Annotated in this window: 59 protein-coding genes (2 of these 59 only partly in view); 38 read left to right on the forward strand and 21 right to left on the reverse strand. The window is 65.9% G+C overall.

All coding sequences use genetic code 11. From position 1 onward, the window contains the following. Window positions 1-459, reverse strand: partial view of an aminopeptidase gene (locus ACYJSS_RS23650; protein ID WP_236205086.1) — the 5' portion only. The gene continues 639 nt to the left of window position 1, outside the view; 459 of the gene's 1,098 nt are visible here — the first part of the coding sequence; its start codon is at window positions 457-459; its stop codon lies off the left edge, out of view. A gap of 49 nt (window positions 460-508) precedes the next feature. Between ACYJSS_RS23650 and ACYJSS_RS23655 the strand changes: the two genes are divergently transcribed. Both ACYJSS_RS23655 and ACYJSS_RS23660 read left to right on the forward strand, forming a co-directional pair. Continuing rightward, the gene (locus ACYJSS_RS23655; protein WP_111259274.1) at window positions 509-925 is read left to right on the forward strand and encodes a PA0061/PA0062 family lipoprotein; all 417 of its coding nucleotides are present in this window, start codon (window positions 509-511) and stop codon (window positions 923-925) included. A 51-nt stretch (window positions 926-976) separates the two neighbouring features. After that, complete coding sequence (locus tag ACYJSS_RS23660; protein ID WP_111259273.1) at window positions 977-1,396, forward strand: PA0061/PA0062 family lipoprotein; 420 nt, start codon at window positions 977-979, stop codon at window positions 1,394-1,396. Between the two features lie 7 nt (window positions 1,397-1,403). Here ACYJSS_RS23660 and ACYJSS_RS23665 read toward each other — a convergent pair whose 3' ends face one another. The 3 genes from ACYJSS_RS23665 to ACYJSS_RS23675 form a co-directional block, all read right to left on the reverse strand. After that, the gene (locus ACYJSS_RS23665; protein WP_111259272.1) at window positions 1,404-2,402 is read right to left on the reverse strand and encodes an LLM class flavin-dependent oxidoreductase; all 999 of its coding nucleotides are present in this window, start codon (window positions 2,400-2,402) and stop codon (window positions 1,404-1,406) included. 191 nt (window positions 2,403-2,593) lie between these two features. Next, a complete protein-coding gene (locus tag ACYJSS_RS23670) occupies window positions 2,594-2,818 on the reverse strand; it encodes a DUF1161 domain-containing protein (RefSeq protein WP_111259271.1) in 225 nt (74 codons plus the stop codon). A 158-nt stretch (window positions 2,819-2,976) separates the two neighbouring features. Next, complete coding sequence (locus ACYJSS_RS23675) at window positions 2,977-3,192, reverse strand: dodecin (RefSeq protein WP_111259270.1); 216 nt, start codon at window positions 3,190-3,192, stop codon at window positions 2,977-2,979. A 138-nt stretch (window positions 3,193-3,330) separates the two neighbouring features. Between ACYJSS_RS23675 and ACYJSS_RS23680 the strand changes: the two genes are divergently transcribed. Continuing rightward, window positions 3,331-3,651 (forward strand): DUF883 domain-containing protein, encoded by a 321-nt coding sequence (locus ACYJSS_RS23680; protein ID WP_236205087.1) that lies wholly within the window; start codon window positions 3,331-3,333, stop codon window positions 3,649-3,651. A 234-nt stretch (window positions 3,652-3,885) separates the two neighbouring features. Here ACYJSS_RS23680 and ACYJSS_RS23685 read toward each other — a convergent pair whose 3' ends face one another. Continuing rightward, a complete protein-coding gene (locus tag ACYJSS_RS23685; protein ID WP_236205088.1) occupies window positions 3,886-4,779 on the reverse strand; it encodes a LysR family transcriptional regulator in 894 nt (297 codons plus the stop codon). A 107-nt stretch (window positions 4,780-4,886) separates the two neighbouring features. Between ACYJSS_RS23685 and trpB the strand changes: the two genes are divergently transcribed. From trpB to ACYJSS_RS23700, 3 genes are all read left to right on the forward strand, one after another. Next, a complete protein-coding gene (gene trpB / locus ACYJSS_RS23690) occupies window positions 4,887-6,095 on the forward strand; it encodes a tryptophan synthase subunit beta (RefSeq protein ID WP_111259268.1) in 1,209 nt (402 codons plus the stop codon). Next, entirely contained in the window at window positions 6,092-6,901 is an 810-nt protein-coding gene (gene trpA, locus ACYJSS_RS23695; protein WP_236205089.1) for a tryptophan synthase subunit alpha, read from the forward strand. Before trpB ends, trpA begins: the two co-directional genes overlap by 4 nt. 93 nt (window positions 6,902-6,994) lie before the next feature. Then, window positions 6,995-7,519: an REP-associated tyrosine transposase gene (locus ACYJSS_RS23700; protein ID WP_111259266.1), complete on the forward strand. Its 525-nt coding sequence runs from the start codon at window positions 6,995-6,997 to the stop codon at window positions 7,517-7,519. Between the two features lie 83 nt (window positions 7,520-7,602). Here the strand turns inward: ACYJSS_RS23700 and ACYJSS_RS23705 are convergent, their stop codons facing one another. Further along, the gene (locus ACYJSS_RS23705; RefSeq protein WP_236205090.1) at window positions 7,603-8,469 is read right to left on the reverse strand and encodes a carboxylate/amino acid/amine transporter; all 867 of its coding nucleotides are present in this window, start codon (window positions 8,467-8,469) and stop codon (window positions 7,603-7,605) included. Window positions 8,470-8,574: 105 nt separating this feature from the next. Between ACYJSS_RS23705 and ACYJSS_RS23710 the strand changes: the two genes are divergently transcribed. After that, window positions 8,575-9,255 carry a FadR/GntR family transcriptional regulator gene (locus tag ACYJSS_RS23710; RefSeq protein ID WP_236205091.1) on the forward strand — a complete coding sequence of 227 codons (681 nt, stop codon included), beginning with the start codon at window positions 8,575-8,577 and terminating at the stop codon, window positions 9,253-9,255. 67 nt (window positions 9,256-9,322) lie between these two features. Continuing rightward, window positions 9,323-10,762 carry a flavin monoamine oxidase family protein gene (locus ACYJSS_RS23715; protein ID WP_236205092.1) on the forward strand — a complete coding sequence of 480 codons (1,440 nt, stop codon included), beginning with the start codon at window positions 9,323-9,325 and terminating at the stop codon, window positions 10,760-10,762. A 4-nt stretch (window positions 10,763-10,766) separates the two neighbouring features. Here ACYJSS_RS23715 and ACYJSS_RS23720 read toward each other — a convergent pair whose 3' ends face one another. Then, window positions 10,767-11,135, reverse strand: coding sequence for a DOPA 4,5-dioxygenase family protein (locus tag ACYJSS_RS23720; protein WP_111259262.1), 369 nt, complete (start codon window positions 11,133-11,135; stop codon window positions 10,767-10,769). Window positions 11,136-11,217: 82 nt separating this feature from the next. Then, entirely contained in the window at window positions 11,218-12,171 is a 954-nt protein-coding gene (locus tag ACYJSS_RS23725; protein ID WP_236205093.1) for a choline sulfate utilization transcriptional regulator, read from the reverse strand. Between the two features lie 112 nt (window positions 12,172-12,283). Between ACYJSS_RS23725 and betC the strand changes: the two genes are divergently transcribed. The 3 genes from betC to ACYJSS_RS23740 all read left to right on the forward strand — a co-directional run bounded on the left by betC (window position 12,284) and on the right by ACYJSS_RS23740 (window position 16,440). After that, the gene (gene betC, locus ACYJSS_RS23730; protein ID WP_236205094.1) at window positions 12,284-13,789 is read left to right on the forward strand and encodes a choline-sulfatase; all 1,506 of its coding nucleotides are present in this window, start codon (window positions 12,284-12,286) and stop codon (window positions 13,787-13,789) included. A 52-nt stretch (window positions 13,790-13,841) separates the two neighbouring features. Next, window positions 13,842-14,768 (forward strand): choline ABC transporter substrate-binding protein, encoded by a 927-nt coding sequence (gene choX, locus ACYJSS_RS23735; protein WP_236205095.1) that lies wholly within the window; start codon window positions 13,842-13,844, stop codon window positions 14,766-14,768. Window positions 14,769-14,880: 112 nt separating this feature from the next. Further along, entirely contained in the window at window positions 14,881-16,440 is a 1,560-nt protein-coding gene (locus ACYJSS_RS23740) for a SulP family inorganic anion transporter (RefSeq protein ID WP_236205096.1), read from the forward strand. A 61-nt stretch (window positions 16,441-16,501) separates the two neighbouring features. On the opposite strand, the gene aroE is transcribed toward ACYJSS_RS23740, so the two are convergent. Continuing rightward, window positions 16,502-17,326 (reverse strand): shikimate dehydrogenase, encoded by an 825-nt coding sequence (gene aroE, locus ACYJSS_RS23745; protein ID WP_236205097.1) that lies wholly within the window; start codon window positions 17,324-17,326, stop codon window positions 16,502-16,504. Then, a complete protein-coding gene (hemF, locus tag ACYJSS_RS23750; RefSeq protein ID WP_111259256.1) occupies window positions 17,326-18,246 on the reverse strand; it encodes an oxygen-dependent coproporphyrinogen oxidase in 921 nt (306 codons plus the stop codon). The genes aroE and hemF overlap by 1 nt, the downstream gene beginning before the upstream one ends. A 156-nt stretch (window positions 18,247-18,402) precedes the next feature. Between hemF and ACYJSS_RS23755 the strand changes: the two genes are divergently transcribed. Further along, window positions 18,403-19,380 carry a quinone oxidoreductase family protein gene (locus ACYJSS_RS23755; RefSeq protein ID WP_111259255.1) on the forward strand — a complete coding sequence of 326 codons (978 nt, stop codon included), beginning with the start codon at window positions 18,403-18,405 and terminating at the stop codon, window positions 19,378-19,380. Here ACYJSS_RS23755 and ACYJSS_RS23760 read toward each other — a convergent pair whose 3' ends face one another. The 3 genes from ACYJSS_RS23760 to ACYJSS_RS23770 form a co-directional block, all read right to left on the reverse strand. Beyond that, window positions 19,381-19,938 (reverse strand): L-threonylcarbamoyladenylate synthase, encoded by a 558-nt coding sequence (locus ACYJSS_RS23760; protein ID WP_111259254.1) that lies wholly within the window; start codon window positions 19,936-19,938, stop codon window positions 19,381-19,383. Between the two features lie 40 nt (window positions 19,939-19,978). Beyond that, the gene (gene dprA / locus ACYJSS_RS23765) at window positions 19,979-21,073 is read right to left on the reverse strand and encodes a DNA-processing protein DprA (RefSeq protein ID WP_236205098.1); all 1,095 of its coding nucleotides are present in this window, start codon (window positions 21,071-21,073) and stop codon (window positions 19,979-19,981) included. Between the two features lie 84 nt (window positions 21,074-21,157). Further along, window positions 21,158-22,183 carry a LysM peptidoglycan-binding domain-containing protein gene (locus tag ACYJSS_RS23770; protein ID WP_111259252.1) on the reverse strand — a complete coding sequence of 342 codons (1,026 nt, stop codon included), beginning with the start codon at window positions 22,181-22,183 and terminating at the stop codon, window positions 21,158-21,160. Window positions 22,184-22,324: 141 nt separating this feature from the next. On the opposite strand from ACYJSS_RS23770, the gene def reads away from it, so the two are divergent. From def to ACYJSS_RS23800, 6 genes are all read left to right on the forward strand, one after another. Further along, window positions 22,325-22,831: a peptide deformylase gene (def, locus tag ACYJSS_RS23775; RefSeq protein ID WP_043241851.1), complete on the forward strand. Its 507-nt coding sequence runs from the start codon at window positions 22,325-22,327 to the stop codon at window positions 22,829-22,831. 67 nt (window positions 22,832-22,898) lie between these two features. After that, window positions 22,899-23,843: a methionyl-tRNA formyltransferase gene (gene fmt / locus ACYJSS_RS23780; RefSeq protein WP_111259251.1), complete on the forward strand. Its 945-nt coding sequence runs from the start codon at window positions 22,899-22,901 to the stop codon at window positions 23,841-23,843. Beyond that, complete coding sequence (rsmB, locus tag ACYJSS_RS23785) at window positions 23,840-25,153, forward strand: 16S rRNA (cytosine(967)-C(5))-methyltransferase RsmB (RefSeq protein ID WP_236205099.1); 1,314 nt, start codon at window positions 23,840-23,842, stop codon at window positions 25,151-25,153. The genes fmt and rsmB overlap by 4 nt, the downstream gene beginning before the upstream one ends. A gap of 11 nt (window positions 25,154-25,164) precedes the next feature. Beyond that, window positions 25,165-26,538, forward strand: a complete 1,374-nt coding sequence (gene trkA, locus ACYJSS_RS23790; RefSeq protein ID WP_111259249.1) for a Trk system potassium transporter TrkA — start codon at window positions 25,165-25,167, stop codon at window positions 26,536-26,538. A gap of 38 nt (window positions 26,539-26,576) precedes the next feature. Further along, window positions 26,577-26,897 carry a tetratricopeptide repeat protein gene (locus tag ACYJSS_RS23795; protein WP_111259248.1) on the forward strand — a complete coding sequence of 107 codons (321 nt, stop codon included), beginning with the start codon at window positions 26,577-26,579 and terminating at the stop codon, window positions 26,895-26,897. Then, window positions 26,894-27,337: a hypothetical protein gene (locus ACYJSS_RS23800; RefSeq protein ID WP_236205100.1), complete on the forward strand. Its 444-nt coding sequence runs from the start codon at window positions 26,894-26,896 to the stop codon at window positions 27,335-27,337. The genes ACYJSS_RS23795 and ACYJSS_RS23800 overlap by 4 nt, the downstream gene beginning before the upstream one ends. Here ACYJSS_RS23800 and ACYJSS_RS23805 read toward each other — a convergent pair. The 3 genes from ACYJSS_RS23805 to ACYJSS_RS23815 form a co-directional block, all read right to left on the reverse strand. Then, window positions 27,334-27,597, reverse strand: coding sequence for a PilZ domain-containing protein (locus ACYJSS_RS23805; RefSeq protein ID WP_111259246.1), 264 nt, complete (start codon window positions 27,595-27,597; stop codon window positions 27,334-27,336). The two genes, ACYJSS_RS23800 and ACYJSS_RS23805, sit on opposite strands and share 4 nt — an antisense overlap. A gap of 94 nt (window positions 27,598-27,691) precedes the next feature. Beyond that, complete coding sequence (locus ACYJSS_RS23810; protein ID WP_111259245.1) at window positions 27,692-28,579, reverse strand: lysophospholipid acyltransferase; 888 nt, start codon at window positions 28,577-28,579, stop codon at window positions 27,692-27,694. Between the two features lie 82 nt (window positions 28,580-28,661). Beyond that, a complete protein-coding gene (locus ACYJSS_RS23815; RefSeq protein WP_111259244.1) occupies window positions 28,662-29,213 on the reverse strand; it encodes a DNA-3-methyladenine glycosylase I in 552 nt (183 codons plus the stop codon). A 207-nt stretch (window positions 29,214-29,420) separates the two neighbouring features. Here ACYJSS_RS23815 and glyQ point away from each other — a divergent pair, with 207 nt between their 5' ends. The 4 genes from glyQ (at window position 29,421) to ACYJSS_RS23835 (ending at window position 33,810) form a co-directional block, all read left to right on the forward strand. Further along, window positions 29,421-30,368, forward strand: coding sequence for a glycine--tRNA ligase subunit alpha (gene glyQ, locus ACYJSS_RS23820; RefSeq protein ID WP_111259243.1), 948 nt, complete (start codon window positions 29,421-29,423; stop codon window positions 30,366-30,368). After that, on the forward strand, window positions 30,365-32,419 hold the full coding sequence (gene glyS / locus ACYJSS_RS23825; RefSeq protein ID WP_111259242.1) for a glycine--tRNA ligase subunit beta: 2,055 nt from the start codon (window positions 30,365-30,367) through the stop codon (window positions 32,417-32,419). The genes glyQ and glyS overlap by 4 nt, the downstream gene beginning before the upstream one ends. A gap of 76 nt (window positions 32,420-32,495) precedes the next feature. After that, window positions 32,496-33,026: a D-glycero-beta-D-manno-heptose 1,7-bisphosphate 7-phosphatase gene (gene gmhB / locus ACYJSS_RS23830; RefSeq protein WP_111259241.1), complete on the forward strand. Its 531-nt coding sequence runs from the start codon at window positions 32,496-32,498 to the stop codon at window positions 33,024-33,026. Window positions 33,027-33,039: 13 nt separating this feature from the next. Further along, complete coding sequence (locus ACYJSS_RS23835; RefSeq protein ID WP_111259240.1) at window positions 33,040-33,810, forward strand: lysophospholipid acyltransferase family protein; 771 nt, start codon at window positions 33,040-33,042, stop codon at window positions 33,808-33,810. A gap of 129 nt (window positions 33,811-33,939) precedes the next feature. Here ACYJSS_RS23835 and ACYJSS_RS23840 read toward each other — a convergent pair whose 3' ends face one another. The 5 genes from ACYJSS_RS23840 to dnaA all read right to left on the reverse strand — a co-directional run bounded on the left by ACYJSS_RS23840 (window position 33,940) and on the right by dnaA (window position 40,351). Further along, window positions 33,940-34,131, reverse strand: coding sequence for a hypothetical protein (locus ACYJSS_RS23840; protein WP_111259239.1), 192 nt, complete (start codon window positions 34,129-34,131; stop codon window positions 33,940-33,942). Between the two features lie 77 nt (window positions 34,132-34,208). Then, window positions 34,209-36,629 (reverse strand): DNA topoisomerase (ATP-hydrolyzing) subunit B, encoded by a 2,421-nt coding sequence (gene gyrB / locus ACYJSS_RS23845; RefSeq protein ID WP_111259238.1) that lies wholly within the window; start codon window positions 36,627-36,629, stop codon window positions 34,209-34,211. Further along, a complete protein-coding gene (gene recF, locus ACYJSS_RS23850) occupies window positions 36,626-37,735 on the reverse strand; it encodes a DNA replication/repair protein RecF (protein ID WP_111259237.1) in 1,110 nt (369 codons plus the stop codon). Before recF ends, gyrB begins: the two co-directional genes overlap by 4 nt. Before the next feature lie 7 nt (window positions 37,736-37,742). Further along, on the reverse strand, window positions 37,743-38,846 hold the full coding sequence (gene dnaN, locus ACYJSS_RS23855) for a DNA polymerase III subunit beta (RefSeq protein ID WP_111259236.1): 1,104 nt from the start codon (window positions 38,844-38,846) through the stop codon (window positions 37,743-37,745). Between the two features lie 38 nt (window positions 38,847-38,884). Then, a complete protein-coding gene (gene dnaA, locus ACYJSS_RS23860; protein WP_111259235.1) occupies window positions 38,885-40,351 on the reverse strand; it encodes a chromosomal replication initiator protein DnaA in 1,467 nt (488 codons plus the stop codon). A 525-nt stretch (window positions 40,352-40,876) separates the two neighbouring features. On the opposite strand from dnaA, the gene rpmH reads away from it, so the two are divergent. The 16 genes from rpmH to atpG form a co-directional block, all read left to right on the forward strand. Next, the gene (gene rpmH, locus ACYJSS_RS23865) at window positions 40,877-41,011 is read left to right on the forward strand and encodes a 50S ribosomal protein L34 (protein WP_021217136.1); all 135 of its coding nucleotides are present in this window, start codon (window positions 40,877-40,879) and stop codon (window positions 41,009-41,011) included. A 14-nt stretch (window positions 41,012-41,025) separates the two neighbouring features. Further along, entirely contained in the window at window positions 41,026-41,430 is a 405-nt protein-coding gene (gene rnpA / locus ACYJSS_RS23870) for a ribonuclease P protein component (RefSeq protein ID WP_111259234.1), read from the forward strand. Continuing rightward, complete coding sequence (gene yidD, locus ACYJSS_RS23875) at window positions 41,423-41,668, forward strand: membrane protein insertion efficiency factor YidD (protein ID WP_111259233.1); 246 nt, start codon at window positions 41,423-41,425, stop codon at window positions 41,666-41,668. Before rnpA ends, yidD begins: the two co-directional genes overlap by 8 nt. Before the next feature lie 2 nt (window positions 41,669-41,670). After that, entirely contained in the window at window positions 41,671-43,383 is a 1,713-nt protein-coding gene (gene yidC / locus ACYJSS_RS23880; protein ID WP_236205101.1) for a membrane protein insertase YidC, read from the forward strand. Between the two features lie 84 nt (window positions 43,384-43,467). Then, complete coding sequence (gene mnmE / locus ACYJSS_RS23885; RefSeq protein ID WP_111259231.1) at window positions 43,468-44,835, forward strand: tRNA uridine-5-carboxymethylaminomethyl(34) synthesis GTPase MnmE; 1,368 nt, start codon at window positions 43,468-43,470, stop codon at window positions 44,833-44,835. Between the two features lie 500 nt (window positions 44,836-45,335). After that, complete coding sequence (gene mnmG, locus ACYJSS_RS23890; RefSeq protein ID WP_111259230.1) at window positions 45,336-47,228, forward strand: tRNA uridine-5-carboxymethylaminomethyl(34) synthesis enzyme MnmG; 1,893 nt, start codon at window positions 45,336-45,338, stop codon at window positions 47,226-47,228. After that, window positions 47,228-47,875 carry a 16S rRNA (guanine(527)-N(7))-methyltransferase RsmG gene (gene rsmG / locus ACYJSS_RS23895; RefSeq protein ID WP_236205104.1) on the forward strand — a complete coding sequence of 216 codons (648 nt, stop codon included), beginning with the start codon at window positions 47,228-47,230 and terminating at the stop codon, window positions 47,873-47,875. The genes mnmG and rsmG overlap by 1 nt, the downstream gene beginning before the upstream one ends. A gap of 15 nt (window positions 47,876-47,890) precedes the next feature. Beyond that, window positions 47,891-48,679, forward strand: a complete 789-nt coding sequence (locus ACYJSS_RS23900; protein WP_111259228.1) for a ParA family protein — start codon at window positions 47,891-47,893, stop codon at window positions 48,677-48,679. Window positions 48,680-48,688: 9 nt separating this feature from the next. Further along, window positions 48,689-49,561, forward strand: a complete 873-nt coding sequence (locus ACYJSS_RS23905) for a ParB/RepB/Spo0J family partition protein (protein WP_111259227.1) — start codon at window positions 48,689-48,691, stop codon at window positions 49,559-49,561. A gap of 147 nt (window positions 49,562-49,708) precedes the next feature. Beyond that, window positions 49,709-50,116: a F0F1 ATP synthase subunit I gene (locus ACYJSS_RS23910; protein ID WP_111259226.1), complete on the forward strand. Its 408-nt coding sequence runs from the start codon at window positions 49,709-49,711 to the stop codon at window positions 50,114-50,116. 16 nt (window positions 50,117-50,132) lie between these two features. Then, on the forward strand, window positions 50,133-51,002 hold the full coding sequence (gene atpB, locus ACYJSS_RS23915; protein ID WP_111259225.1) for a F0F1 ATP synthase subunit A: 870 nt from the start codon (window positions 50,133-50,135) through the stop codon (window positions 51,000-51,002). A 190-nt stretch (window positions 51,003-51,192) separates the two neighbouring features. Further along, window positions 51,193-51,450: a F0F1 ATP synthase subunit C gene (gene atpE, locus ACYJSS_RS23920; RefSeq protein ID WP_003457994.1), complete on the forward strand. Its 258-nt coding sequence runs from the start codon at window positions 51,193-51,195 to the stop codon at window positions 51,448-51,450. A gap of 48 nt (window positions 51,451-51,498) precedes the next feature. Next, window positions 51,499-51,969 (forward strand): F0F1 ATP synthase subunit B, encoded by a 471-nt coding sequence (locus tag ACYJSS_RS23925; protein WP_111259224.1) that lies wholly within the window; start codon window positions 51,499-51,501, stop codon window positions 51,967-51,969. 12 nt (window positions 51,970-51,981) lie between these two features. Further along, entirely contained in the window at window positions 51,982-52,518 is a 537-nt protein-coding gene (locus ACYJSS_RS23930) for a F0F1 ATP synthase subunit delta (RefSeq protein WP_111259223.1), read from the forward strand. A gap of 21 nt (window positions 52,519-52,539) precedes the next feature. After that, the gene (gene atpA / locus ACYJSS_RS23935; protein ID WP_111259222.1) at window positions 52,540-54,084 is read left to right on the forward strand and encodes a F0F1 ATP synthase subunit alpha; all 1,545 of its coding nucleotides are present in this window, start codon (window positions 52,540-52,542) and stop codon (window positions 54,082-54,084) included. A 50-nt stretch (window positions 54,085-54,134) separates the two neighbouring features. Beyond that, a protein-coding gene (atpG, locus tag ACYJSS_RS23940; protein WP_111259221.1) for a F0F1 ATP synthase subunit gamma crosses the window boundary here: on the forward strand, window positions 54,135-54,909 show its 5' portion. Its footprint extends 86 nt past the window's final position; 775 of the gene's 861 nt are visible here — the first part of the coding sequence; the start codon lies at window positions 54,135-54,137; the stop codon falls past the right edge of the window.

Genomic DNA, 54,909 nt, shown 5'->3' on the forward strand with positions numbered 1-54,909 from the left:
CCAGGTATCCAGCCCCTGCTCGCGCATCAGCGCCGCGGCGCCGCGTGCACGGCCGGGCTGGTAGTAGCCGCGGTAGGCGACGCAACCGGCGATGGGGAAGCAGTGGGTGATGGGCGCCAGAGACAGCGCCGGCGTGGCGAAGACGTTCCACACCACGAAGGGCCTGTGGATATCGGCATAGACGCGGTAGCTGCCGTTGTCCGGCAGGGCCAGTTCGGCGCTGGCGAAATCCCGCGCCCGTTGCGCCAGCGCCAGGCGCTGGCGCAACGCGGCATCACGGGCGGGATCGGCGAGCACCTGCGCCACCGGCTCGCGGGCGCGCAGCAGCTGGAACTGACCGCTGGCCAGCTGGCCGTAGTAGTCCAGGCTGGAGCAACCGTTCAGCGCCAGGGCGAGCAGCAACGGAACCGCAAAGGCGCGGGCGCGGTCGAGAGAGGCTAGAAGAATGGGGGCCGGCATGGCGTGAAGCTAGCGCATGGCCCCAAAGCACGCCACAAGGAGTTGCCGCATGCGTCGCCTGCTTCCCACTGTCCTGCTGCTCAACCTCGGCGGTTGCTCGCTGATCATGCCCAGCCCCGACCCCGACCAGGCCTGGATCGACCTTGACCCGCCGCAAAGGCATGCCTTGCAGGCGACCCGCGTCGACCGCCAGCCGCTGGAGGACGACCGCTACTTCCAGGTCACCCCCGGCAACCACGAACTGGAAGTGCGCTTCAGTTTCGACGTGGACGGCGACGACATCGGCCCCCAGCGCGAGCCCATGACCCGCACCTGCCTGCTGAAGCTGGACTACCCGGAATTCACTGCTGGCCAGCGCTACCAGCTCAAGGCCGGCGGCATCGGCTTCCGCCCCTGGGCGCGGCTCTACAGTGAAGACAACCGCGAGGTGGCGCGGGCGCGGGAAAGTCGCTGCGGCGATGTCTGAAAACGGGCGCCAGGTTTATCCTGAACGCCCCGCCCTTCCGAGGATTCCGCCATGCGCAAGCTACCCGCCGCATGCCTGCTGGCCAGCCTGACGGCCTGCGCCGGCCCGCTTCCCCAGCCCGACCCCGGCCAGGCCTGGATCGACCTGCGCGGCGAGCCGGGCACCACCTTCATGGCCGACCGCCTGGACGGCAAGCGCACCGCCGACGGACGCTACTACCAGGTCACCCCCGGTCGCCATGAACTGGAGATGCGCTACCAGTTCGAGGTTTCCAGCGGCGGCGGCTTCAACAGCGACGCAGGCCCCTTCCAGCTCACCTGCCATGTGCGCATCCGCTTTGACGGGTTCGCCGCCGGCGAGCGCTACCGCATCGACGCACGCCCGATCGTCATGCGCCCCCAGGTGCTGATGTACGACGCCCGAGCCCAGGTGGTGGCGCGTGGCGAGACGCTGGGCTGCGGGCCGATCTGAACCGCCCCTAGCCGCGCAGGCCGGCGAGGATGTCGAAGGCGCGCAAGCGGTGCTCGTGCTGGTAGACGTCGCAGGTGAAGATCAGCTCGTCCGCGCCGGTCTGCTCCAGCAGCACCTCCAGCTTGCCGCGGATCTTTTCCGGCCCACCGACCATGGCCATCGCCAGGAAGCTGCCGACCGCCTCCTTCTCGTGGGGCAACCAGCGCCCGGCCATGCTCTCCACCGGCGGGCGCAGCACCAGGCTCTCGCCACGCATCAGGCTCAGCACCCGCTGGTAGACGGTGGTGGCGAGGAAGTCCGCCTCCTCGTCCGTGGGCGCAGCCACCAGGGGCACGCCAAGCATCACGTAGGGCGCATCGAGCACCGCCGAGGGGCGGAAATGGTTGCGGTAGACACGGATCGCCTCGTGCATGTAGCGCGGGGCGAAGTGCGAAGCGAAGGCGTAGGGCAGGCCCTTCTGCCCGGCCAGCTGGGCGCTGAACAGGCTGGAGCCGAGCAGCCAGATCGGCACCCGGGTGTCCATGCCGGGCATGGCGATGACCTTCTGCCCTTCCAGGCGCGGGCCGAGCAGCAGCTCCAGCTCCTCCACGTCCTGGGGGAAATCGTCGGCGCTGCCGGAGCGCTCGCGGCGCAGGGCGCGGGCGGTCAGGTGGTCGGCGCCCGGCGCACGGCCAAGGCCCAGTTCGATGCGCCCGGGGTAGAGCGTGGCGAGGGTGCCGAACTGCTCGGCGATCACCAGGGGCGCGTGGTTCGGCAGCATGATCCCGCCCGATCCCAGGCGCAGCGTGGAGGTATTGGCCGCCAGGTAGCCCAGCAGCACCGAAGTGGCGGAACTGGCGATGCCTTCCATATTGTGGTGCTCGGCCACCCAGAAGCGCGAGAAGCCGAGCTGTTCCACATGGCGCGCCAGGGCCAGGGAGTTGTGCAGCGCCTGGGCGGGGCCGCCATCGTCGCGGATGGGCGCCAGGTCGAGGACGGAAAGGGGCAGGGAAGAAAGGGCTGACATAGCGAAGGGACCTTGCTGAGGGGAAGACTCGCGCCTTCCACGTGACACAGGGGTCCTACTCTAGGCCGACCCGCAGGCAGCCACCAGAAGGCACTTTTCGGTAACCAGGGCACCTCGGGGTAAGCAAGGCAGGCTGGCGAGCGCCCATGAAAAAGCCGGCGCGGACGCCGGCTTGACAGCTCATCGCGCGATCAATTGCGCTGGTAGACGATTTCCTTGGTGCCCGCTTCGCAGCTGCCGACCACCTTTTTGTCGGTCGCGCTGCCCTTGTCGACGATCTCAAGGGTGTAGGAGGTGGCTCCGTTCGCCTTGATCTTCGCGTCGATCTCGGACTTCAGCTCTTCACAGGGCTTGGCGGCGGCGAAGGCCGAGCCGGCAAGGGTGAACAGGCCAATGGCCAACAACAGTTTCTTCATCGGTAACGCTCCCTCGTTGTAGAAAAGAAAAGGCTCGAGCGAGCCGCGGAGACCAGCCGTCTCCAAGGGGATGGCATCTGTGGTCTTGTTCGATCCGACACCACATGGCCAAACCTGTGTGAGCCTAGCCCAGCGGCCGGGCGTTATCTGTAAGACGATCAGCTATCGCTGAGTCGGAAGCCGACCTTCAAAGTGACCTGGTAATGGCCGACCTTGCCGTTCTCGATGTGCCCCCGGGTCTCCACGACCTCGAACCAGTCGAGATTGCGGATGGACTTGGCCGCCTCGGCCAGGGCGTTGTTGATCGCCTCGTCGATGCTGTTGCGGGAGGAGCCGACGATCTCGATCTTCTTGTAGGTGTGATGATCCGACATGGATGTTCTCCTTGCGTTTCAGAAATGGGCCACTTGCCATCTCAGGCCCGGGATTTCCCGAATAAGTTCAGATTAGCTGCACTCCTCGGCGATACGGGGGTCGGACCTAGTACCCCAACCCGAAAGAGGAGGTACGACATGGCTCTCTTCATGTCTCGCAAGAAATCCACCCTGCAGGGCATCGAGCAGGAAATCGAACAACTGCGCAGCGGTATCGAGCGCATCAAGCACGTGGTGGAGGCCGAGTCGCAGCACTCGCTGGACGCCATCCAGAGCGGCGCCCTGCATACCCTGAGCCGCTCTCGTGACCTCGCCGGCCAGGCCTGGGAGCGCACCGCCAGAGCCGGCATCGCCACCCGCGACTACAGCCGCGAGCACCCGCTGGCCACCGCCGGGGTGGCAGCGGGCGCCGTGGGCGTGGTGGCACTGGCGGCCTACATGCTGCGCCACCGGAGCTGAGCCCGACGCGGCTGCGCGGCTATCCGGCCCCTTGCGGTACCTTACCGGGCCGGCCCCGCCATGGGGCCGGCCTGGTGCATGAACGGAAAGGATTGCCGGAGCGGCCACTTCGCCGCTGAGGATGTCGCCAACGACTTCGGTGATCGGCGCAACCTGATGCTCACGGTGAGGTACACCCCGGAGTGCTGAATCACCAGCACCCCTCGGCCCCGACACACCGGAGCATCGGGTGCTTCAGCCAGGCTGGGCAAAAGCCTGGCGCAGCCACTGCGCCAGGCGCTCGGCGCGCGGGCCCTGGCGCCCGGCCGGCACCCACAGGGCCAGCCGCGCCGGGGTCTCGACGAAGCCCCAGGGCGCCACCAGGCGGCCGGCAGCCAGGTCATCGGCCACCAGTTGCTGCGGCGCGATGGCCACGCCCAGGCCGGCCACCGCCGCCTCCAGCAGGTAGTACAGGTGCTCGAAGCCCTGGCCCAGCTGCAACCCTTCCGCGTCCAGTCCCTCCGCCCGGGCCCATTGCGGCCAGGCCTGTGGGCGCGATTCCGTGTGCAGCACCGGGCGCCGCAACAGACGCTCGGGCGGCGCCTGCTCCAGCTCGGCGAAACCGGCGTAGCGGGGGCTCAGCACCGGGCCGATGCGCTCCTCGGCCAGCGCGAACACCTGCATGTCCGCCGGCCAGGGCGGTGCGGCGAAGAGCAGGGTGGCGTCCAGCTGTGGGCTGCGCGGGTCCAGCTCGCCCTGGCTGCTGGAGAGCTGCAGGCGCAGTTCCGGCAGCTCGCGGTTGAGCCGGTCCAGGCGCGGGATAAACCAGCGCGCCAGCAGGCTGCCGGGGCAACCGAGGACGAAGGGGCGATCCTCCTCCTGGCGGCGCAGGTCCGCGCAGACGCCACGCAGCCGCTCGAAGGCATCCCCCGCCGCCTCGGCCAGGCGCTGGCCGGCATCCGTGAGTTTTATGCCGCGCCCATCCTTGGCCAGCAGCGCCACGCCCAGCTGTTCCTCCAACGCGCGCACCTGACGGCTCACCGCGCCGTGGGTGACGTGCAGCTCTTCCGCCGCTCGGCTTACGCTGAGCAGGCGGGCGGCACTTTCGAAGGCCTTCAGGGCATTCAGGGGAGGGAGGTCGCGGCTCATGGCTATATGTGAGTTTTACTGACAGGTCAGCGCAATCTAATCGCTTTTCCCGGAAGCGGCCAGCGTTAGAATGGCTGCCATCGGATACCACTCCCAGGAGTTCCACCATGACTTCACTGCGCACCGGCCCCGACGCCAAGGGCCTGTTCGGCTCCTTCGGCGGCCAATACGTCGCCGAAACCCTGATGCCGCTGATCCACGACCTGGCCCGCGAGTATGAAGCCGCCAAGGACGACCCGGAATTCCTCAAGGAACTGGCCTACTTCCAGCGCGACTACGTCGGCCGCCCGAGCCCGCTGTACTTCGCCGAACGCCTGACCGAGCACTGTGGCGGCGCGAAGATCTACCTCAAGCGCGAAGAGCTGAACCACACCGGCGCGCACAAGATCAACAACTGCATCGGCCAGATCCTCCTGGCCAAGCGCATGGGCAAGAAACGCATCATCGCCGAGACCGGCGCCGGCATGCACGGCGTGGCCACCGCCACCGTGGCCGCGCGTTTCGGCATGGAATGCGTGATCTTCATGGGCACCACCGACATCGACCGCCAGCAGGCCAACGTGTTCCGCATGAAGCTCCTCGGCGCCACCGTGATCCCGGTCACCGCCGGCACCGGCACCCTCAAGGACGCGATGAACGAAGCGCTGCGCGACTGGGTGACCAACGTCCACAACACCTTCTACCTGATCGGCACCGTCGCCGGCCCGCACCCGTACCCGGCCATGGTCCGCGACTTCCAGGCCGTCATCGGCAAGGAAACCCGCGAGCAGCTGGCCGAGAAGGAAGGGCGCCTGCCCGATTCGCTGGTCGCCTGCATCGGCGGGGGCTCCAACGCCATGGGCCTGTTCCACCCCTTCCTCGATGACCAGAGCGTTGCGATCATCGGCGTCGAGGCGGCCGGCCACGGCATCGCGACCGGCAAGCATGCCGCCAGTCTCAACGGCGGCATCCCCGGCGTGCTGCACGGCAACCGCACCTTCCTGCTGCAGGACGAGGACGGCCAGATCATCGACGCCCACTCCATCTCCGCCGGCCTGGACTACCCCGGCATCGGCCCGGAGCACGCGTGGCTGCATGACATCGGCCGCGTCGAGTACACCTCCATCACCGACGACGAAGCCCTGGACGCCTTCCACCAGTGCTGCCGCCTCGAAGGCATCATCCCGGCCCTGGAGAGCTCCCACGCCCTGGCCGAGGTGTTCAAGCGCGCACCCAACCTGCCGAAGGACCACCTCATGGTGGTCAACCTCTCCGGCCGTGGCGACAAGGACATGCAGACCGTGATGCACCACATGCAACAGGAGCCCCAGGCATGAGCCGCTTGCAGACCCGCTTCGCCGAACTGAAACAGCAGAACCGCGCCGCCCTGGTGACCTTCCTCACCGCCGGCGACCCGGGCTACGACGCCTCCCTGGCGATCCTCAAGGGCCTGCCGGAAGCCGGCGCCGACGTGATCGAGCTGGGCATGCCCTTCACCGACCCGATGGCCGACGGCCCGTCGATCCAGCTGGCCAACATCCGTGCCCTGGCGGCCAAGCAGAACCTGGCGAAAACCCTGCAGCTGGTCCGCGAGTTCCGTGAAGGCAACCAGGACACCCCGGTGGTGCTGATGGGCTACTTCAACCCCATCCACCACTACGGCGTCGAGCGCTTCATCGGCGACGCCAGGGAAGCCGGCGTGGATGGCCTGATCGTCGTCGACCTGCCGCCGGAACATAACGAAGACCTCTGCCACCCGGCCCAGGCCGCCGGCATCGACTTCATCCGCCTGACCACCCCGACCACCGACGACAAGCGCCTGCCCGTGGTGCTCGAGGGCAGCTCCGGCTTCGTCTACTACGTCTCGGTGGCCGGCGTCACCGGTGCCGGCTCCGCCACCCTGGAGCACGTGCAGGAAGCCGTGGCCCGCCTGCGCCGCCACACCGACCTGCCGGTGGCCATCGGCTTCGGCATCCGCACCGCCGAACACGCCGCCAGCATCGCCCGCCTCGCCGACGGCGTGGTGGTGGGCTCCGCCCTGGTGGACCAGATCGCCAAGGCCGAGACCGCCGAGCAGGCCATCGACGGTGTCCTCACCCTCTGCAAATCCCTGGCCGAAGGCGTGCGCAGCGCCCGCGCCTGAGGAGCAAGCCCACCCGCATGGACTTCGTCGGGTGGGCTGTAGGGTGGGCTTCAGCCCACCGAATAGGGCCCGAACACGAGGCAACGGATTGCCATGTCGAACTACCGCCGAAGCCTGGTGCCCGGCGGCACCTTCTTTTTCACGGTCACCCTGGCCGATCGCCGCGCCACACTGCTGACCGATGCCATCCCTTCATTGCGCCGGGCCTACTCCCTCGCCCTGCAACGCATACCCTTCGACACCGTCGCCATCTGCGTATTGCCGGACCATCTGCACGCCATCTGGACCCTGCCGCCCGGGGATGCTGACTTCTCCCGCCGCTGGAGCCTGATCAAGAGCCAGTTCTCCATGACGCTGTCTCCGTCCCCACGCTCGGCAAGCAAGGCGAACCGGCGGGAAAAAGGCATCTGGCAACGGCGCTTCTGGGAGCACCAGATAAGGGACCAGGTCGACCTGGAACGGCACGTCGACTACATCCACCACAACCCGGTCAGGCATGGGCTGGTGACACAGGTGAAGGACTGGCCCTATTCGAGCTTCCACCGCTACGTGAAAGACGGGCTGCTACCGGAAGACTGGGCCGGGGATGGGGAGGATGCCGGTGGTTTCGGTGAGTAGCGGGGGCATCGTGGTGGGCTGAAGCCCACCCTACGCCCGGAACCGGTGCTCTCGATAGGGTGGGCTTCAGCCCACCATTGTTCCTAAAGCCGCAACTCGACAGGCCGCCGGCCCAGGCGACTTATCCACAGGGAGGCGAGAATCACCGCACCGCCCAGGGCGAGGCGGGGGAGATCGGCGTCGCGGTTCCAGATCAGCAGGTTGACCACCAGCCCGGCGGGAACGTGGAGTTCGTTCATCACCGCCAGGGTGCCGGCGCTCACGGTGGTGCTGCCCTTCACCCACCAGAACATCCCCAGGGCCGTGGCGAACAGGCCCATCCACAGCAGCACGCCCCATTGCACGGCGGTCTGCGGCAGGCGTTCCGGGTTGCCGAAGAGCAGGAAGGAGGGCAGCGCCAGCAGCAGCGCACCGAGGAAGAAGTGGCCGAAGAAGCGGTGCAGCGGCTGCTCCACCGGGTAGCGCACCAGCAGGCGGCGGCACAGCACCTGGCCGGCGGCGAAGGTGGCGTTGGCCACCTGCAGCAGGATGAAGCCGAGCAGGTAGTCCCCTTCCAGGCGGTCGAGGCGGATGATCACCCCGCCGCCCACCGCCACCAGCGCGGCCAGCAGCGCCCAGGGGCTGAAGCGCCGGGCGAGGGCATCGTCCAGCAGGGTGACGTAGATGGGCGTGAGCACGGTGAACAGCAGCACCTCCGGCACCGTGAGCACGGCGAAGCTGCGGTACAGGCACAGGTAGGTGATGCCGAACTGCAGCGCCCCGGCCAGCCAGAACCCAGCCAGCAGCCTTGGCGGCAAGCCGCGCCAGCGGGTGAAGGGGAGGAACACCAGGGCGGCGATCAGCACCCGCGCCAGCACGGCGAAATCGCTGTCCACCCGCCCGGCCAGGTACTCGCCTATGAGGCTGAAGGAAAAGGCCCAGAGCAGGGTGACGACGAGCAGGTAGCGCATGGCGGGTCTCCGAAAACAGGCGGCGGATCATAGGCCGTGGCCTGGCGCGCGTCGATTCGCCACGGGGCCTTGACTTAACTTGGTAACCAAGTAGATTTTCCCGCCATGGACGAATTCAAGACACCCGCCCCCAGGGGGCACGCCGCCGACGCCGCGCTGGAAGGCCTGTTCATCGAGATACTCGACGGCCAGCTGGCGCCTGGCGAATCGCTGCCGGCCGAGCGCCTGTTGGCCGAGCGCTACGGCGTCTCGCGCATCACCGTGCGCCAGGCCGTGCACAAGCTGAAGGACATCGGCCTGGTGGAGGTCCGCCAGGGCGGTGCCAGCCGCGTGCTGGACCCGGGCCGGGCCGACGCGCGGATCTTCGAGCTGCTGCTGCGCTGCGCCGCCCGATTGCAGTCCGACGCCGCCTCGCGCCTGTTGCGGGACCTGGCCGAATACCAGCAGCTCTACGCCATCGGCCTGCTGGAGGCGGCCTCGCGCCATGCCACGGACGCAGAGCGGGAGCAGCTGCTGCAGCAGGTCGAGGCGTGCCCGGCCACGCTGGACGCCGCCGAGGCGCAGCGCCTGGAGGATGCGTTCTGGAAACGCATCACCACCCTCGGTCGCAATCGCATCCTGCAGATGGAAATGGCGCTCTGGCAGCGCTGGACCGACGACCGCGACGCCACCGACGACGACCCTGCCGAGCTGCGCTGGTTCTACCTGACCCTGTCCCGCCAGCTGCAGGCGCGCCAGGACCCCGTGCCCTTCTACCTGGCCTCGGTGCGTACCACCTCGGCCTGAACCCGACGACCGCCGGAAGCGGTCGTTTTTTTGCCTCCGGCAACTTGGTTACCAAGTGGAGAACACCATGCGCTATCGACTGCTCGAAACCACGTCCCTGACCCGTCGGCACCTGCTGTGCCTCAGCGGCGCCGCATTGCTCGCTGCCCTCACCCGGACCGGGCGCGCGGCGGTGCCTGGACCTTGCGTCCTGGAGGTGGACGTCGCGGTCATCGGCGCAGGCCTGTCGGGGCTGGTGGCGGCACGACACCTGGCCGACAGCGGCCTGAAGGTGGTGGTACTCGAGGCGCGCGAGCGGGTCGGCGGGCGCACCGTCAACCAGCCGCTGGGCGAGGGTCTGGAGGTGGACGGCGGCGGCCAGTGGGTCGGCGGCGACCAGCCGATGGTGATGGCCCTGGCCGGTGACCTGGGCGTGCCCCTGGTGCCGCAGTACCGCGCGGGGCAGATGGCCGCCCTGCTGGGTGGCGAGCGCTACACCTTCGATGCCGACGAGCCTGCGGGAGATGCCGTGCGCGCGTTGCACCTGCGGCTGCAGGCCATGGCGGAGCAGGTGCCCCTGGAAGCGCCCTGGGCTGCGCCCCATGCCGAGGAATGGGACCGCTGGAGCCTGGCCGCCTGGCTCAGGGCCGAGCGCGCCGACGCCGAGGCGGTCGAGGCGGTGTCCACCACGGTCGCCACCACCCTGAACAGCGCCCCGGAACGGGTCTCGCTCTTGTGGTTCCTGTTCTACCTGCACTCCGCTGGCGGTTTCGCCGCGCTGGACGACCAGGCACAGCAGTTCCGCCTGCAGGGCGGCGCCCAGCGGCTGTCCGTGAACCTGGCGCAGCAGCTCGGGCCCTCGGTGCTGCTGGGCGCGCCGGTGCGACGCATCGAGGGCTGGGACCAGGAGGCGGTCACCCTGGATTGCGCCCTGGGCCGCATCGGTGCCCGCCGCGTGATAGTCGCGATGATGCCCGCCGACATGGCCCGCATCGGCTTCGCCCCGGCGCTGCCGAAAGGTCGCGCCGCCCTGCAGAGGGGCTGGACCGGCGGCAGCGGCATGAAGGTGCACCTGAGCTATGCGCGTCCCTTCTGGCGGGAGGCGCAGCTATCGGGTGCCGGCTTCATCGACACCGCTCTGGTGCAGATGACCTTCGACAGCAGCCCTTCCGACCAGGGCGAGGGCGTGCTGCTGGCCTTCCTCGACCCGGCGCGGGCGGGGAACAACCCCCGCAAGCGCCAGGCCCGGGTGCTGAAGGACCTGGTGCGACTGTTCGGCGAGGAAGCGGGCCGGCCGCTGGCGTACGTGGAGCAGGACTGGAACCGCGAGCCCTGGACCGCCGGCTGCGTATCCCCCCTGCCGCCGGGCCTGCTGAGCCGCCATGGCCGCCACCTGCGTGCCCCGCTGGGCAACCTGCACTGGGCCGGCAGCGAGACATCGCCGGTCTGGTGCGGCTACCTGGAGGGCGCGGTGCGCGCCGGCCGGCGCGCGGCCGAGGAGGTGCTGGCGGCGCTGCGCCCGGCCTGAGTCGCTAGAGGTCGTACTCGATGGCGCCGTCGCTGAGGTCGGAGAGGTCCAGCGGCCGCACGGCGCCCATCCACATCGGGTAGTCGCGGTGGTCGCGCAGGTCGCTGCCGGTGATGGGATGAACCAGCACGTTGAGGCCCGCGCGGTTGAGCGCGAGCCAGGGGATCAGCTCGCCGAACAGCTCGGGGCGGAAGGCCAGCTGGCAGCTCCAGTCCGGGTGCGGGCCGACCGGCTCGCGGTGCAGGCGGCCCATCTTCAGGGGGAAACGGCGCGCGGCCTCTTCGCAGAGTTCGCGCGCCTGCTCGAAGCTTTCGGCATCGTAGTAGACATGGGCGTGGAAGCCCTTGATGCGGGGTTGGGATGCGGCCTGCATGTTCGCCTCTCTCGGGTACCGGCAAGCTCGCATGGTACCCGCAAGCCGAGCGGCTCCGCTCGGGGTTCGCCAGGGGCTGGGCTCAGACGGCGATGCCTTCGCGATGGCGGATCCTCTGCACCGGGTCGGTACCGTCGCCCAGCTCCTGCTGCAGCCATTCGACGAAACAGGCCACCACCCGCGCGCGGCGCTTGCGCTCGGGCAGCACCACGTAATAGCCGAAATCGGAGGTCAGGCTGCCCTCGATCACCCGCGCCAGCAGGCCCTGGTCGATCAGCTCGTCGACCAGGTAGCGCCAGCCGATGGCGACGCCCTGGCCGGCGATGGCGGCCTGCACCAGCAGGGTGTAGTTGTCGAAGCGCAGCGACCCGGAGCCCGGTGGCCGGTCGATGCCCAACCCGCGGAACACCGCCTCCCAGTCGAACCAGCGGGTGCGCACCTCGGGCTTCAGGTGCAGCAGCGGCAGCTGGGCGAGCGCGGCGGCGGGCAGGGGGGCTGGCTGGTCCTTGAGCAGGCGTGGGCTGCAGATCGGGAATACCTCCTCGCGGAACAGCAGCAGCGCATCGCCGTGCTTGAAGCGACCGTCGCCGAAGGCGATGCCGACGTCGATCTCCGAGCGCAGCATGTTCATGGTGCGGTCGCTGGTCACCAGGCTGACGTCGATTTCCGGGTGGGCTTCGTGGAAGCGGTGCAGGCGCGGCATCAGCCAATAGGCGGCGAAGGCGAAGTCGGTGGCCACCTGCAGCACCTCGTGCTGGGTCCGCGCACCGACGGCCTCGAGCCCGAGGTTGATGGCGCGCAGGCCGTCCTGCACATGAACGAAGAGCAGGCGCCCGCTGTCAGTCAGTTCGATGCCGCGGTAGATGCGGTCGAACAGCCGCGTGGCCAGCTGCTTCTCCAGGCGCTGGATCTGCTGGCTCACCGCCGGCTGGGTGGTGCCCAGCTCCACCGCAGCGGCGGTGAAGCTCAGGTGCCGCGCGGCCGCCTCGAACACGCGCAGCAGGTCGAGGGAGAGTTCGGGTTGCAGGTCTGCCATAAGATTCACTTATCCAAGGCATGTGCGCACATGCGGTTTACCGGAGGACTTCCGGGGTTCCATGATCGACGCCAGCACTCTCGCATAAACCGATCGTATGGATGAAGGCCCCATGACCCGCCCCAACATCCTCTTCATCATGGCCGACCAGATGGCGGCGCCGCTGATGCCCTTCCACGGTGGCCTGCCCCTGCACATGCCCCACCTGCAACGCCTGGCGGAACGCGCCGTGGTGTTCGACTCGGCCTACTGCAACAGCCCGCTCTGCGCGCCCTCGCGCTTCACCCTGGTGAGCGGCCAGCTGCCGTCGAAGATCGGTGCCTACGACAACGCGGCCGACTTTCCCGCCGACGTGCCCACCTACGCCCACTACCTGCGCCGCCTCGGCTACCGCACCGCGCTGTCCGGCAAGATGCACTTCTGCGGCCCGGACCAGCTGCACGGCTACGAGCAGCGCCTGACCAGCGACATCTACCCCGCCGACTACGGCTGGGCGGTGAACTGGGACGAGCCTGACGTGCGCCCGAGCTGGTACCACAACATGTCCTCGGTGCTGCAGGCCGGGCCCTGCGTGCGCACCAACCAGCTGGACTTCGACGAGGAGGTGGTGTTCAAGGCCCGCCAGTACCTCTACGACCACGTGCGCGAACAGGCCGGGCGGCCGTTCTGCCTGACGGTGTCGATGACCCACCCCCACGACCCCTACACCATCCCCCGCGCGTACTGGGACCTGTACCGCGAGGCCGACATCCCGCTGCCCTCGGTGCAGTTGGCCCAGCACGAGCAGGACCCGCACTCGCAGCGCCTGCTCAAGGTCATCGACCTGTGGGACAAGCCGCTGCCCGAGTCCAAGGTCATCGATGCCCGCCGCGCCTACTTCGGCGCCTGCAGCTACGTCGACGCGCATATCGGCGCGCTGCTCGCGACGCTGGAGGAGTGCGGCCTGGCCGAGGACACCATCCTGGTGTTCTCGGGCGATCACGGCGACATGCTTGGCGAGCGCGGCCTCTGGTACAAGATGCACTGGTTCGAGATGGCCGCGCGGGTACCGATGCTGGTGCATGCGCCGCGGCGTTTCGCGCCACACCGGGTGAAGGCCTCGGTGTCGACCCTGGACCTGCTGCCGACCCTGGTGGAGCTGGCCGGCGGCACCCTGGACCCGCAGCTGCCACTGGATGGCCGCTCGCTGCTGCCGCACCTGGCGGGCGAGGGTGGGCATGACGAGGTGTTCGGCGAATACATGGCCGAAGGCACCACCAGCCCGCTGATGATGATCCGCCGTGGCCCGTGGAAATTCGTCTATTCGGAGCAGGACCCGCTGCTGCTCTTCAACCTGGAAGGCGACCCTCGCGAGCTGGAGAACCTGGCCGCATCCGCGAGCCACCGCGAGGTGCTCGAGGCCTTCCTCGCCGAAGCCCGGGCGCGCTGGGACATCCCCGCGATCCACCAGGCGACGCTCGCCAGCCAGCGCCGCCGCCGCTTCGTCGCCGGCGCGCTGGAGCAGGGCCGGCTCACCAGCTGGGACCACCAGCCCTGGGTGGACGCCAGCCAGCAGTACATGCGCAACCACATCGACCTCGACGATCTGGAGCGCCGCGCACGTTATCCACAGCCCTGACCAGAGGGGACGAACCCACGGCCGGCCACACCTCCACTCACAAGGAAAAGGCATGAAGACCACCACCACGCTGTTCGCCGCCACGCTGCTCTGCAGCGCCCTGATCGCCACCGCCCACGCCGAGGACGCCCGCTGCGCGACCGTGAAGCTGGGCGACCCGGGCTGGAGCGACATCGCCGTCACCAACGGCGTCGCCCGCCTGCTCCTCGACGGCCTGGGCTACAAGGCCGAGACCCAGACCCTGGCGGTGCCGATCATCTTCGCCGGCCTGCAGAAGGGCCAGGTGGACGTCTTCCTCGGCAACTGGATGCCGGCCCAGCAGAGCAACTACGACAAGTTCGTCGCCACCGGCGAGGTGGACAAGGTGGCGCAGAACCTCGGCGGCACCGAGTACACCCTGGCGGTGCCCACCTACGCCTATGACGCGGGGGTGAAGACCTTCGCCGACCTGGACAAGCACGCCGACAGGTTCAAGCACACCCTCTACGGCATCGCCGCCGGCTCGCCGGCCAACATCTCCATCCAGGACATGATCAAGGGCGATGAATTCGGCCTGGGCGACTGGAAGCTGGTGGAGTCCAGCGAGCAGGCGATGCTGGTGCAGGTGGGCCGCGCGGTGAAGCGCAAGGACTTCGTGGTGTTCCTCGGCTGGACCCCGCACCCGATGAACGTGCAGTACGACATGAAGTACCTCAAGGGCGGCGAGAAGTACTTCGGCGCGAGCGGCACGGTGAACACCCTGGCGCGCAAGGGCTACGCCCAGCAGTGCCCCAACGTCGGCAAGCTGCTGGCCAACCTGGCGTTCACCCAGGAGATGGAGAACGCGGTGATGAACGAAGTGCTGAGCAAGAACGCCGGCAACGACGAGGCGGTGAAGGCCTGGCTCAAGGCCAACCCGCAGGTGGTCGAGGGCTGGCTGCAGGGCGTGACCACCCGCGAGGGCGGCGATGCACTGGCAGCGGTGAAGGCGAAGCTGTGATCCGTGGGGCCGATGGGATGGCCCCCGTCCACAAGAGGTGGCGTATGGTCGCGGCCCATCGCGAAGGAATTCGCCCACCCACACCGCCAACGAGACCGTGCCGCGTCACACGATGAAGATCACCACCCTCTTCCCCTTCCTCGACTGGCTGCCCCGGACCACCGGGCGCAGCCTGGGGCGTGACGCACTGGTAGGCCTGACCGGCGCCATCCTCGCCCTGCCGCAATCCATCGCCTATGCGCTGATCGCCGGGCTGCCGGCCGAATACGGCCTCTACGCCGCCGTGGTGCCGGTGATCATCGCCTGCCTCTGGGGTTCGTCCTGGCACCTGATCGGCGGGCCGACGGCGGCGATCTCCGTGGTGCTGTTCGCCAGCGTCAGCCCCCTGGCCCTGCCGGGCAGCGGCGACTACATCGCCCTGGTGTTGTTGCTGACCTTCCTCGCCGGGCTGTTCCAGTGGCTGCTCGGCGCATTGCGCTTCGGCGCGCTGGCCAACTTCGTCTCGCAATCGGTGGTGATCGGCTTCACCTGCGGCGCGGCACTGGTCATCGCCCTGGGGCAGATCCCCAACCTGCTCGGCCTGCCGAGCCTGGAAGGCCGCGCCACGGCGCTGCAAGGTGCACTGCAACTGGCGGGGCACGTGCGCGAGGTGCACCTGCCTTCGGTGCTGGTGGCGCTGGCGACCCTGGTGGTGACGCTGCTGCTGCGGCGCTTCGCCCCGCGACTGCCGGCCCTGCTGCTGGGGCTGGTGGCGGGCAGCCTGCTGGTGCTGGCACTGCCCGGCAGCATGGCCGGCGTGCCGCTGGTGCCACCTTTCGAGGGCCGCCTGCCGCCGTTCACGGCCTTGCGCTTCGACCTCGACGACATCCTACGCCTGCTGCCTTCGGCGGTGGCCTGCGGGCTGCTCGGCCTGGTCATGAGCCTGTCCATCGCCCGCGCCCTGGCCACCCAGTCGCAGCAGGTGCTGGACGCCAACCGCGAGACCCGCGGCCAGGGCCTGTCCAACCTGGTCGGGGCCTGGTTCTCCGGCTACCTCTCCAGCGGCTCCTTCACCCGCTCGGCGCTGAACCTGCAGGCCGGCGCCCGCTCGCCCCTGGCAGGGGTGTGCTCGGCGCTGTGGGTGGCGCTGTTCGCCCTGGTCGGCGCCGGCCTGATCGCGCATGTCCCGCTGCCGGCGATGGCGGCGAGCATCCTGCTGATCTGCTGGAACCTGATCGATGTGCCGGGCATGCGCCAGCTGTGGCGGGTGAGCCGGGCGGAGTTCGTGGTGATGGCGCTGACGGCCCTCGCCACCCTGGTGCTGGAGCTGCAGACGGCGATCTATGCGGGGGTACTGGCGTCGCTGTTCTTCTACCTCAAGCGCACCTCGCGGCCGCGCGTGTTGCAATCGGGTGACGCCGAGGAGGAGGTGCTGCGCATCGAGGGCTCGATCTTCTTCGGCGCCTGCCCCTACGTGCAGCGGCTGATCCAGCGCAGCCTGGGCAAGCGCCTGGTGCTGGACGCCCACCACATCAACTTCATCGACTTCGCCGGGGTGAGCCTGCTGCACAACGAGGCCCGTCGCCTGCACGGGCAGGGCCGCACCCTGGTGCTGCGCCACGCCCGGCCCCACGTGGAGCGCGAGCTGCGCAAGCTGGAAGACGAGCACAGCCGCCTGGTGATCGAGGGATAGGACGGGCGCGGCAGCATGGGTTTCGCTGCGCTCTAGCCATCCTACGCCCGGGACGATCCACTCATCCCTGGGCGAGCAGCCGGCGCAGTTCGGCGAGGACCGGCGCCGTTTCCGGGCGCACGCCGCGCCAGAGCAGGAAGGCTTCGGCCGCCTGCTCCACCAGCATGCCCAGGCCATCGATGGTGCGCGCGGCGCCCTGCTCCTGGGCCCAGCGGTTGAAGGCGGTGGCCTGCGCGCCGTACATCATGTCGTAGCAGGCCGTATGGCCGGCCTCGATCAGGCTTGGCGAGATGGGCGGCAGCTCGCCGGCGAGGCTGGCGGAAGTGCCGTTGACGATCAGGTCCACCGGCTCTTCCAGCCAGTCGAAACCACTGGCCAGCACCGGGCCCAGGTCGGCGAACTCACGGGCCAACTGCTCGGCCTTCTCCACCGTGCGGTTGGCGATCACCACCGCGGCCGGGCGCTGGGCCAGCAGGGGTTCGAGCACGCCGCGCACGGCACCACCGGCGCCGAGCAGGAGGATGCGCTGGCCGGCGAGCTCGAGCCCGGCATTGCGCATCAGGTCGCCCACCAGGCCGGCGCCGTCGGTGTTGTCGCCCAGCAGGCTGCCGTCCTCCAGGCGCTTGAGGGTGTTCACCGCGCCAGCGCGACGGGCGCGCTCGCTGAGGCTGTCGGCCATCTGGAAGGCCTGCTCCTTGAAGGGCACGGTGACGTTGCCGCCCAGGCCCTGCACGAAGAAGGCGCGGGCGAAACTGGTGAAGTCGTCCAGGGGCGCCAGCAAGGCCTCGTACTCCAGCGCCTGGCCGGTCTGCGCGGCGAACAGGCGGTGGATCAGCGGCGACTTGCTGTGGCCGATGGGGTTGCCGAAGACGGCGTAGCGATCCATCAGAGCCCCGCCTCCTCGAGCCAGTTACGGTCCTGGAGGAAGTATTCCGTCAGGCGCGCTTCCTCGCTGCCCGGCTCGGGCTTCCAGTCGTAGCCCCAGCGCACCTGGGGCGGCAGGGACATGAGGATGGATTCGGTGCGCCCGCCCGATTGCAGGCCGAACAGGGTGCCGCGGTCGAACACCAGGTTGAACTCCACGTAGCGACCGCGACGGAAGGCCTGGAACTCGCGCTGCTGCTCGGTGAAGGGGGTGTGGCGGCGCTTGCGCACGATGGGCAGGTAGGCCTGGATGTAGGCGTCGCCGATGGCACGCATGAAGGCGAAGCTGGTGTCGAAGTCCCACTGGTTCAGGTCGTCGAAGAACAGGCCGCCGATGCCGCGCGGTTCGTTGCGGTGCTTGAGGTGGAAGTAGCGGTCGCACCATTCCTTGTAGCGCGGGTAGACGTCCGCGCCGAAGGGGGCGCAGGCGTCGCGGGCGACCTGGTGCCAGAGCACGCAGTCTTCCTCATGGGCGTAGTAGGGGGTCAGGTCGAAGCCGCCGCCGAACCACCAGACCGGCTCCTCGCCTTCCTTCTCGGCGATGAAGAAACGCACGTTGGCGTGGGATGTGGGGATGTGCGGGTTCTCCGGGTGGATCACCAGGGACACGCCGAGGGCCTGGAAGCCGCGGCCGGCCAGCTCCGGGCGATGGGCGCTGGCCGAGGGCGGCAGGCTGCTGCCGAACACATGAGAGAAGTTGACCCCGCCCTTTTCGATCAGCTTGCCGTTCTCCAGCACGCGGGTGCGGCCGCCACCGCCGGCGGGGCGTTCCCAGGCGTCCTCGACGAAGCCGGCGCCGCCGTCCTCGGCTGCCAGTTCGGCACAGATACGGTCTTGCAGATCGAGCAGGTAGGCCTTCACGGCCTCAATGTGTTTACTCACGTCGAATGCACCTTGGATCGGCTTGCGCGCCGCAGGACGGGGCTTGCAGGGAAAAAAGAGGGCGCAAGCATACCACCGCGAAGGACTCGCGGTGGCTTGACGCCGATCAAGCGGGAGGCTTGGATTGAGGCTTTTCCCCGAGCAGGAGAGTCGACCATGGCCAGGCGTGTGCAGTTTTCCCAGTACGGCGGTCCCGAGGTGCTCGAACTGGTGGAGGCGCCGGTCGCCGAACCCGGCCCTGGCCAGGTGCGGGTGCGCAACCACGCCATCGGCCTCAACTTCATCGAGACCTATTTCCGCAGCGGGCTCTACCCGGCGGCGTCGCTGCCCTCCGGGCTGGGCAACGAGGGCGCGGGCGAGGTGGATGCCGTGGGCGCGGGTGTCGAGCACCTGAAGGTGGGCGACCGGGTCGGCTATGGCACCGGTCCCCTGGGCGCCTACGGCGAATACCACGTGCTGCCGGCGGCCAACCTGGTGAAGCTGCCCGACGCCATCGGCTACGAGCAGGCCGCTGCGGTGATGCTCAAGGGCCTGACGGTGCAGTACCTGCTGCGCCAGACCCACGCGCTGAAGGCCGGCGAGACGGTGCTGTTCCATGCCGCCGCCGGCGGTGTCGGCTCCATCGCCTGCCAATGGGCCAAGGCCATCGGCGCGCGCCTGATCGGGGTCGCCGGTTCCGCCGAGAAGGCCGAGCGTGCCAGGGCCCTGGGCGCCTGGGCATGCATCGACAGCAGCCGCGAGAACGTGGTGCAACGGGTGCTGGAGCTCACCGAGGGGCGCAAGTGCCCGGTGGTCTATGACTCGGTGGGCAAGGACACCTGGGAGACCTCGCTGGATTGCGTGGCCCCGCGCGGCCTGCTGGTGAGCTTCGGCAACGCCTCGGGGGCGGTCACCGGGGTCAACCTCGGGGTGCTGGCGCAGAAGGGGTCGATCTACGTGACCCGGCCCACCCTGGGCAGCTACGCCGACACGCCGGCGAACCTGCAGGCCATGGCCGACGAGCTGTTCGGGATGATCGCCAGCGGCGCACTGAAGGTGGAGATCGGCCAGCGCTATGCCCTGGCCGACATCGCCCGCGCCCACGCTGACCTGGCGGGCCGGCGCACCAGCGGTTCGAGCGTGCTGCTGCCCTGATCAGGAGGCGCGCACGACCCGCCCGGTGACCAGGTCGCGGATGGTGCTGGGGTTGCGGCGCCCACCGAGGGCGCCCACCAGCACGGCATCCAGCTCGCCGGGGAAGTACTGCTGCACGCGCAGGCGCGATACGGCGGAAGGCCGTCCGGCGGGGTTGGCGGAGGTGGAGACCAGTGGGCCGACCTCGGCGCACAGGCGGCACACCAGGGGGTGGTCGCTGACGCGCAGGGCGACGCTGTCGTGCTTGCCGGTGATCCACTCCGGCAGCAGGTTCTGGTGCGGCACCAGCCAGGTGTTGGGTCCGGGCCAGGAGGCGGCCAGCGTCTCCTTCCAGGCATCGGGCAGGCCATCGAGGAGGAAGTCGAACTGCTCGATGTCGTCGGCCACCAGGATCAGCCCCTTCTCCACGGGGCGCGCCTTGAGCGCCAGCAGGCGATAGACGGCCTCTTCGTTCCAGGGGTCGCAGCCGAGCCCCCAGACGGCCTCCGTCGGATAGGCGATCACACCGCCGCCCCGTACCACCCGCGCCACTTGCCGAACCTGCCAGTTGCTGACCATTGCCCACTCCCGGAAAAACGATGGCGCGAGTGTACAGGCCTCAACCGCGCCGATGAACCCAGAGCCCGGCGTCACGGGCGATGCAGCCATCGAGCTCCAGGTCGGTGAGCGCGGCCAGTACGCGGGGCAGCTCCCAGCCGCTGGCGGCAGCCAGGGCCTCGCTGCTGTAGGGCGCGGCGCGCAGCAGGTCGAGCAGCGGGTGGTCATGCAGCTGGGCACCCGGCTCGGCGGGATCGGGGGCGAGCGCCTGCCAGCCACGCAGGGCCTCGAGCACGTGGCCGACGGTTTCCACCAGCGTGGCGCCGTCGCGGATCAACTGGTGGCAGCCACGCGCCCCGGGATGATGGATGGAACCTGGGATGGCATAGACCTCGCGGCCCTGCTCGGCGGCCAGGCGCGCGGTGATCAGCGAGCCGCTGGCCGGGCTGGCCTCGACCACGAGAACGCCCACGGAGAGCCCGCTGATGATGCGGTTGCGGCGGGGAAAGTTGCTGGCCTGGGGCGCACAGTCCAGCGGCAGCTCGGAAACCAGCGCGCCACCGCCGGCGACTATCGCGTCGGCCAGGCCCTTGTGCCGGCTCGGGTAGATGCGCTCCAGGCCCGTGCCGAGCACGGCGACCGTGTGCCCGCCGGCATCCAGCGCGCCCTGGTGGGCGGCGCCGTCGATCCCGAGGGCGAGGCCGCTGGTGATGCAGAAGCCGCCGGCCGCGAGGCTGCGGGCGAAGGCATGGGCGCTGTCCAGCCCGGCCCGCGAGGCGCGACGGCTGCCGACCATCGCCAGTTGCGGACGCTCGAGCAACGTGGGGTCGCCGCGCACGAACAGCAGCGGCGGCGCGTCGGGCAGCTCGGCGAGCAGGGCGGGGTAGCGGGGGTCGTCCCACATCAGCAGGTGGTTGTCCGTCGCCTCCAGCCAGGCCAGTGACCGGGCGGCGCAGGTGCGCACCTCTTCACTGCGTCGAGGGCCGGCGCAGGTGTCGGGCAGGCGCAATGAACGCCAGGCGGCGGCCGGGGCGCTGAGGGCGGCGGAGGCGCTGCCGAAGGCGTCGATCAGGATGCGGAAGCGGCGAGGCCCGAGTTCGGGGAGGCTGTGCAGACGGAGGCGGGCTTCGACTTCGGCCGGGGAGGGGGGCGGCATGGGGATCGTCCTTGACCAGCGCCGCGCAGGGCGGCAGGCCGCCCTGTATACAACAAGCCCCCGTAGGACGGGGGCTTGGTTTGCTTAGGGATTGTGCACCTTGTCCATCACCGCCAGCTGTCGGCTGGCCGCCAGGACCAGCCCGTAGCTGAGCTTGTCGTAGGTGCGGAACACCATCAGCAGGCCGGCGCGTTCGTCGGGGATCTTCACCGATTCGCCGGTGATGCGATCACGCACGGTCTCGCCGGTCTTGTAGACCGCCAGCACGTTGCCTTCTACCAGGCCGTCGCGCTTGCCCTTGTTGATGGTCACCACGTCGAACTGGCCGATCTGGTTCACGCCACGCGGCACATCGAGGATCAGGCCCTTGACGTCGGTGGTCGGCGAGCTGGGCATGAAGGTGGAGTTCACCGAGCGCTGTTCGGTCGGGAACAGGCGGTCGCCCAGGCGGACTTCCTGGGTCGAGCGGGTGAGGGTCATGGTCGCCACGTCGCCTTCCTGGGCGACCAGGTCACCGCCACCGATATCGTCGGCGTTGATGCCGAGGAATTCCTTGGTATCGGGATCGATGTAGGTCTTGCCCTGGCGGAAGATGCCGTAGGTGGGGTTCTGCTCGTCGAAGCTGCCGCGCGCATAGACGCGATCGCCCGCGCCGCTGACAACGCGCTCGGCGTTGCCGGCGACGATGTAGGGAGCGCCATTGAACTGCTCGGGCGTGTCGACGATGCGGTTGCTCAGCAGGAAGCTGTTGATGGCTTCCAGCGGGATGGTCGGAATGGCTTCGGCCATCGGCGTGCTGCGCACCTGGGGCGACAGCTTGATGGTGCCGCGGGAGGCGCCGCGATCGAGCATCAGGCGCGGCTGTCCGTCGACGTAGACGAGGCTCAGGGTGTCGCCCGGGTAGATCAGGTGCGGGTTCTCGATCTGCGGGTTGGCGTGCCAGATTTCCGGCCACTTCCAGGGTTCGCGCAGGAACTTGCCCGAGATATCCCAGAGGGTATCCCCGCGCACTACCGTGTAGTGCTCCGGGTGGCCATCCTTGAGTTCCACCGCAGCCTGTGCCAACCCACTGGCAGCAAGGAGCAGCAGGGCGAGTAGTGATTTCCTCATGCGGTGAATCCCTTTATTATGTGCGTTCACGCGAAACGGCCTGAAAGCCGCCCCAACCGGGCTTTGCAGGCGTTTTTCAATGCTGCTCATCATCTTAGCAGCGGATTTTGACTTTATTCTACAAGTGCATCACAAACGCATATGGCGATCCTGAACATCCTCGAATTTCCCGATCCACGCCTGCGTACCATCGCCAAACCGGTGGACGTGGTGGACGACGCTGTGCGCCAGTTGATCGACGACATGTTCGAAACCATGTACGACGCACCGGGCATCGGCCTCGCTGCCACCCAGGTCAACGTGCACAAGCGTGTGGTGGTGATGGACCTGTCCGAAGACAAGTCCGAGCCCATGGTCTTCATCAACCCCGAGTTCGAATCCCTGACCGACGAGATGGACCAGTACCAGGAAGGCTGCCTGTCGGTGCCGGGCTTCTACGAGAACGTCGACCGCCCGCAGAAGGTGCGAATCAAGGCCCTGGACCGCGACGGCAAGCCCTACGAACTGATTGCCGAGGGGCTGCTCGCGGTGTGCATCCAGCACGAATGCGACCACCTCAACGGCAAGCTGTTCGTCGATTACCTGTCGACGCTCAAGCGTGACCGGATCAAGAAGAAGCTGGAAAAGCAGCACCGCCAGCAGGCTTGATCGCCGAACCCCAAAGGCTTGCTCCGGCAAGCCTTTTTCTTTTTCAGAGTGACCAAGTGAGCCCCGCATGACCCAAGCCCTGCGCCTCGTCTTCGCCGGCACCCCGGAATTCGCCGCCGAGCACCTCAAGGCCCTGCTCGATACGCCGCACAGCATCGTCGCCGTCTACACCCAGCCGGATCGCCCGGCGGGCCGTGGCCAGAAGCTGATGCCGAGCCCGGTCAAGCAGCTCGCCCTGCAGCACGGCATTCCCGTCCTGCAGCCGCCGACCCTGCGCGATGCCGACGCCCAGGCCGAGCTCAAGGCCCTCGGTGCCGACCTGATGGTGGTGGTCGCCTACGGCCTGATCCTGCCGCAGGTGGTGCTCGACACCCCGCGCCTCGGCTGCATCAACAGCCATGCCTCCCTGCTGCCGCGCTGGCGGGGCGCCGCGCCGATCCAGCGCGCGGTGCAGGCCGGCGATGCCGAGAGCGGCGTGACCGTGATGCAGATGGAAGCGGGCCTGGACACCGGGCCGATGCTGCTCAAGGTGGTCACCCCGATCACCGCCGAAGACACCGGCGGCACCCTCCACGACCGTCTCGCCAGCCTTGGCCCGCAGGCCGTGGTGCAGGCCATCGCCCAGCTCGCCGCCGGCACCCTGGTGGGCGAAGTGCAGGACGATGCCCTGGCCACCTACGCGCACAAGCTGAACAAGGACGAGGCGCGCCTCGACTGGAGCCGCCCCGCCGATGAGCTGGAGCGCCTGGTTCGCGCCTTCAACCCCTGGCCGATCTGCCACAGCACCCTCGGCGGCGAGCCGCTGAAGGTACTCGCCGCGCAGCTCGCCGACGGCAGCGGCCAGCCCGGTCAGATTCTCGCCGCCAGCAAGGATGGCCTGACCGTGGCCTGTGGCAGCGGCGCCCTGCGCCTGACCCGCCTGCAACTGCCGGGCGGCAAGCCGCTGGCCTTCGCCGACCTGTTCAACAGCCGCCGCGAGCAGTTCGCCGCCGGCCAGGTGCTCGGCGCATGAACCCACGTCTCGCCGCGGCCCGCGCGCTGACCGCCGTCCTCTCCGGCAAGGCCTCGCTGGGCGGCAGCCTGCCCGCGCAGCTGGACAAGGTCGACCCGCGCGATCGCGGCCTCGCCCAGGACCTGGCCTTCGGCGCCGCACGCTGGCAGCCCCGCCTCTCGGCCCTGGCCGAGCGCCTGCTGCAAAAGCCCTTCAAGGCCGCCGACAAGGACGTGGAAGCACTGCTGCTGGTCGGCCTCTACCAGCTGTTCTACAGCCGCATCCCTGCCCATGCCGCCATCGGTGAAACCGTGGGTGCCGCCGAGAAGCTGAAGAAGCCCTGGGCCAAGGGTCTGCTCAACGCCGTTCTGCGCAATGCGCAACGCGATGGCGAGGCGATCTTCGCCGAGCTGGAGCGCGACCCGATGGTGCGCACCGCCCACCCGCGCTGGCTGCAGAAGGCACTCAAGGCCGCCTGGCCCGAGCATTGGGAAGCCATCTGCGCCGCCAACAACGCCCATCCGCCGCTGATCCTGCGGGTCAACCGCCGCCATGGCGAGCGCGATGCCTACCTCGCCGAGCTGCGCGCTGCGGGCATCGAAGCCGAGCCCTGCGAATTTAGCCGCGACGGCATCCGCCTGATCGAAGCGCGTGACGTGAAGACCCTGCCCGGCTTCGCCGAAGGCCGCGTCAGCGTGCAGGACGAAGCCGCGCAACTGGCCGCCGACCTGCTCGAACTCGCCCCCGGCCAGCGCGTGCTCGACGCCTGCTGCGCCCCCGGCGGCAAGACCTGCCACCTGCTGGAAGCCGAACCCGGCCTGGCCGGCGTGGTGGCCGTCGACCTGGAGGAAAGCCGCCTGGCACGGGTGCGCGAGAACCTCCAGCGCCTCGGCCTGCACGCCACGCTGATCGCCGCCGATGGCCGCGACACCGGCGCCTGGTGGGACGGCAAGCCGTTCCAGCGCATCCTCCTCGACGCACCCTGCTCGGCCACCGGCGTGATCCGCCGCCATCCGGACATCAAGCTGACCCGCCAGGCCGAGGACATACCCGCCCTGGCGCAGCTGCAGGGCGAGCTGCTCGATGCCCTCTGGCCGACCCTGGAGGTCGGCGGCATCCTCGTCTACGCCACCTGCTCCACGCTGCCGATGGAGAACAGCGAGAACATCGCCGCCTTCCTCGAGCGCACCCCTGGCGCGCGCGAACTGGACATCGCCGGCACCTTCGGCCTCAAGCAGCCCCACGGGCGCCAGTTGCTGGCCCGGGAAGACGGCCACGACGGCTTCTACTATGCCAAGCTGATAAAAATCGCCGCCTCACCACGCGGCTAACGGAGCGATCAGTGAAGATCATCATCCTCGGTGCGGGACAGGTCGGCGGCACGCTCGCCGAACACCTCTCCGGCGAAGCCAACGACATCACGGTGGTGGACACCGACGGCGACCGCCTGCGCGACCTCGGCGACCGCCTCGACATCCGCACCGTACAGGGGCGGGGTTCCTTCCCCACCGTGCTGCGCCAGGCCGGCGCCGACGACGCCGACATGCTGGTGGCGGTGACCAACAGCGACGAGGTGAACATGGTGGCCTGCCAGGTCGCCTACACCCTGTTCCATACGCCGACCAAGATCGCCCGCGTGCGCGAGGCGGCCTACCTGACCCGCGCCGGGCTGTTCGACAACGAGGCCATCCCGGTCGACGTGCTGATCAGTCCCGAGCAGGTGGTCACCAACTACATCAAGCGCCTGATCGAGTACCCCGGCGCACTGCAGGTGATCGACTTCGCCGAGGGCAAGGCCCAACTGGTGGGCGTCAAGGCCTACTACGGCGGCCCGCTGGTGGGGCAGGAGCTGCGCCAGTTGCGCCAGCACATGCCCAACGTCGACACCCGCGTCGCCGCGATCTTCCGTCGCAACCGCCCGATCACGCCCCAGGGCGACACGGTGATCGAGGCCGACGACGAGGTGTTCTTCATCGCCGCCAAGGCGCACATCCGTGCGGTGATGAGCGAGATGCGCCGCCTGGAGGACAGCTACAAGCGCGTGGTCATCGCCGGCGGCGGCCACATCGGCGAGCGCCTGGCGGAGGCCATCGAGAGCCGCTACCAGGTGAAGATCATCGAGATGAACCCGGCCCGCTGCCGCTACCTCTCCGACACCCTCGACAGCACCGTGGTGCTTCAGGGCAGCGCCTCGGACCGCGACCTGCTGGTGGAGGAGAACATCAACGAGGCCGACATCTTCCTGGCGCTGACCAACGACGACGAGGCCAACATCATGTCCTCGCTGCTGGCCAAGCGCCTGGGCGCACGCAAGGTGATGACCATCATCAACAACCCCGCCTACGTTGACCTGGTGCAGGGCGGCGACATCGACATCGCCATCAGCCCGCAGCTGGCCACCATCGGCACCCTGCTGACCCACGTGCGCCGCGGCGACATCGTCAGCGTGCACTCCCTGCGCCGCGGGGCGGCCGAAGCCATCGAAGCCATCGCCCATGGCGACGCCAAGTCGAGCAAGGTGGTGGGCCGCATGATCGAGGACATCGCCTTGCCGCCGGGCACCACCATCGGCGCCATCATCCGCAACGACGAGGTGCTGATCGCCCACGACGATACGGTGATCGAGTCCGGCGACCATGTGATCCTGTTCCTCGTCGACAAGAAATACATCCGCGACGCCGAGCGTCTGTTCCAGGTGGGCCTCACCTTCTTCTGAGGCCTGCCCGCCGGATCGCCGCCAACAAGGAGAGCGCCATGCTCGAAGGACTGGAGAAGATGCTCGCCAAGGGCACCGACAACCCGCTGCTGCGCTTCGGCCTGGGCAAGGGCTACCTCGACCAGGGCGACGCCACCCGCGCAGCCGCGCACCTGGCCCGCTGCGTGGAGCAGGACCCGACGTATTCCGCCGCCTGGAAGCTCCTGGGCAAGGCATTGCAGGCCAGTGGTGACGACTCGGCCGCCCGCGATGCCTGGGAGCGCGGCCTGGACGCCGCCCGGACCCATGGCGACAAGCAGGCCGAGAAGGAGATGTCGGTGTTCCTCAAGCGCCTGGACCGCCAGGCGCCAGCCCGTTGAGCGCCCTCAAGCGGATGCATCGTCCCTTCGCCCTCGCCCTGGCGCTGACCCTGCTGCCGGGTGCACAGGCCGCCGACCCCAAAGGCCCGTTCACGGTGCTCGAAGCCTCGCGTCCGCTGTTCGAAGGGGTCAGCAATTCCGACATGGCGATGGCCGATGCCTGCAGGCAGTGGTCACTGTCGCCGAAACAGGTCGAGCGCTTCTTCCAACTGGGCGAGCTGCTCGACGGCGTGGTGCTGCACCACCAGTTCTACTGGCTGCCGTGCAGCATCGAGGGGCGCCTGCACGATGGGGCAGGGCAGGTGTGGAGCTTCCGCATCAACGGCGCCGCCACAGCCACCACCTGGCGTGGCGACGGACCGACGCGGGAAGAGTATCGCTGGGGTTGCCGCCGCAAGGGCTGTGAAGACCTGGTGCTGATGGCGGCGGAAGCGGACTAGCGCTCGAGGAAGCGCAACCCGACGCCTTCGCCGTCGGCACGCATGATCTCCATCTGCAACACCGGCGCCTCGAAGGGCAGGTCCTGCACCTGGCCGGTGACCACGGTGCCAAGCGGCAGCGCGACGAGATCGGGATGACGCACATAGACGCCGCCGTCGGACAGGTCGCGGGTCTGAGCGAGCAGCTCGCCGAAGCTCTCGTGACTGATCTTGATGCGGCACTTCATCGGAGTGCGCGGGTACTGGCGCTGGTTCGACATCGTCTGCTAGCCATCCTCAGCCGTGGTGTGCCGTTAATAGCCTAAAACCGGGGCGCCGCACAGAGGTGACGGAAAAAAGGCGCCATAAGGCGCCTCAATACCAGCGTTGCTCGCCCTCGGGGCGCTTCTTGAAACGCTTCATGCTCCACATGTACTGGGTCGGGTAGGCACGCACGTAGCGCTCCACCACGCCACTCATGGCCGCGACCGACGTCTCGACGTCCTCGCTGTACATCGCCTCGGGCGCCGCTTCGAGTATGACCTTGAAGCCGGAACCGTCGGGCAGGCGCAGCGCATGCAGGAAAACGCCCCGGGCCTTGCCGCCGGCGAGCATGCCGTGGACGAACTTGCTGGTCAGCGCGGTGGTGCCGAGGAAGGGCACGAAAAGGCCGCTGGAGAGGCTCGGCTCCGGGTCGGCCGGAATGCCCACTGCCCCCCCCCGGCGCACTTCCTTGATGACGCTGAGGATGCCTTCGCGGGTGGAGGGGGCCACGCGGTTACCCAGTTGTACGCGCTGCTTGCGCAGCAGCTCGTCCACCGCCTTCAGCTTCGGCGGGCGATAGAAGATGATCGGTTTGCACTGGTCGCAGTAGAAGTGATTGAGCACTTCCCAGTTGCCCAGGTGGCTGGTGATGCCCACCACGCCCTTGCCGCTGGCCAGGGCCTCCTGCAGCACGTCCAGGCCCTCCACCTCGCGTACCAGGCCGATGGACTTCTGCGCGGGCCAGATCCAGGCGCAGGCGCTTTCGGTCAGGGTGCGGCCGATGTCCATGAGGCTGAGGCGGGTGCGCTCGTCCAGCTCCGCGGCGCTCAGCTCCGGGAAGCACTTGGACAGGTTGATGCGCACCACCTCGCGCGAGCGGTTGGGCAGGCGCCACATCAGCCAGCCGATGGCGGCCCCCAGGCGCTGGACCACGCCCCAGGGCAGCAGAGCGAAGAGCCGCAGAAACCCCACGACCAGCGCGCCTTTGAACTTCTCCACGGGCAACTCCAGGAATCGACGAGGCGCGTATTCTAACCAGCCGCGCGCCAGCGTCGATGACCAATTGGTCCCGATCGAGACTTCAGCCTTTCAGCGCCTGGTAGCGATCGCAGTCGGTGGTGTGGTCCATGACCATCCCGGTGGCCTGCATGAAGGCGTAGCAGATGGTCGGCCCGACGAAGGTGAAGCCGGCCTTCTTCAGCGCCTTGCTCATGGCCTCCGCCTCGGGCGTCACTGCCGGCACCTCGCCACGCCCGCTGAAATGGTTGATGCGCGGCGTGCCGCCGACGAAGGACCAGAGCAGCGCCACCGGGTCCTCCAGGCGCAGCCAGGCCTGGGCGTTCTGCCGCGCGGCCCTGAGCTTGGCCAGGTTGCGGATGATGCCGGGGTCCTGCATGCGCTCCTCGATCTCCTCGTCGCTCATGCGGGCCAGGCGCGCCGCATCGAAGCCGAACATCACCTGGCGGTAGCGCTCGCGCTTCCTCAGCACGGTGATCCACGACAGCCCGGCCTGGAAGCCCTCCAGCAGCAGCATCTCGAAGAGCCACTGCGGATCGCGCTGGGGCACGCCCCATTCGGTGTCGTGGTAGTCGATGTAGAGCGGGTCGTCGTTGCACCAGAAGCAGCGGGGCATGGCATTCCTTCCTGGAACGGGAAAAGCCGCACTATACGCACCAGGCTGTATAAAAAACCAGTAATGGAAGTGCCTGGGCGCGAGCCGGGGGAGGGAGGCCGATCCTCCTCTGGATCAGTCAGCGAAACGCCTGTGGCTGCTGGGTCCGGCGGGATTCGATCGGGTATACTCCTCGGCTTTGTCGCAGCCTCAGCACAGGTAAATTTCGTGAGCCAGACTATGCCTGCCGTGCGCACCTTCCAAGACCTGATCCTCGCCCTGCAGCAGTACTGGGCGGAGCAGGGTTGCGTGGTGCTGCAGCCCTACGATATGGAAGTTGGCGCCGGCACCTTCCACACCGCCACCTTCCTCCGTGCCATCGGCCCGGAGACCTGGAACGCCGCTTACGTGCAGCCCTCCCGTCGTCCCACCGACGGCCGCTATGGCGAGAACCCCAACCGCCTGCAGCACTACTACCAGTTCCAGGTGGTCCTCAAGCCCAACCCGGAGAACTTCCAGGAGCTGTACCTGGGCTCGCTCAAGCGCATCGGCATCGATCCGCTGGTTCACGACATCCGCTTCGTCGAGGACAACTGGGAATCCCCAACGCTCGGCGCCTGGGGCCTGGGCTGGGAAATCTGGCTGAACGGCATGGAAGTGACTCAGTTCACCTACTTCCAGCAGGTCGGCGGCATCGAGTGCTACCCGGTGACCGGCGAGATCACCTACGGCCTGGAGCGCCTGGCCATGTACCTGCAGGGCGTGGACTCGGTCTACGACCTGATCTGGACCGACGGCCCGTTCGGCACCGTCACCTATGGCGATGTGTTCCACCAGAACGAGGTGGAGCAGTCGACCTTCAACTTCGAGCACGCCAACGTGCCGAAGCTGTTCGAGCTCTTCGACTTCTACGAGAGCGAGGCCAACCGCCTGATCGAGCTGCAGCTGCCGCTGCCGACCTACGAGATGGTCCTCAAGGCCTCCCACACCTTCAACCTGCTGGATGCCCGCCGCGCCATCTCGGTGACCGAGCGCCAGCGCTACATCCTGCGCGTACGCACCCTGGCCCGCGCCGTGGCGCAAAGCTACCTGCAGGCGCGTGCGCGCCTGGGCTTCCCCATGGCCACCCCCGAACTGCGTGACGAAGTACTGGCCAAGCTGGAGGCGGCAGAATGAGTGCACAAGATTTCCTCGTCGAACTGGGCACCGAAGAGCTGCCGCCCAAGGCCCTCAAGGCCCTCGGTGACGCCTTCCTCGCCGGCATCCTCGGCGGCCTCAAGAACGCCGGCCTGAGCCACGGCGCCGCGCGCGTCTACGCCGCTCCGCGCCGCCTGGCGGTGCAGATCGAGCAACTGGCCACCCAGCAGCCCGACCGCAGCGTCAACCTCGACGGCCCGCCGCTGCAGGCCGCCTTCGACGCCGCCGGCAACCCGACCCAGGCCGCCCTCGGTTTCGCCAAGAAGTGCGGCGTCGATCTCGAGCAGATCGACAAGAGCGGCCCCAAGCTGAAGTTCAGCCAGACCATCGCCGGCCAACCTGCGGCCGGCCTGCTGGCGGGCATCATCGAGGCCTCCCTGGCCGCCCTGCCGATCCCCAAGCGCATGCGCTGGGCGGCACGCCGCGAGGAGTTCGTGCGCCCCACCCAGTGGCTGGTGGTGCTGTTCGGCGATGACGTGGTCGAGTGCGAGATCCTCGCCCAGAAGGCGGGCCGCGAGTCCCGTGGTCATCGCTTCCATCATCCCGACCAGGTGCGCATCGGCAGCCCCGCCAGCTACCTGGACGACCTGCGCGCCGCCCACGTGCTGGCCGACTTCGCCGAGCGTCGCGAAATCATCGCCCGCCGCGTCGCCGAGCTGGCCGCCGAGCAGAAGGGCAGCGCCGTGGTGCCCGCCGACCTGCTGGACGAGGTCACCGCGCTGGTCGAGTGGCCGGTACCGCTGGTGTGCTCCTTCGAGGATCGCTTCCTCGAGGTGCCCCAGGAAGCGCTGATCACCACCATGCAGGACAACCAGAAGTACTTCTGCCTGCTGGATGCCAACGGCAAGCTGCTACCGCGCTTCATCACAGTGGCCAACGTCGAGAGCAAGGACCCGGCACAGATCATCTCGGGCAACGAGAAGGTCGTGCGCCCACGCCTGACCGACGCCGAGTTCTTCTTCAAGCAGGACAAGAAGCAGAAGCTCGAGACCTTCAACGAGCGCCTGAAGAACGTGGTGTTCCAGGCCCAGCTCGGCACCGTGTTCGAGAAGGCCGAGCGTGTTTCCGCGCTGGCCGCCTACGTCGCCGAACAGGTCGGCGCCGACCCGGTCAAGGCGGCCCGTGCCGGCATCCTCGCCAAGTGCGACCTGGCCACCGAGATGGTCGGCGAGTTCCCCGAGATGCAGGGCATCGCGGGCTACTACTACGCGAAGAACGACGGTGAGGCCGACGACGTCGCCCAGGCGCTGAACGAGCAGTACATGCCGCGCGGTGCCGGCGCCGAGCTGCCGCAGACCCTGACCGGGGCCGCCCTGGCCGTGGCCGACAAGCTGGATACCCTGGTGGGCATCTTCGGCATCGGCATGCTGCCCACCGGCAGCAAGGACCCCTTCGCCCTGCGTCGTCAGGCCCTGGGGGTGCTGCGCATCCTCATCGAGAAGCAGCTCGACCTGGACCTCGCCGGTGCCGTGGACGTCGCCATCGCCCAGTACGGTGCCAAGGTGAAGGCCGAAGGCCTGTCCGCCCAGGTGCAGGACTTCATCTTCGACCGCCTGCGCGCACGCTATGAAGACGAAGGCGTGGATGTCGCCGTGTACCTTTCGGTGCGCGCGCTGCAACCCACTTCGGCCCTGGACTTTGACCAGCGCGTACAGGCCGTGCAGGCCTTCCGCAAGCTGCCGGAAGCCGCCAGCCTGGCCGCCGCCAACAAGCGCGTGTCCAACCTGCTGGGCAAGGCCGAAGGCGCGGTGCCGGAGAGCGTCGATGCTTCCCTGCTCCAGGAAGCCACCGAGAAGGCCCTGGCCGAGGCCGTGGCGGCCGCCGAGCGCGCCGTGCAGCCCATGGCGGCAGCTCGCTGCTACAGCGAAGCCCTGGCCCACCTGGCGAGCCTGCGCGAACCGGTAGACGCCTTCTTCGAGGCGGTGCTGGTCAACGCCGAAGACGCCGCCGTCCGCGCCAACCGCTACGCCCTGCTGGCGAAGCTGCGCGGGCTGTTCCTCGGCGTCGCCGATATTTCGGTATTGGGGTAAGAGAGCCTGAAGCTGGAAGCCTGAAGCGGCAATGGTTTCGCTTCCAGCTTCCGGCTTCTAGCTTCAAGCTGAAGTCATGAAATTACTCATCCTCGACCGCGACGGTGTCATCAACCAGGACTCCGACGCGTACATCAAGTCGGTCGACGAATGGATCCCCATCCCGGGCTCCATCGAGGCCATCGCGCGCCTGTCACGTGCAGGCTGGACCGTGGCCGTGGCCACCAACCAGTCGGGCATCGCCCGCGGCTATTACCCCCTGGCAACCCTCGATGCCATGCACGCACGCCTGCGCGAGCTGGTGGCGGAGCAGGGCGGGGAAGTGGGGCTGATCGTGCATTGCCCCCACGGCCCGGACGATGGGTGCGATTGCCGCAAGCCGAAGCCCGGCATGCTGCACCAGATCGCCGCGCACTATGGCGTACCTCTGGTCGGCGTGTGGTTCGTCGGCGACAGCAGTGGTGACCTGGAAGCCGCTCGGGCCGTCGATTGTCAGCCCGTACTGGTTAGGACCGGCAAGGGCGAAATCACTCTGGCGAAGGGTTTGCCGGGCGATACCCTGTTATTCGACGATCTGGCGGCGATAGCCGCGCACCTTCTCAACTAAGGCCAAGGACACCATGACGACAGTGCAGGCAATCAGAACCTTTTTCTTCTACCTGCTGCTGTCGTCCAGCGCCTTCGTCTGGGGAACGCTGAGCTTCTTCGTCGCCCCCTTCCTGCCGTTCCGGGCCCGCTACCGCTTCGTCGTCTGGCGCTGGTGTCGCTTCGCGACCTGGCTGGCCCGGGTGGTCGCCGGCGTGCGCTATGAGGTGCATGGGCTTGAGAACGTGCCCGCCGAGCCCTGTGTGATCCTGGCCAAGCACCAGAGCACCTGGGAGACCTTCTTCCTCTCCGGCTTCTTCGAGCCACTGAGCCAGGTGGTCAAGCGCGAGCTGCTGTTCGTGCCCTTCTTCGGCTGGGCCATGGCGCTGCTCAAGCCGATCGCCATCGATCGCAACAATCCCAAGGCCGCGCTCAAGCAGCTGGCCAAGCAAGGCGACGAACGCCTGAAGCAGGGTGCCTGGGTGCTGGTCTTCCCGGAGGGGACCCGCGTCCCGGTCGGGCAGATGGGCAAGTTCTCCCGTGGCGGCACGGCGCTGGCGGTGAATGCCGGCATGCCGGTACTGCCCATCGCCCACAACGCCGGCAGCTTCTGGCCCAAGGAAGGCTGGGCGAAGTACCCCGGCACCATCCAGGTCGTCATCGGCCCCCTGATGTTCGCCGAAGGCACCGGGCCCCGCGCCATCGCCGAGCTCAACGACCGCGCCCACGCCTGGGTGGAACAGACTCAGCGCGAGCTCGAGGGCCAGCAGCAGCCCTTGGACGAGCCGGTTTCCAGCCAGGCCTGAATTTGTGGATAAGCTGTGGATTAAATACCGGCTTTGTGCCATTTGAATCGCTGAGAGCCTTGATCGACGGGGCTTTCAGCAGCCGGGGAAAATATCGGAAAAAAGTGCATAAGCGTCTTTCCGATCGCTCTAACCCTTGAGGTATTTCGAGTCCAGGGCGTTGTAGCAGCGAATGATCCTGTCCCTCCCCGCCGTCGGGAATTGCTTCTCCGTCTGGGCTACCAGCACCGCCGCTTTCACCCTTCCCGAGCGCACCAATCGCTGCATGTAGGCAGCTATCTCCTCGTCGCTGGGTACTGCCTGCCGATCTGAATCGCTCATCGCGTCTTCCTTCTTCCGATCCAATAAAAAGCCCCGGCATGCCGGGGCTTCTTCTTCGAGCAATTCCAGACCCGGACTCAGACGTCGAGGTTGGACACTGCCAGGGCATTGCTTTCGATGAAGTCGCGACGGGGCTCGACCGCATCACCCATCAGGGTGTTGAAGATCTGGTCGGCGCCGATGGCGTCCTCGATGGTGACCTTGAGCATGCGACGCACGTTCGGGTCCATCGTGGTTTCCCAAAGCTGCTCCGGGTTCATCTCGCCCAGCCCCTTGTATCGCTGGATGGTGTGACGCTTGGTGCTCTCCGTCATCAGCCAGCCCAGGGCTTCCTTGAAGCTGGAGATGGCCTTGCGGCGCTCACCACGCTGCACGAACGCATCCTCTTCCAGCAGGTTGTTCAGCTGGTCGCCCAGAGCGGTCACTAGCTTGTAGTCATTGCTGGCGAAGAAGTCGCGGTTGAAGGTGATGTAGTGGGACAGGCCGTGTGCAACCTGCTCCACTTCCGGCAGCCACAGGTGGCGCTCGCGGTCTTCACGCAGGCTGGCGGAATAGGTGAGGCCCGACTTCTCGGAGGCCCTCAGGCGCTCCTGGAAGGCTTCCAGCCAGGTCTGCATGGCAGCCTGGTCAGCCAGCTGCTCCGGGCTCACGCGGGGCAGGTAGATCATGTGCTCGGTGAGTTCCTGCGGATACAGGCGCGACAGGCGCTTGAGGGTGCGCATCACCACGCGGTACTCGTTGACCAGACGCTCCAGGGCCTCACCGGCGAGGCCAGGGGCGCTCTCGTTGACATGCACACTGGCGTCTTCCAGCGCCGACTGGGTCATGTACTCGTCCATGGCCTCGTCGTCCTTGATGTACTGCTCCTGCTTGCCGCGCTTGACCTTGTAGAGCGGCGGCTGGGCGATGTAGATGTAGCCACGCTCGATCAGCTCGGGCATCTGACGGAAGAAGAAGGTCAGCAGCAGGGTACGGATGTGCGAACCGTCGACGTCGGCGTCGGTCATGATGATGATGTTGTGATAGCGCAGTTTCTCGATGTTGTATTCCTCACGCCCGATACCGCAACCAAGCGCGGTGATCAGGGTGCCGACTTCCTGCGAGGACAGCATCTTGTCGAAACGGGCTTTCTCGACGTTGAGGATCTTGCCCTTGAGCGGCAGGATCGCCTGGGTCCTGCGGTTACGGCCCTGCTTGGCGGAGCCGCCCGCGGAGTCACCCTCCACTATGTAGAGTTCGGAGAGGGCAGGGTCCTTCTCCTGGCAGTCCGCCAACTTGCCGGGCAAGCCTGCGATGTCCAGAGCGCCTTTGCGGCGGGTCATCTCACGGGCCTTGCGCGCGGCTTCACGGGCGCGGGCAGCATCGATCATCTTGCCGACCACAGCCTTGGCTTCGTTGGGATTTTCCAGCAGGAAGTCGGCGAAATACTTGCCCATTTCCTGTTCCACCGCAGTTTTGACTTCGCTGGAAACCAGCTTGTCCTTGGTCTGGGAGCTGAATTTCGGGTCCGGAACCTTGACCGAGATGATGGCGGTGAGGCCTTCGCGAGCGTCGTCACCGGTGGTGGCGATCTTGAACTTCTTCGCCAGCCCTTCCTGCTCGATGTAGTTGTTCAGGTTGCGGGTCAGCGCCGAGCGGAAGCCGGCAAGGTGGGTACCGCCGTCGCGCTGAGGAATGTTGTTGGTGAAGCAGAGAATGTGCTCGTTGAAGCTGTCGTTCCACTGCAGGGCCACTTCGACGCCCACGCCGTCTTCTTCGCGCTGCATGTTGAAGTGGAAGATCTGATTCACCACGGTCTTGTTGGTGTTCAGGTACTCGACGAATGCCTTCAGGCCGCCCTCGTACTTGAACAGCTCTTCCTTGCCGGAGCGCTCATCACGCAAGACGATTCCGACGCCCGAGTTGAGGAAAGACAGCTCACGCAGGCGTTTCGCCAGGATGTCCCAGCTGAAATGGATGTTGTTGAAGGTCTGGCTGGAGGCCTTGAAGTGAACTTCCGTCCCCGTACCGTCGGTCTCGCCCACCGGGCGCAGCGGAAACTGCGGGACGCCATGGTGGTAGATCTGCTCCCAGACCTGGCCAGCGCGGCGAATGGTCAGGCGCAGCTCTTCGGAGAGCGCGTTCACCACCGAAACACCGACACCGTGCAAGCCGCCGGACACCTTGTAGGTGTTGTCGTCGAACTTACCGCCGGCATGGAGCACGGTCATGATGACTTCGGCCGCCGAGACGCCTTCTTCCTTGTGGATATCCACAGGAATTCCGCGGCCATTGTCTCGGACGGTGATGGATTCGTCGGTATGGATGGTGATGCTGATCTCGGAGCAGTAGCCCGCCAGCGCTTCGTCGATGGAGTTATCGACGACCTCGAACACCATGTGGTGCAGACCGGTACCATCATCGGTATCGCCGATGTACATACCGGGGCGCTTGCGTACGGCGTCCAGTCCCTTCAGCACCTTGATGCTGGAAGAGTCGTACGTGTTGTTCTCGCTCATGCTTCACTCCGATGATCAAAGGTCTGGGTGATACCACCATGTTCCACGTGGAACATGGCTACCGGCGTATCCGTTCGCCAGCCGTCCCTCATTAGTTCTCGATCGACACAGGTGATGAACACCTGGCAATCCAAATCGTCCAGCAATCGACACAACGCGCGTCGATGCTGCTCATCCAGTTCAGACGGAAGATCGTCGACCAGATAGATACATTGGCCGTGCTTCGCCTGGTTCAACAGATGACCTTGTGCGATTCGTAACGCACAGACCACCAGCTTCTGCTGACCACGCGAGAGGATGTCGGCCGCATTGTGCGCTCCAAGGCGCAGTCGCAAGTCGGCTCGTTGAGGGCCAGCCTGGGTATGACCCATCTGCTGGTCCCGGAGGAGGGAAGACGCGAGTACTTCTGCGAGCTCTCGATCCTTGTCCCAGCCGCGGTAGTAACTCAGGCTGAGAGTGTCGAGCTCGACCAACTCACCCAGAGTGCGTTCGAAAACCGGCTTTAGCGCCTGTATGTAGGCCCTTCGATAGCCATCGATTTCATCGCTGGCCAAGCACAGTTCCCGGTCCCAAGCCGCTTGCGAAACGGCGTCAAGTGTACCATGCCGGAGCCACGAGTTCCGCTGTCTCAGGGCCTTCTGCAGGCGTTGCCAGGCTGGGAGAAAACGAGGTTCCACGTGGAACACTCCCCAATCGAGGAACTGCCTCCTGATCTTCGGGGCGCCTTCCAGCAAGCGGAAACTATCCGGATTGATCACTTGCAACGGCAAGGTTTCGGCGAGTTGCGCGGCGCTCTTGGCGTTCTGCCCGTCGATCCGGATCTGGAACTCACCCTGGCGATCTCGGGATATACCCAGGCTACTGGTCCGCCCTTCAAGCAATTCGACCTGGCCAAAAACGGTGCAGGCCGGTTGCTCGTACTGGATGACCGGCTGCAGCTTGGCGCTGCGGAAGGAGCGGGCGAGACCGAGGAGATAGATCGCTTCGAGCAGGCTGGTTTTACCGCTGCCGTTTGCGCCGTGAATGATGTTGATGCGAGGGGAGGGGGAGAGTGTCACCGGGTGCAGATTTCGCACCGCGGTGACAGTGACGCGGCTAAGGGACATCGAGTGGTTACAGGCGCATCGGCATGACGACGTAAGCGGAGTCGTCGTTACCCGCCTCCTGGAGCAGGGCACTGCTGTTGGAGTCGGAGAGGATCAGACGCACCTGGTCAGTGGTCATCACGCCCAGCACGTCCAGCAGGTAGCTGACGTTGAACCCGATTTCCAGGTTGCTGCCGTTGTACTCGACGGCCACTTCTTCCTCGGCCTCTTCCTGCTCCGGGTTGTTGGCCTGGATCTTCAGCAGGCTGGACGCAAGCTGCAGACGAATACCCCGGTACTTCTCGTTGGAAAGAATCGCAGTGCGGCTGAACGCTTCGCGCAGTGCCTGGCGATCGCCGACCACCAGCTTGTCGCCACCACGGGGCAGCACGCGCTCGTAGTCGGGGAACTTGCCGTCCACCAGCTTGGAAGTGAAGGTGAACTCGCCGGTGGTAGCGCGGATGTGGTGCTGGCCGAGGACGATGCGTACCTCACCGTCCTGCTCGGTGAGCAGACGGGCCAGTTCGAGAATGCCCTTGCGCGGCACGATGACCTGGTGACGGTCGGCCTGCTCGATGCCGGATTCCATGGAGCACATGGCCAGGCGGTGTCCATCGGTGGCGACGGCGCGCAGAAGGTTGGCGCTGACTTCCAGCAGCATGCCGTTCAGGTAGTAGCGGACGTCCTGCTGGGCCATGGCGAAACTGGTGCGCTCGATGAGGCGGCGCAGCTTGCTCTGTACCAGGCTGAAGGTGAGGGAACCCGGGCCTTCCTCGACCGTGGGGAAGTCATTGGCCGGCAGGGTGGACAGGGTGAACTTGCTGCGCCCGGCCTTGATCAGCAGCTTCTGCTCGTCGACGCGGATGTCGATGAGCGCGTCGCTCGGCAGGCTCTTGCAAATGTCCATCAGCTTGCGTGCCGGTACGGTGATCTCGCCAGGCTCGGCGCTCTCTTCCAGGGTCACACGGCCAACCAGTTCGACTTCGAGGTCGGTACCGGTCAGCGACAGCTGTTGGCCTTCGACCACCAGCAGGACGTTGGATAGAACCGGCAAGGTCTGGCGGCGCTCGACGACGCCGGCGACCAGTTGCAGGGGTTTCAACAGGGCTTCGCGTTGAATGGTGAAATGCATGGTCTAGTCCCTTGCCTCAATGGGCTGCGCTTGAGCTATCAAGTGGTGAGCGTACGCAGCAGGTTCTTGTAGTCCTCGCGGATATCCGCGTCGGATTCCCTGAGTTCCGCAATCTTACGACAGGCGTGCAGAACTGTGGTGTGGTCTCGTCCGCCAAAGGCGTCGCCGATCTCCGGCAGGCTATGGTTGGTCAGCTCCTTGGAAAGGGCCATGGCCACCTGGCGTGGACGCGCCACCGAGCGCGAGCGGCGCTTGGAGAGCATGTCCGAGATCTTGATCTTGTAGTACTCGACCACCGTGCGCTGGATGTTGTCGATGCTGACCAGCTTGTCCTGCAAGGCCAACAGGTCCTTGAGCGATTCGCGGATCAGCTCGATGGTGATATCGCGCCCCATGAAGTGGGCGTGGGCAATCACCCGCTTCAGTGCACCTTCCAGCTCGCGTACGTTGGAACGGATGCGTTGGGCGATGAAGAACGCGGCATCGTGTGGCAGGTCGACCTTCGCCTGCTCGGCCTTCTTCATCAGGATGGCGACGCGGGTCTCCAGTTCGGGCGGCTCGACGGCAACGGTCAGGCCCCAGCCGAAGCGGGACTTGAGACGTTCCTCCAGGCCTTCGATCTCCTTCGGATAGCGGTCGCTGGTAAGGATCACCTGCTGGCCACCCTCAAGAAGGGCGTTGAAGGTGTGGAAGAACTCCTCCTGAGAGCGCTCCTTGCGCGCGAAGAACTGGATGTCATCGATCAGCAGCGCGTCAACCGAACGGTAGAACCGTTTGAACTCGTTGATCGCGTTCAGCTGCAGCGCCTTGACCATGTCCGCCACGAAACGCTCGGAATGCAGGTAGACGATCTTGGCGTTGGGGTTCTTCTTCAGCAAGTGGTTGCCCACCGCGTGCATGAGGTGGGTCTTGCCCAGGCCGACGCCGCCATAGAGGAACAGCGGGTTGTATCCGTGCTTGGGGTTGTCGGCGACCTGCCATGCCGCCGCGCGGGCCAGCTGGTTGGACTTGCCCTCGACGAAGTTCTCGAAGGTGAAGGTACGGTTCAGGTAGCTGGTGTGCTTGAGCGCACCTTCAACCTGCACCGCACGCTCGGTGCGCACGGCCGGGGGAGCGGAAACCGAGGCGAGGGGATCGAAACCGCCACGGGAGTCTTCCACCGTCTCGACCCGCTGCGCGGCGACCGGCGCTACCGGCGGCGGCGCCGTCATGACCGGAGGGGCGGAGAGAGGGACCGGCGCCACGCGCGGCGGCATGCTGCGCTTGCTGCCTATTAATAAGGAGAGGGCGGGCGCAAGCCCGTTGCCACGCTCACCGAGCAGTTCGAGAAGGCGCCCCATGTACTTTTCATTGACCCAGTCCAGCACGAAACGGTTGGGCGCATAGACACGGAGCTCGTCTCCCTCGGCCTCAACCTGCAACGGGCGAATCCAGGTATTGAATTGCTGGGCGGGCAGCTCGTCACGCAGTAGCTCGACGCACTGCTGCCAAAGTTCCACTGACACGGATATCCCCCAAAAGGAAAGGAGTACGACGCGAAAAAACAGGCGTCATTGTAGCTGCCGGGGGAAAAGTTATCCACACGAAGAACGCCATTTCACCAAGGAAAATCAAGACGTTATTGGATATCTACGGGCTATCGCAAAGACTACGGAACTTTGTGGATAACCACCCAATAACCCACTGGACAACCGCCCACTGGCCTCGGTGCATAACCTGCCTGTGGGCAACTCGGCCATTCATCCCCAGGTTGTACCCAGCCGGCGCACAGGTCGGCCACCGCTTCCAGACAGCCTTATCCTTTGGTCAAGGTCAGGGATCACTAAGCTTCGCCTGGCTTTTCCACAGGCCTGGACCTACCCAAGAGTTATAAACAAAACGAGTCTTTCTTAAGTACTCTTTCCTTTCTTACATATTTTGATCGGAAGAGTTGGTTGGAAATTGACCTGCCCGCGCTGTTTCTCTAGAATCCCCGGTCTCTTTAAACGGGGGCCACTTCCGGCCCGTTGTGATCAACCAGGTAAAGCATCATGAAACGCACTTTCCAACCCAGCACCATCAAGCGCGCTCGTGTACACGGTTTCCGTGCCCGCATGGCTACCAAGAACGGCCGTGCAGTCCTGTCGCGTCGCCGCGCCAAGGGCCGCAAGCGCCTGACCGTCTGATTCACCCGGAACAGGTGGTGAGTCGAGGCTTCGGCCGGGAAAAGCGTCTGCTGGTTCCCCGGCAATTCAAGGCAGTCTTCGACTCCCCTACCGGCAAGGTTCCCGGCAAGAACGTCCTGCTGCTCGCGCGCGACAACGCTCTGGATCATCCCCGGCTGGGTTTGGTGATCGGCAAGAAGAGCGTCAAGCTTTCAGTCGAACGCAACCGCCTCAAACGCCAGATCAGAGAGTCCTTCCGTCACAACCTCGAGTTGCTGGCTGGCTGGGACATCGTGATCGTGGCGAAAAAAGGCCTGGGCGATCTGGAGAACGAAGAGCTGAGTCATCAGTTCGGCAAGCTCTGGAAGCGTCTCGCCCGCAGCCGGCCTCGCCCTGAATCCACGACCGAATCAGGGGTGGCCGACAGTCCCCATGCGTAAACTGGCCCTCGTTCCGATCCAGTTCTACCGCTATGCCATCAGCCCGCTGATGGCCAGTCACTGTCGCTTCTATCCCAGCTGTTCCTGCTACGCGCTGGAGGCCATCGAGAACCATGGTCTCCTGCGCGGTGGCTGGCTGGCCGCGCGTCGGCTAGGCCGCTGCCATCCCTGGAATCCCGGCGGCTACGACCCGGTTCCGCCCGTAAAAACCTCCCAATCCCCTTCGATGGCCGAGTAATCATGGATATTCAACGCTCGATCCTGATCGTCGCCCTGGCAATCGTGTCCTACCTGATGGTTCTTCAGTGGAACCAGGACTACGGCCAGGCCGCCCTGCCGACCGCCAGCGCACCCGCCGCCAATACCGCGACGCTGCCTGACACCGCAACGCCGGCACAGCAAGCAGCCAATGACGACGTCCCGACCGCCGACAACACCGAGCACAGCGCACCCGCCGCTGCCCAGGTGGCGCCGAGCAACGAGCTGATCCGCGTCGAGACCGACGTGCTCAACCTGGCCATCGACCCCAACGGCGGCGACATCGTCCAGCTGACCCTGCCGAAGTTCCCGCGCCGCCAGGACCGCCCCGACGTTCCGTTCCAGCTGTTCGACAACGGCAACGAGCGCCTGTACCAGGCCCAGAGCGGCCTGATCGGCACCAACGGTCCGGACGCGCGCAGCAGCGGTCGCCCGCTCTACAGCGCCGCCCAGCGCCAATACAAGCTGGCTGACGGCCAGGATCAGCTGGTGGTCGAACTGACCTTCAGCGAGAACGGCGTCAACTACGTCAAGCGCTTCACCCTGACCCGCGGCAAGTACGACCTGCAGGTCGCCTACCGCATCGACAACCAGAGCGCCCAGGCCTGGAACGGCAGCATGTACGCGCAGCTCAAGCGCGACGGCAGCGCCGACCCGTCCTCCAGTACCGCCACCGGTGTATCGACCTACCTCGGCGCCGCCGTCTGGACCCCCAGCGAGCCCTACAAGAAGATCTCCATCAAGGACATCGACAAGCAGGACGAGAAGCGCCGCGAAGGCAACCCGGATGCCTGGTTCAAGGAAAGCGTGAGCGGTGGCTGGGTCGCCTGGCTGCAGCACTACTTCGTCACCGCGTGGGTCGCCGACAAGGGCCAGACCAACGTCATCCAGACCCGCAAGGACCCGAAAGGCAACTACATCGTCGGCTTCGTCGGCTCCAGCCTGAGCGTCCCCGCCGGTGGCCAGGGCGAAGCGTCAGCCACCCTGTATGCCGGCCCGAAGGTGCAGAACCACCTGAAGGAGCTTTCCCCGGGCCTGGAACTGACCGTCGACTACGGTTTCCTGTGGTTCATCGCCCAGCCGATCTTCTGGCTGCTGCAACATATCCACAGCATCCTCGGCAACTGGGGCTGGTCGATCATCGTCCTCACCGTGCTGATCAAGCTCGCCTTCTTCCCGCTCTCGGCCGCCAGCTACAAGTCCATGGCCCGCATGCGCGCCGTGTCGCCGAAACTGCAGGCCCTGAAGGAGCAGTTCGGTGATGATCGCCAGAAGATGTCCCAGGCGATGATGGAGCTGTACAAGAAGGAGAAGATCAATCCGCTCGGCGGCTGCCTGCCGATCCTCGTGCAGATGCCGGTGTTCCTCGCCCTCTACTGGGTACTCCTGGAAAGCGTCGAGATGCGCCAGGCACCGTGGATGTTCTGGATCACCGACCTGTCGATCAAGGACCCGTTCTTCATCCTGCCGATCATCATGGGCGCCACCATGTTCATCCAGCAGCAGCTGAACCCGACGCCGCCGGACCCCATGCAGGCCAAGGTGCTGAAGCTGATGCCGATCATCTTCACCTTCTTCTTCCTCTGGTTCCCCGCCGGCCTGGTGGTTTACTGGGTAGTCAACAACTGCTTGTCCATCGCCCAGCAGTGGTACATTACCCGCCGGATCGAAGCAGCGAGCAAGGTGGCGGCCTGACCGCCCACCTTCGCCCACGCTTGAAAAGACGCCCCCTCTGTGGGGCGTCTTGCTATCCGCCCCACGCAGATCGAGGTTCACGTCATGAACGCCCCCCGTGAAACCATCGCCGCCGTCGCCACAGCCCAGGGCCGTGGCGGCGTCGGTATCGTCAGGGTCTCGGGCCCGCAGGCATCGCATATCGCCCAGGCCGTGGCCGGGCGCCAGCTGAAGCCCCGTTACGCCCACTACGGCCCTTTCCACGATGCCAGCGGCGCCACCCTCGATGAAGGACTCGCGCTCTATTTCCCCGGGCCCAACTCCTTCACCGGTGAAGACGTGCTCGAGCTGCAGGGCCATGGCGGCCCGGTGGTACTCGACCTGCTGCTGCGCCGCTGCCTGGAACTCGGCGCCCGCCAGGCCCGCCCGGGCGAGTTCAGTGAGCGGGCCTTCCTCAACGACAAGCTCGACCTGGCCCAGGCCGAGGCCATCGCCGACCTGATCGAGGCCAGCTCCGCACAGGCCGCCCGTAACGCGCTGCGCTCGCTGCAGGGCGAGTTTTCCCGGCGGGTCCATGCCCTGACCGAGAAGCTGATCCAGCTGCGCATCTACGTGGAAGCCGCCATCGACTTCCCGGAAGAGGAAATCGATTTCCTCGCCGACGGCCACGTACTCGGGCTGCTCGACGGTGTACGCGAAAACTTATCCACAGTTCTGCGTGAAGCCGGACAAGGCGCATTGCTGCGCGAAGGCATGACCGTGGTCATCGCCGGGCGACCGAACGCCGGCAAGTCCAGCCTGCTCAATGCGCTTGCCGGGCGCGAGGCGGCCATCGTCACCGATATCGCCGGTACCACCCGGGACGTGTTGCGCGAACATATCCACATCGATGGCATGCCACTGCATGTGGTGGACACCGCCGGCCTTCGGGACACCGACGACCATGTGGAAAAGATCGGCGTGGAGCGGGCCCTCAAGGCGATCGCGGAAGCGGATCGCGTGCTGCTGGTGGTCGATGCCACATCCGCCGAGAGTGCCGATCCGTTCGCGCTGTGGCCCGAATTCCTCGACAGCCGACCGGATCCGGCCAAGGTGACCCTCATCCGCAACAAGGCGGACCTCTCCGGCGACACCATCGACCTGCAAAGCAGTGCCGACGGCCACGTGACGCTGAGTCTCTCTGCCCGCTCAGGCGATGGCCTGGAGCTGCTGCGCGAGCACCTCAAGGCCTGCATGGGCTACGAGCAGACTGCGGAGAGCAGTTTCAGTGCACGCCGGCGCCACCTGGAAGCACTGCGCCAGGCCAGCGCCCACCTGGAACACGGGCGTAACCAGCTCACGGCGGCCGGCGCCGGTGAACTGCTGGCGGAGGATCTGCGCCACGCGCAGCAGGCCCTGGGAGAAATCACCGGAGCCTTCAGCTCGGACGATCTGCTCGGGCGGATCTTCTCAAGCTTCTGCATCGGCAAATGACCGCCACCGCTCCAGGCAAAGCCACCTCCGGGTGGCTTTTTTTATGGCGCATTGACTTATACATGGCAAAACAAACCCTGTGCATAACCATGCCTGAACCCAGTCCATAAGCCTGAGGATAACAGGGGGCATAACAGGCCTGTGGGTAAGTCATCGTTTTATCCACAGGGGCTCCACGGCTTACCCGGAGGAAACGGCCAGGATCAACACAGGCTTATCATCGTCTGTAAAGCCTGTGGATCTTGGGCTAGAGGCAGTTATCCACAAAAATCGTCCACACCATTCATATAAACAATGAACAAGCTCTATAAGAATTCTTTCTCTCTTATTTTCTATTAGCCCGAAGCCTGGGTACTGAAAAGCGGTCGGATGGATGCAGAGAAGGAGCCCTCCGAACGGTTGGCTATTTTTTGTGCAGAAGGCTTCATTCACCGAGGGGAAGTCCCTATACTTGCCGCCTTCCCTGATTACCCATCTACAGAACAGGCACGAGGTGCGTGGTGGATTTCCCTTCCCGTTTTGACGTGATCGTTATCGGCGGCGGCCATGCCGGCACCGAGGCTGCTCTGGCGGCCGCGCGCATGGGGGTCAAGACCCTGCTGCTGACGCACAACGTCGAGACACTCGGCCAGATGAGCTGCAACCCCGCGATCGGGGGCATCGGCAAGAGTCATCTGGTCAAGGAGATCGATGCACTCGGCGGTGCGATGGCCGTCGCCACCGACCTCGGCGGTATCCAGTTCCGCGTGTTGAACAGCCGCAAGGGACCGGCGGTGCGTGCCACCCGTGCACAGGCCGACCGCGTTCTTTACAAAGCCGCTATCCGCGAAATCCTCGAGAACCAGCCGAACCTGTGGATATTCCAGCAGGCATGCGATGACCTGATTGTGGAAAACGATCAGGTGAAAGGCGTCGTCACCCAGATGGGCCTGCGTTTCCACGCGCAGTCCGTGGTGTTGACCACGGGAACCTTCCTCGGCGGACTTATCCACATCGGCCTGCAGAATTATTCCGGCGGTCGTGCCGGCGACCCGCCGTCCATCGCCCTGGCCAAACGCCTTCGCGAACTGCCCCTGCGCGTCGGGCGCCTGAAGACCGGCACGCCGCCGCGCATCGATGGGCGTTCGGTGGACTTCTCGGTCATGACCGAACAGCCCGGCGACACGCCGATCCCGGTGATGTCCTTCCTCGGCAACAAGGAACAGCATCCGCGCCAGGTCAGTTGCTGGATCACCCACACCAACGCGCGCACCCACGAGATCATCGCCAGCAATCTGGATCGCTCGCCGATGTACTCCGGTGTGATCGAAGGCGTCGGTCCGCGCTATTGCCCGTCGATCGAGGACAAGATCCACCGCTTCGCCGACAAGGACAGCCACCAGGTGTTCCTGGAGCCCGAGGGCCTGACCACCCACGAGTTGTACCCGAACGGTATCTCCACCTCGCTGCCGTTCGATGTTCAGCTGGACATCGTCCGTTCCATCCGCGGCATGGAGAACGCCCACATCGTGCGTCCCGGGTACGCCATCGAGTACGACTACTTCGACCCGCGCGACCTCAAGTACAGCCTGGAGACCAAGGTCATCGGCGGCCTGTTCTTCGCCGGGCAGATCAACGGCACCACCGGCTATGAAGAAGCCGGTGCCCAGGGCCTGCTCGCCGGCGCCAATGCCGCGCTGCGTGCCCAGGGCAAGGAAGCCTGGTGCCCGCGTCGCGACGAGGCCTACATCGGCGTACTGGTCGACGACCTGATCACCCTGGGTACCCAGGAGCCCTACCGCATGTTCACTTCGCGCGCCGAGTACCGGCTGATCCTGCGCGAGGACAACGCCGACCTGCGCCTCACCGAGAAGGGCCGCGAGCTCGGCCTGGTCGATGACCGCCGCTGGAGCGCGTTCGAGGCGAAGCGCGAGGGCATCGCCCTCGAAGAGCAACGCCTGAAGAGCACCTGGGTACGTCCGGGCACGCCCCAGGGCGATGCCATCGCCGAGCGCTTCGGCACGCCGCTGACCCATGAGTACAACCTGCTCAACCTGCTGAGCCGCCCGGAAATCGACTACGCCGGCCTGGTGGAAGTGACCGGCCAGGGTGCGGAAGACCCGCAGGTCGCCGAGCAGGTCGAGATCAAGACCAAGTACGCCGGCTACATCGACCGCCAGCAGGACGAGATCGCCCGCCTGCGCGCCAGCGAGGACACCCGGCTGCCGGCTGACCTCGACTACGCGACCATCTCCGGCCTGTCCAAGGAGATCCAGCACAAGCTCGGCCTCAGCCGTCCGGAAACGCTGGGCCAGGCCTCGCGCATCCCTGGTGTCACTCCGGCGGCCATCTCGCTGCTGCTGATCCACCTGAAGAAACGCGGCGCTGGTCGCCAACTGGAGCAGAGCGCCTGATGTCGCAGGTCACCTCCCGCCACGCCGACGAACTGTCCCGTGGCGCGCAGCAACTCGCAGTCGAACTTTCCGCCAACCAGCAGGAACTGCTGCTGGCCTACCTGGCGCTGCTGATCAAGTGGAACAAGGCCTACAACCTGACTGCGGTGCGCGACCCGGACGAGATGGTCTCGCGCCACCTGCTCGACAGCCTCAGCGTCGTGCCCCATGTGGCCGCGCTGGGTGACCACTGGCTGGACGTCGGCAGCGGTGGCGGCATGCCCGGCATTCCGCTGGCCATCCTGTTCCCTGATCGGCGCTTCACCCTGCTGGACTCCAACGGCAAGAAGACCCGCTTCCTCACCCAGGTGAAGCTGGAGCTCAAGCTGGCCAACCTCGAAGTTATCCACAGTCGTGTCGAGGCCGTTCAGCCCGAGCGGCCCTTCGCCGGCATCATCTCCCGTGCCTTCAGCTCGCTGGAGGACTTCGCCAGCTGGACCCGCCACTTGGGCGATGGCGACACCCGCTGGCTGGCGATGAAGGGCGTGCACCCCAGCGACGAACTGGTCGCACTGCCGGAAGACTTCCACCTTGAAGCCGAACACGCCCTGGCGGTTCCCGGTTGCCAAGGCCAGCGCCATCTGCTGATACTGCGCCGCACGGAATAAGGGGGAAAGGCAGCCATGGCCAAGGTATTCGCGATCGCCAACCAGAAAGGTGGAGTGGGCAAGACCACCACCTGCATCAACCTGGCCGCCTCGCTGGTCGCGACCAAGCGCCGCGTGCTGCTGATCGACCTCGACCCCCAGGGCAACGCGACCATGGGGAGCGGCATCGACAAGCACGCCCTGGAGAACTCGATCTACGACGTGTTGATCGGCGAGTGCGACCTGGCCGAGGCCATGCAGTTCTCCGAGCACGGTGGCTACCAGCTGCTGCCGGCGAACCGCGACCTGACCGCCGCCGAAGTCGCCCTGCTGGAAATGAAGATGAAGGAGAGCCGACTGCGCTATGCGCTGGCGCCGATCCGCGAGAACTACGACTACATCCTCATCGACTGCCCGCCGTCGCTGAACATGCTGACCATCAACGCCCTGGTTGCCGCCGACGGCGTGATCATCCCCATGCAGTGCGAGTACTACGCACTCGAGGGGTTGTCGGATCTGGTCAACAGCATCCAGCGCATCGGGCAACTGCTCAACCCGAGCCTGAAGATCGAAGGCCTGCTGCGCACCATGTACGACCCGCGCATCAGCCTCACCAACGATGTCACCGCCCAGCTCAAGGAGCATTTCGGCGACAAGCTTTACGACGCCGTCATCCCTCGTAACGTCCGCCTCGCCGAGGCCCCCAGCTTCGGCATGCCGGCACTGGTCTACGACAAGCAATCCCGTGGCGCCATCGCCTACCTGGCGCTGGCCGGCGAGCTGGTTCGCCGCCAGCGTGCGAACGCCAAAACCGCTACCGCATAAGGAAACCGCATGGCAGCGAAAAAAAGAGGTCTGGGCCGCGGCCTGGACGCCCTGCTGGGCGGCACTACCCCCACCGTCCTGCAGGAGGAGGCCGCCAAGGCCGATACTCGCGAGCTGCAGAACCTCCCCCTGGAACTGATCCAGCGCGGCAAGTACCAACCCCGTCGTGACATGGATCCCACCGCCCTCGAGGAGCTGGCCCAGTCCATTCGCGCCCAGGGCGTCATGCAGCCCATCGTGGTACGTCCCATCGATGGGGGGCGCTTCGAGATCATCGCCGGTGAACGGCGCTGGCGTGCCAGCCACCAGGCCGGCCTGGAGCGCATCCCCGCCCTGGTGCGCGAGGTGCCGGACGAAGCCGCCATCGCCATGGCGCTGATCGAGAACATCCAGCGCGAAGACCTCAACCCGATCGAGGAAGCGGTCGCCCTGCAGCGACTGCAGCAGGAATTCCAGCTGACCCAGCAGCAGGTCGCCGAGGCGGTTGGCAAATCGCGCGTGACCATCACCAACCTGCTGCGCCTGATCGCCCTCCCCGAGGAGATCAAGACCCTGCTTTCCCATGGCGATCTGGAGATGGGCCATGCCCGCGCATTGCTCGGATTACCGGCCGAACAGCAGGTGGAAGGGGCGCGACATGTTGTCGCACGAGGCCTGACCGTGCGCCAAACCGAGGCACTGGTACGCCAGTGGCTGAGCGGCAAGGAGAAAGCTGTCGAACCGGTCAAGGCCGATCCGGACATCAGTCGCCTCGAACAGCGCCTCGCTGAGCGGTTGGGCGCTCCCGTGCAGATCAAGCATGGCCAGAAGGGCAAGGGCCAGCTGGTCATCCGCTACAACTCCCTCGATGAGTTGCAAGGCGTTCTGGCCCACATCCGTTGAAACATTTGGCCATGTAGCGCGCGGTCGGAATTCACTACCCGGCAGTTGAACAGGGGGTATTACGCCCCTATACTCTGCGCGCAATTTTGTCGGCACAAACTATGCCAAGTTATTGATTCGAGGCGCCGACTCAGAGGACCCGCTGCGATGGATTTACGCACGCAAAACCGCCTGCCCTTCCATCGCCTTCCGGTATTCCCGGTACTGCTGGCCCAACTGGTCGTGTTGCTGCTGGCCGCTGTCGTTCTCTGGCAGTGGCGCGATGGCGTAGCGGGATATTCTGGTCTGTGCGGTGGCCTGGTCGCCTGGGTGCCGAACATGTACTTCGCCCACAAGGCGTTCCGTTTCAGCGGGGCGCGGGCGGCTCAGGCGATAGTCCGGTCTTTCTATGCCGGCGAGATGGGCAAGATGATTCTGACGGCGGTGCTGTTCGCACTGACGTTCGCAGGCGTGAAACCCCTGGATGCACCGGTGGTATTCGGTGTCTTCCTGCTGACCCAGGCGGTCAGCTGGTTCGCTCCCCTGCTGATGAGAACAAGATTTTCGAAACCTTAGGGCGTTTGAGGCAAACATGGCAGAGCAAACCGCTTCGGGCTATATCCAGCACCACCTGCAAAACCTGACTTTCGGTAAACTGCCGTCCGGCGAATGGGGCTTCGCCCACACTGCCGAGCAAGCCAAGGAAATGGGCTTCTGGGCTTTCCACGTGGACACCCTGGGCTGGTCCATCGCCGTCGGCCTGCTGTTCGTGATCCTCTTCCGCCTGGCTGCCAAGAAAGCCACCTCCGGCATCCCCGGCGGCCTGCAGAACCTGGTCGAAGTCATGGTCGACTTCGTCGACGGCAGCGTGAAGGACACCTTCCACGGCCGTAACCCGCTGATCGCCCCGCTGGCGCTGACCATCTTCGTCTGGATCTTCCTGATGAACGCCATCGACCTGGTGCCGGTGGACTGGATTCCGGTCCTGGCGGCCAAGATCAGCGGCAACGAGCACCTGTTCTTCCGCGCCGTACCGACCACTGACCCGAACGCCACCCTGGGCATGGCCCTGTCGGTCTTCGCGCTGATCATCTTCTACAGCATCAAGGTCAAGGGCATCGGCGGCTTCATCGGCGAGCTGACCCTGCACCCCTTCGGCAGCAAGAACATCTTCGTTCAGATCCTGCTGATCCCGGTGAACTTCCTGCTCGAGTTCGTGACCCTGGTGGCCAAGCCGATCTCCCTGGCCCTGCGTCTGTTCGGCAACATGTACGCCGGCGAACTGGTGTTCATCCTGATCGCCGTGATGTTCGGCGCCGGCATGATCCTGCTGAGCGGCCTGGGTATCGCACTGCAGTGGGCGTGGGCCGTGTTCCACATCCTGATCATCACCCTGCAGGCCTTCATCTTCATGATGCTGACCATCGTCTATCTGTCGATGGCGCACGAAGACAACCATTAAGAACGCAGCTCGCACCTGATGTCCTTCTCCCCCGGGAGGAGGTGCCCCAAGGGCGGATGAGGGTGCGAGGTTCGAAATGGTCCCGCGTCAGTCGACGCGGGAAGCCCGAAAGGGCAGCTGGAAAGAAGACGATTTCGTTTTACCGCTTCACTTAAACCTTAACCAACACGACATAAAGTCGGGAGGAAAAATGGAAACTGTAGTAGGTCTCACTGCGATCGCCGTTGCTCTGCTGATTGGCCTGGGTGCCCTGGGTACCGCTATCGGCTTCGGTCTGCTGGGTGGCAAGTTCCTGGAAGGCGCTGCTCGCCAGCCGGAAATGGTCCCGATGCTGCAGGTCAAAATGTTCATCGTCGCCGGCCTGCTGGACGCCGTGACCATGATCGGCGTTGGTATCGCTCTGTTCTTCACCTTCGCTAATCCGTTCATTGCTCAGGTAGCCCAATAATCCTCTTCGCAGAGGATTGGACTGACAACGAACGAGCGAGGTGTTGGCGTGAACATTAATGCAACCCTGATCGGCCAGTCCGTCGCGTTCTTCATCTTCGTACTGTTCTGCATGAAGTTCGTGTGGCCTCCGGTCATCACGGCACTGCGCGACCGTCAGAAGAAGATCGCCGACGGCCTGGACGCTGCCAATCGCGCGGCTCGTGACCTGGAGCTGGCCCACGAAAAAGTGGCCCAGCAACTGCGCGAAGCCAAGGCCCAGGCAGCTGAAATCATTGAGCAGGCCAAGAAACGCGGTACCCAGATCGTCGACGAAGCTCGCGATCAGGCCCGTGTGGAAGGCGAGCGACTGAAGTCGCAGGCTCAGGCCGAGATCGAGCAGGAACTGAACAGCGTCAAAGACGCGCTGCGCGCCCAACTGGGTAGCCTGGCCGTCGGCGGTGCCGAGAAGATCCTGGGTGCCACTATCGATCAAAACGCGCACGCGGAGCTGGTTAACAAACTGGCCGCCGAAATCTAAGCGAGGGCGATCATGGCAGAACTGACCACGCTGGCCCGACCTTACGCCAAGGCTGCTTTCGAGTACGCCCAGGCCCATCAGCAGCTGGCCGCCTGGTCGGCCATGCTAGGCCTGGCCGCTGCGGTGTCCCAGGACACCACCATGCAGCAAGTGCTCAAAGCCCCGCGTCTGACGAGCGAAGAAAAAGCCAACACCTTTGTCGAGGTGGTTGGTGACAAGTTCGATGTACCGGCGAGTAATTTCGTCCACATCCTGTCCGAGAACAGCCGCCTCGTGCTGCTGCCGGAGATCGCCAACCTGTTCGAGCTGTACAAGGCCGAGCAGGAGAAGTCGATCGATGTGGAAGTCACCAGTGCCTTCGCATTGAACACTGAACAGCAAGACAAACTCGCCAAGGTTCTCAGCGCACGGCTCAGCCGGGAAGTGCGTCTGCACGCCGCGGAGGATGCCAGCCTTATAGGCGGCGTCGTCATCCGCGCCGGCGACCTGGTTATCGATGGCTCGGTTCGCGGCAAGCTCGCGAAACTGGCCGAAGCGTTGAAATCTTGAGTTTGAAGGGGCAGCAGAGCAATGCAGCAACTCAATCCTTCCGAAATTAGTGAAATCATCAAGGGGCGCATCGAGAAACTCGACGTGTCCTCTCAAGCCCGTAACGAAGGCACCATCGTCAGCGTGTCCGACGGTATCGTGCGTATCCATGGTCTGGCCGACGCTATGTACGGCGAGATGATCGAGTTCCCCGGTGGCGTCTATGGTATGGCGCTGAACCTGGAACAAGACTCCGTGGGTGCCGTGGTCCTCGGCAGCTACCTGACCCTCGCCGAAGGCATGAGCGCCAAGTGCACCGGTCGCATCCTGGAAGTCCCGGTCGGTCCGGAACTGCTGGGCCGCGTGGTCGACGCCCTGGGCAGCCCGATCGATGGCAAAGGCCCTCTGAACAACGTCGCCACCGACGCTGTCGAGAAGGTCGCGCCGGGCGTGATCTGGCGTAAGTCGGTCGACCAGCCGGTACAGACCGGCTACAAGTCCGTCGACGCCATGATCCCGGTAGGCCGTGGCCAGCGCGAGCTGATCATCGGTGACCGTCAGATCGGCAAGACCGCCCTCGCGGTCGACGCCATCATCAACCAGAAGAACAGCGGCATCCGCTGCGTCTACGTTGCCATCGGTCAGAAGCAATCGACCATCGCCAACGTGGTACGCAAGCTGGAAGAGAACGGCGCCCTGGCCAACACCATCGTGGTGGCTGCCTCGGCTTCCGAATCCGCTGCGCTGCAGTTCATCGCACCGTACGCCGGCTGCACCATGGGCGAGTACTTCCGCGACCGCGGCGAAGACGCGCTGATCGTTTATGACGATCTGTCCAAGCAAGCCGTTGCCTACCGCCAGATCTCCCTGCTGCTGCGCCGCCCGCCGGGCCGCGAAGCCTACCCGGGCGACGTGTTCTATCTCCACAGCCGTCTGCTGGAGCGCGCTTCCCGCGTTTCCGAAGAGTACGTCGAGAAGTTCACCAATGGCGCCGTGACTGGCAAGACCGGTTCCCTGACCGCTCTGCCGATCATCGAAACCCAGGCCGGTGACGTTTCCGCGTTCGTTCCGACCAACGTGATCTCCATCACCGACGGTCAGATCTTCCTGGAATCCGCCATGTTCAACTCGGGTATCCGTCCGGCCGTCAACGCCGGTATCTCGGTATCCCGCGTAGGTGGCGCAGCCCAGACCAAGATCATCAAGAAGCTGTCCGGTGGCATCCGTACCGCCCTGGCCCAGTACCGTGAGCTGGCGGCTTTCGCCCAGTTCGCCTCTGACCTGGACGAAGCGACCCGCAAGCAGCTGGAACACGGTCAGCGCGTTACCGAGCTGATGAAGCAGAAGCAGTACGCGCCCATGTCGATCGCCGACATGTCGCTGAGCCTGTACGCGGCCGAACGTGGCTTCCTGCAGGACATCGAAGTCGCCAAAGTCGGCGCCTTCGAGCAGGCCCTGATTGCCTACTTCAACCGGGATCACGCCGCTCTGCTGGCGAAGATCAACGAGAAGGGTGACTTCAACGACGAAATCGACGCAGGCCTGAAAGCCGGCATCGAGAAGTTCAAAGCCACCCAAACCTGGTAAGCCGCAGCGGGCGTCGCAAGACGCCCGCCTGCTAACCCGATAGGTGTCAAATGGCAGGCGCAAAAGAGATTCGCAGCAAGATTGCGAGCATCAAAAGCACGCAAAAGATCACCAGCGCCATGGAAAAGGTGGCCGTCAGCAAGATGCGCAGGGCTCAAATGCGCATGGCTGCCAGCCGTCCCTATGCGGAGCGTATCCGTCAGGTGATTGGTCATCTGGCCAACGCCAACCCGGAGTACCGCCATCCGTTCATGATCGAGCGTGAAATCAAGCGCATCGGTTATGTCGTGGTGAGCAGTGACCGTGGTCTGTGCGGTGGCTTGAACACCAACCTGTTCAAGGCCCTGGTCAAGGACATGTCGGCGAACCGCGAGAAGGGCGTGGAGATCGATCTCTGCGTGATCGGCAGCAAAGGTGCGGCATTCTTCCGCAACTTCGGCGGCAACGTCGTCGCAGCCATCAGCCAACTCGGCGAAGAGCCTTCGATCAACGACCTGATCGGCAGCGTCAAGGTGATGCTGGATGCCTACTTGGAAGGTCGTATCGACCGTCTCTCGGTGGTGTCCAACAAGTTCATCAACACCATGACCCAGAAGCCCACCGTGGAGCAGCTGGTTCCGCTGGTGGCAGATGCCGACCAGGATCTCAAGCACCACTGGGACTATCTCTACGAACCCGACGCCAAAGAGCTGCTGGACGGCCTGATGGTGCGCTACGTGGAGTCGCAGGTGTACCAGGCGGTCGTCGAGAACAACGCAGCCGAACAAGCGGCGCGGATGATCGCGATGAAGAACGCCACTGACAACGCCGGTGACCTGATCAGCG

It is taken from the genome of Pseudomonas sp. No.21 (genome assembly GCF_054558415.1).

Coding starts and splice junctions, on each gene's coding strand:
- ACYJSS_RS23655 (WP_111259274.1), top strand. CDS start 509: ATGCGTCGCCTGCTTCCCACTGTCCTGCTGCTCAACCTCGGCGGTTGC.
- ACYJSS_RS23660 (WP_111259273.1), top strand. CDS start 977: ATGCGCAAGCTACCCGCCGCATGCCTGCTGGCCAGCCTGACGGCCTGC.
- ACYJSS_RS23665 (WP_111259272.1), bottom strand. CDS start 2,402: ATGTCAGCCCTTTCTTCCCTGCCCCTTTCCGTCCTCGACCTGGCGCCC.
- ACYJSS_RS23670 (WP_111259271.1), bottom strand. CDS start 2,818: ATGAAGAAACTGTTGTTGGCCATTGGCCTGTTCACCCTTGCCGGCTCG.
- ACYJSS_RS23675 (WP_111259270.1), bottom strand. CDS start 3,192: ATGTCGGATCATCACACCTACAAGAAGATCGAGATCGTCGGCTCCTCC.
- ACYJSS_RS23680 (WP_236205087.1), top strand. CDS start 3,331: ATGGCTCTCTTCATGTCTCGCAAGAAATCCACCCTGCAGGGCATCGAG.
- ACYJSS_RS23685 (WP_236205088.1), bottom strand. CDS start 4,779: ATGAGCCGCGACCTCCCTCCCCTGAATGCCCTGAAGGCCTTCGAAAGT.
- trpB (WP_111259268.1), top strand. CDS start 4,887: ATGACTTCACTGCGCACCGGCCCCGACGCCAAGGGCCTGTTCGGCTCC.
- trpA (WP_236205089.1), top strand. CDS start 6,092: ATGAGCCGCTTGCAGACCCGCTTCGCCGAACTGAAACAGCAGAACCGC.
- ACYJSS_RS23700 (WP_111259266.1), top strand. CDS start 6,995: ATGTCGAACTACCGCCGAAGCCTGGTGCCCGGCGGCACCTTCTTTTTC.
- ACYJSS_RS23705 (WP_236205090.1), bottom strand. CDS start 8,469: ATGCGCTACCTGCTCGTCGTCACCCTGCTCTGGGCCTTTTCCTTCAGC.
- ACYJSS_RS23710 (WP_236205091.1), top strand. CDS start 8,575: ATGGACGAATTCAAGACACCCGCCCCCAGGGGGCACGCCGCCGACGCC.
- ACYJSS_RS23715 (WP_236205092.1), top strand. CDS start 9,323: ATGCGCTATCGACTGCTCGAAACCACGTCCCTGACCCGTCGGCACCTG.
- ACYJSS_RS23720 (WP_111259262.1), bottom strand. CDS start 11,135: ATGCAGGCCGCATCCCAACCCCGCATCAAGGGCTTCCACGCCCATGTC.
- ACYJSS_RS23725 (WP_236205093.1), bottom strand. CDS start 12,171: ATGGCAGACCTGCAACCCGAACTCTCCCTCGACCTGCTGCGCGTGTTC.
- betC (WP_236205094.1), top strand. CDS start 12,284: ATGACCCGCCCCAACATCCTCTTCATCATGGCCGACCAGATGGCGGCG.
- choX (WP_236205095.1), top strand. CDS start 13,842: ATGAAGACCACCACCACGCTGTTCGCCGCCACGCTGCTCTGCAGCGCC.
- ACYJSS_RS23740 (WP_236205096.1), top strand. CDS start 14,881: ATGAAGATCACCACCCTCTTCCCCTTCCTCGACTGGCTGCCCCGGACC.
- aroE (WP_236205097.1), bottom strand. CDS start 17,326: ATGGATCGCTACGCCGTCTTCGGCAACCCCATCGGCCACAGCAAGTCG.
- ACYJSS_RS23755 (WP_111259255.1), top strand. CDS start 18,403: ATGGCCAGGCGTGTGCAGTTTTCCCAGTACGGCGGTCCCGAGGTGCTC.
- ACYJSS_RS23760 (WP_111259254.1), bottom strand. CDS start 19,938: ATGGTCAGCAACTGGCAGGTTCGGCAAGTGGCGCGGGTGGTACGGGGC.
- dprA (WP_236205098.1), bottom strand. CDS start 21,073: ATGCCGCCCCCCTCCCCGGCCGAAGTCGAAGCCCGCCTCCGTCTGCAC.
- ACYJSS_RS23770 (WP_111259252.1), bottom strand. CDS start 22,183: ATGAGGAAATCACTACTCGCCCTGCTGCTCCTTGCTGCCAGTGGGTTG.
- def (WP_043241851.1), top strand. CDS start 22,325: ATGGCGATCCTGAACATCCTCGAATTTCCCGATCCACGCCTGCGTACC.
- fmt (WP_111259251.1), top strand. CDS start 22,899: ATGACCCAAGCCCTGCGCCTCGTCTTCGCCGGCACCCCGGAATTCGCC.
- rsmB (WP_236205099.1), top strand. CDS start 23,840: ATGAACCCACGTCTCGCCGCGGCCCGCGCGCTGACCGCCGTCCTCTCC.
- ACYJSS_RS23795 (WP_111259248.1), top strand. CDS start 26,577: ATGCTCGAAGGACTGGAGAAGATGCTCGCCAAGGGCACCGACAACCCG.
- ACYJSS_RS23805 (WP_111259246.1), bottom strand. CDS start 27,597: ATGTCGAACCAGCGCCAGTACCCGCGCACTCCGATGAAGTGCCGCATC.
- ACYJSS_RS23815 (WP_111259244.1), bottom strand. CDS start 29,213: ATGCCCCGCTGCTTCTGGTGCAACGACGACCCGCTCTACATCGACTAC.
- glyS (WP_111259242.1), top strand. CDS start 30,365: ATGAGTGCACAAGATTTCCTCGTCGAACTGGGCACCGAAGAGCTGCCG.
- gmhB (WP_111259241.1), top strand. CDS start 32,496: ATGAAATTACTCATCCTCGACCGCGACGGTGTCATCAACCAGGACTCC.
- ACYJSS_RS23835 (WP_111259240.1), top strand. CDS start 33,040: ATGACGACAGTGCAGGCAATCAGAACCTTTTTCTTCTACCTGCTGCTG.
- ACYJSS_RS23840 (WP_111259239.1), bottom strand. CDS start 34,131: ATGAGCGATTCAGATCGGCAGGCAGTACCCAGCGACGAGGAGATAGCT.
- gyrB (WP_111259238.1), bottom strand. CDS start 36,629: ATGAGCGAGAACAACACGTACGACTCTTCCAGCATCAAGGTGCTGAAG.
- recF (WP_111259237.1), bottom strand. CDS start 37,735: ATGTCCCTTAGCCGCGTCACTGTCACCGCGGTGCGAAATCTGCACCCG.
- dnaN (WP_111259236.1), bottom strand. CDS start 38,846: ATGCATTTCACCATTCAACGCGAAGCCCTGTTGAAACCCCTGCAACTG.
- rpmH (WP_021217136.1), top strand. CDS start 40,877: ATGAAACGCACTTTCCAACCCAGCACCATCAAGCGCGCTCGTGTACAC.
- yidD (WP_111259233.1), top strand. CDS start 41,423: ATGCGTAAACTGGCCCTCGTTCCGATCCAGTTCTACCGCTATGCCATC.
- yidC (WP_236205101.1), top strand. CDS start 41,671: ATGGATATTCAACGCTCGATCCTGATCGTCGCCCTGGCAATCGTGTCC.
- mnmE (WP_111259231.1), top strand. CDS start 43,468: ATGAACGCCCCCCGTGAAACCATCGCCGCCGTCGCCACAGCCCAGGGC.
- rsmG (WP_236205104.1), top strand. CDS start 47,228: ATGTCGCAGGTCACCTCCCGCCACGCCGACGAACTGTCCCGTGGCGCG.
- ACYJSS_RS23900 (WP_111259228.1), top strand. CDS start 47,891: ATGGCCAAGGTATTCGCGATCGCCAACCAGAAAGGTGGAGTGGGCAAG.
- ACYJSS_RS23905 (WP_111259227.1), top strand. CDS start 48,689: ATGGCAGCGAAAAAAAGAGGTCTGGGCCGCGGCCTGGACGCCCTGCTG.
- ACYJSS_RS23910 (WP_111259226.1), top strand. CDS start 49,709: ATGGATTTACGCACGCAAAACCGCCTGCCCTTCCATCGCCTTCCGGTA.
- atpB (WP_111259225.1), top strand. CDS start 50,133: ATGGCAGAGCAAACCGCTTCGGGCTATATCCAGCACCACCTGCAAAAC.
- atpE (WP_003457994.1), top strand. CDS start 51,193: ATGGAAACTGTAGTAGGTCTCACTGCGATCGCCGTTGCTCTGCTGATT.
- ACYJSS_RS23930 (WP_111259223.1), top strand. CDS start 51,982: ATGGCAGAACTGACCACGCTGGCCCGACCTTACGCCAAGGCTGCTTTC.
- atpA (WP_111259222.1), top strand. CDS start 52,540: ATGCAGCAACTCAATCCTTCCGAAATTAGTGAAATCATCAAGGGGCGC.